44 protein-coding genes and 1 pseudogene (1 of these 45 running past the window's edge) are annotated in these 57,671 nt (G+C 71.4%); 28 read left to right on the top strand and 17 right to left on the bottom strand.

What is annotated here, in order from left to right:
• Together AR3_RS04115 and AR3_RS04110 are read right to left on the bottom strand one after the other, a co-directional pair.
• Positions 1-402: the start of an ABC transporter substrate-binding protein gene (locus AR3_RS04115; RefSeq protein WP_169803781.1), read on the bottom strand. The gene continues 774 nt to the left of window position 1, outside the view; 402 of the gene's 1,176 nt are visible here — the first part of the coding sequence; it begins with the start codon at positions 400-402; its stop codon lies beyond the left edge, outside the window.
• Positions 403-597: 195 nt separating this feature from the next.
• Positions 598-1,137 carry a MarR family winged helix-turn-helix transcriptional regulator gene (locus tag AR3_RS04110; RefSeq protein ID WP_067908616.1) on the bottom strand — a complete coding sequence of 180 codons (540 nt, stop codon included), beginning with the start codon at positions 1,135-1,137 and terminating at the stop codon, positions 598-600.
• 132 nt (positions 1,138-1,269) lie between these two features.
• Here AR3_RS04110 and AR3_RS04105 point away from each other — a divergent pair, with 132 nt between their 5' ends.
• The gene (locus tag AR3_RS04105; RefSeq protein ID WP_067908614.1) at positions 1,270-2,232 is read left to right on the top strand and encodes an MBL fold metallo-hydrolase; all 963 of its coding nucleotides are present in this window, start codon (positions 1,270-1,272) and stop codon (positions 2,230-2,232) included.
• Between the two features lie 18 nt (positions 2,233-2,250).
• The gene (locus AR3_RS04100; protein WP_067908607.1) at positions 2,251-3,921 is read left to right on the top strand and encodes an FAD-dependent monooxygenase; all 1,671 of its coding nucleotides are present in this window, start codon (positions 2,251-2,253) and stop codon (positions 3,919-3,921) included.
• Positions 3,922-4,014: 93 nt separating this feature from the next.
• On the opposite strand, the gene paaK is transcribed toward AR3_RS04100, so the two are convergent.
• Positions 4,015-5,361 (bottom strand): phenylacetate--CoA ligase PaaK, encoded by a 1,347-nt coding sequence (paaK, locus tag AR3_RS04095; protein WP_067908604.1) that lies wholly within the window; start codon positions 5,359-5,361, stop codon positions 4,015-4,017.
• On the bottom strand, positions 5,358-5,783 hold the full coding sequence (paaI, locus tag AR3_RS04090) for a hydroxyphenylacetyl-CoA thioesterase PaaI (protein WP_067908601.1): 426 nt from the start codon (positions 5,781-5,783) through the stop codon (positions 5,358-5,360). Before paaI ends, paaK begins: the two co-directional genes overlap by 4 nt.
• 486 nt (positions 5,784-6,269) lie before the next feature.
• Here paaI and gdhA point away from each other — a divergent pair, with 486 nt between their 5' ends.
• The 14 genes from gdhA (at position 6,270) to AR3_RS04020 (ending at position 24,770) form a co-directional block, all read left to right on the top strand.
• Positions 6,270-7,646, top strand: coding sequence for an NADP-specific glutamate dehydrogenase (gdhA, locus tag AR3_RS04085; protein WP_067908599.1), 1,377 nt, complete (start codon positions 6,270-6,272; stop codon positions 7,644-7,646).
• A gap of 744 nt (positions 7,647-8,390) precedes the next feature.
• A complete protein-coding gene (locus tag AR3_RS04080; protein WP_067908597.1) occupies positions 8,391-9,296 on the top strand; it encodes an EamA family transporter in 906 nt (301 codons plus the stop codon).
• Between the two features lie 805 nt (positions 9,297-10,101).
• Complete coding sequence (locus tag AR3_RS04075) at positions 10,102-12,105, top strand: iron-containing redox enzyme family protein (RefSeq protein ID WP_067908594.1); 2,004 nt, start codon at positions 10,102-10,104, stop codon at positions 12,103-12,105.
• Between the two features lie 77 nt (positions 12,106-12,182).
• Positions 12,183-13,286, top strand: a complete 1,104-nt coding sequence (locus AR3_RS04070) for a 50S ribosomal protein L11 methyltransferase (protein ID WP_067908591.1) — start codon at positions 12,183-12,185, stop codon at positions 13,284-13,286.
• Positions 13,283-14,710: an iron-containing redox enzyme family protein gene (locus tag AR3_RS04065; protein WP_067908588.1), complete on the top strand. Its 1,428-nt coding sequence runs from the start codon at positions 13,283-13,285 to the stop codon at positions 14,708-14,710. Before AR3_RS04070 ends, AR3_RS04065 begins: the two co-directional genes overlap by 4 nt.
• The gene (locus AR3_RS04060) at positions 14,703-15,836 is read left to right on the top strand and encodes an amidinotransferase (protein ID WP_067908586.1); all 1,134 of its coding nucleotides are present in this window, start codon (positions 14,703-14,705) and stop codon (positions 15,834-15,836) included. The genes AR3_RS04065 and AR3_RS04060 overlap by 8 nt, the downstream gene beginning before the upstream one ends.
• 39 nt (positions 15,837-15,875) lie before the next feature.
• A complete protein-coding gene (locus tag AR3_RS04055; RefSeq protein WP_067908583.1) occupies positions 15,876-17,141 on the top strand; it encodes an ATP-grasp domain-containing protein in 1,266 nt (421 codons plus the stop codon).
• A complete protein-coding gene (locus AR3_RS04050) occupies positions 17,138-18,394 on the top strand; it encodes an MFS transporter (protein ID WP_067908580.1) in 1,257 nt (418 codons plus the stop codon). Before AR3_RS04055 ends, AR3_RS04050 begins: the two co-directional genes overlap by 4 nt.
• Positions 18,395-18,434: 40 nt before the next feature.
• On the top strand, positions 18,435-19,697 hold the full coding sequence (locus AR3_RS04045; protein ID WP_083950914.1) for an ATP-grasp domain-containing protein: 1,263 nt from the start codon (positions 18,435-18,437) through the stop codon (positions 19,695-19,697).
• 25 nt (positions 19,698-19,722) lie between these two features.
• Positions 19,723-21,012: a hypothetical protein gene (locus AR3_RS04040; RefSeq protein WP_067908574.1), complete on the top strand. Its 1,290-nt coding sequence runs from the start codon at positions 19,723-19,725 to the stop codon at positions 21,010-21,012.
• A 64-nt stretch (positions 21,013-21,076) separates the two neighbouring features.
• The gene (locus tag AR3_RS04035; RefSeq protein WP_067908571.1) at positions 21,077-22,150 is read left to right on the top strand and encodes an ArsR/SmtB family transcription factor; all 1,074 of its coding nucleotides are present in this window, start codon (positions 21,077-21,079) and stop codon (positions 22,148-22,150) included.
• A gap of 68 nt (positions 22,151-22,218) precedes the next feature.
• Positions 22,219-22,776, top strand: coding sequence for a maleylpyruvate isomerase N-terminal domain-containing protein (locus tag AR3_RS04030; protein WP_146150376.1), 558 nt, complete (start codon positions 22,219-22,221; stop codon positions 22,774-22,776).
• A 3-nt stretch (positions 22,777-22,779) separates the two neighbouring features.
• Complete coding sequence (locus AR3_RS04025; protein WP_067908564.1) at positions 22,780-23,706, top strand: alpha/beta hydrolase; 927 nt, start codon at positions 22,780-22,782, stop codon at positions 23,704-23,706.
• Positions 23,707-24,038: 332 nt separating this feature from the next.
• Positions 24,039-24,770 (top strand): MBL fold metallo-hydrolase, encoded by a 732-nt coding sequence (locus AR3_RS04020; RefSeq protein ID WP_067908560.1) that lies wholly within the window; start codon positions 24,039-24,041, stop codon positions 24,768-24,770.
• A 721-nt stretch (positions 24,771-25,491) separates the two neighbouring features.
• Here the strand turns inward: AR3_RS04020 and AR3_RS04015 are convergent.
• Complete coding sequence (locus tag AR3_RS04015) at positions 25,492-26,880, bottom strand: non-reducing end alpha-L-arabinofuranosidase family hydrolase (RefSeq protein ID WP_217998438.1); 1,389 nt, start codon at positions 26,878-26,880, stop codon at positions 25,492-25,494.
• A 1,762-nt stretch (positions 26,881-28,642) separates the two neighbouring features.
• Here AR3_RS04015 and AR3_RS04010 point away from each other — a divergent pair.
• Positions 28,643-29,197, top strand: coding sequence for a NuoB/complex I 20 kDa subunit family protein (locus tag AR3_RS04010; RefSeq protein WP_067908553.1), 555 nt, complete (start codon positions 28,643-28,645; stop codon positions 29,195-29,197).
• Positions 29,194-30,513, top strand: a complete 1,320-nt coding sequence (locus AR3_RS04005) for an NADH-quinone oxidoreductase subunit D (RefSeq protein ID WP_067908550.1) — start codon at positions 29,194-29,196, stop codon at positions 30,511-30,513. The genes AR3_RS04010 and AR3_RS04005 overlap by 4 nt, the downstream gene beginning before the upstream one ends.
• A 157-nt stretch (positions 30,514-30,670) precedes the next feature.
• Here the strand turns inward: AR3_RS04005 and AR3_RS04000 are convergent, their stop codons facing one another.
• From AR3_RS04000 to AR3_RS03945, 12 genes are all read right to left on the bottom strand, one after another.
• Positions 30,671-31,681, bottom strand: coding sequence for an alpha/beta hydrolase (locus AR3_RS04000; protein ID WP_067908547.1), 1,011 nt, complete (start codon positions 31,679-31,681; stop codon positions 30,671-30,673).
• 15 nt (positions 31,682-31,696) lie between these two features.
• Positions 31,697-33,097 carry an NAD(P)/FAD-dependent oxidoreductase gene (locus AR3_RS03995; protein ID WP_067908544.1) on the bottom strand — a complete coding sequence of 467 codons (1,401 nt, stop codon included), beginning with the start codon at positions 33,095-33,097 and terminating at the stop codon, positions 31,697-31,699.
• Positions 33,084-34,280: a flavodoxin-dependent (E)-4-hydroxy-3-methylbut-2-enyl-diphosphate synthase gene (gene ispG, locus AR3_RS03990; RefSeq protein WP_067908541.1), complete on the bottom strand. Its 1,197-nt coding sequence runs from the start codon at positions 34,278-34,280 to the stop codon at positions 33,084-33,086. Before ispG ends, AR3_RS03995 begins: the two co-directional genes overlap by 14 nt.
• The gene (gene dxs / locus AR3_RS03985) at positions 34,277-36,205 is read right to left on the bottom strand and encodes a 1-deoxy-D-xylulose-5-phosphate synthase (protein ID WP_067908539.1); all 1,929 of its coding nucleotides are present in this window, start codon (positions 36,203-36,205) and stop codon (positions 34,277-34,279) included. The genes ispG and dxs overlap by 4 nt, the downstream gene beginning before the upstream one ends.
• Positions 36,206-36,222: 17 nt before the next feature.
• Entirely contained in the window at positions 36,223-36,675 is a 453-nt protein-coding gene (locus AR3_RS03980; protein ID WP_227023416.1) for a DUF6917 domain-containing protein, read from the bottom strand.
• A gap of 2 nt (positions 36,676-36,677) precedes the next feature.
• On the bottom strand, positions 36,678-37,640 hold the full coding sequence (locus tag AR3_RS03975; protein WP_067908536.1) for a Gfo/Idh/MocA family protein: 963 nt from the start codon (positions 37,638-37,640) through the stop codon (positions 36,678-36,680).
• Entirely contained in the window at positions 37,640-38,767 is a 1,128-nt protein-coding gene (locus AR3_RS03970; protein WP_067908533.1) for an Ldh family oxidoreductase, read from the bottom strand. Before AR3_RS03970 ends, AR3_RS03975 begins: the two co-directional genes overlap by 1 nt.
• Positions 38,764-40,071, bottom strand: coding sequence for a M20 family metallopeptidase (locus AR3_RS03965; protein ID WP_067908530.1), 1,308 nt, complete (start codon positions 40,069-40,071; stop codon positions 38,764-38,766). Before AR3_RS03965 ends, AR3_RS03970 begins: the two co-directional genes overlap by 4 nt.
• Positions 40,068-40,997 carry a sugar phosphate isomerase/epimerase family protein gene (locus tag AR3_RS30245; protein WP_067908527.1) on the bottom strand — a complete coding sequence of 310 codons (930 nt, stop codon included), beginning with the start codon at positions 40,995-40,997 and terminating at the stop codon, positions 40,068-40,070. The genes AR3_RS03965 and AR3_RS30245 overlap by 4 nt, the downstream gene beginning before the upstream one ends.
• Entirely contained in the window at positions 40,987-42,051 is a 1,065-nt protein-coding gene (locus tag AR3_RS03955) for a Gfo/Idh/MocA family oxidoreductase (RefSeq protein ID WP_083950913.1), read from the bottom strand. Before AR3_RS03955 ends, AR3_RS30245 begins: the two co-directional genes overlap by 11 nt.
• Before the next feature lie 60 nt (positions 42,052-42,111).
• Positions 42,112-43,185 (bottom strand): polyprenyl synthetase family protein, encoded by a 1,074-nt coding sequence (locus AR3_RS03950; protein ID WP_067908524.1) that lies wholly within the window; start codon positions 43,183-43,185, stop codon positions 42,112-42,114.
• A 67-nt stretch (positions 43,186-43,252) separates the two neighbouring features.
• The gene (locus AR3_RS03945; RefSeq protein WP_067908521.1) at positions 43,253-44,248 is read right to left on the bottom strand and encodes a 4-hydroxy-3-methylbut-2-enyl diphosphate reductase; all 996 of its coding nucleotides are present in this window, start codon (positions 44,246-44,248) and stop codon (positions 43,253-43,255) included.
• 450 nt (positions 44,249-44,698) lie between these two features.
• On the opposite strand from AR3_RS03945, the gene AR3_RS03940 reads away from it, so the two are divergent.
• The 10 genes and pseudogenes from AR3_RS03940 to AR3_RS32870 form a co-directional block, all read left to right on the top strand.
• Positions 44,699-45,646, top strand: coding sequence for an ester cyclase family protein (locus AR3_RS03940; protein ID WP_067908518.1), 948 nt, complete (start codon positions 44,699-44,701; stop codon positions 45,644-45,646).
• A gap of 498 nt (positions 45,647-46,144) precedes the next feature.
• A complete protein-coding gene (locus AR3_RS03935; protein ID WP_227023415.1) occupies positions 46,145-47,359 on the top strand; it encodes a DegT/DnrJ/EryC1/StrS family aminotransferase in 1,215 nt (404 codons plus the stop codon).
• On the top strand, positions 47,356-48,471 hold the full coding sequence (locus AR3_RS03930) for a DegT/DnrJ/EryC1/StrS family aminotransferase (protein WP_067908515.1): 1,116 nt from the start codon (positions 47,356-47,358) through the stop codon (positions 48,469-48,471). Before AR3_RS03935 ends, AR3_RS03930 begins: the two co-directional genes overlap by 4 nt.
• A 36-nt stretch (positions 48,472-48,507) precedes the next feature.
• Complete coding sequence (locus AR3_RS03925) at positions 48,508-49,365, top strand: class I SAM-dependent methyltransferase (protein ID WP_067908744.1); 858 nt, start codon at positions 48,508-48,510, stop codon at positions 49,363-49,365.
• A 58-nt stretch (positions 49,366-49,423) separates the two neighbouring features.
• Entirely contained in the window at positions 49,424-50,374 is a 951-nt protein-coding gene (locus AR3_RS03920; protein WP_067908512.1) for a UbiA family prenyltransferase, read from the top strand.
• 69 nt (positions 50,375-50,443) lie between these two features.
• On the top strand, positions 50,444-52,075 hold the full coding sequence (locus AR3_RS03915; protein ID WP_067908509.1) for a class I adenylate-forming enzyme family protein: 1,632 nt from the start codon (positions 50,444-50,446) through the stop codon (positions 52,073-52,075).
• A gap of 36 nt (positions 52,076-52,111) precedes the next feature.
• A complete protein-coding gene (locus tag AR3_RS03910) occupies positions 52,112-53,743 on the top strand; it encodes an AMP-binding protein (protein WP_067908506.1) in 1,632 nt (543 codons plus the stop codon).
• 90 nt (positions 53,744-53,833) lie between these two features.
• Positions 53,834-56,074: an MMPL family transporter gene (locus tag AR3_RS03905; RefSeq protein WP_067908503.1), complete on the top strand. Its 2,241-nt coding sequence runs from the start codon at positions 53,834-53,836 to the stop codon at positions 56,072-56,074.
• 36 nt (positions 56,075-56,110) lie between these two features.
• Positions 56,111-57,058 (top strand): NAD-dependent epimerase/dehydratase family protein, encoded by a 948-nt coding sequence (locus AR3_RS03900; RefSeq protein ID WP_067908500.1) that lies wholly within the window; start codon positions 56,111-56,113, stop codon positions 57,056-57,058.
• A gap of 160 nt (positions 57,059-57,218) precedes the next feature.
• A pseudogene (locus AR3_RS32870) lies at positions 57,219-57,308 on the top strand (IS5/IS1182 family transposase); the annotation flags it as partial.
• Positions 57,309-57,671 lie beyond the last annotated feature (363 nt).

The following is a 57,671-nucleotide window of genomic DNA, read 5'->3' as shown; positions in this document are numbered from 1 at the left end:
CGCGAGCGAGATCATCGGGATCTTGCTGGACTCGGCGATGGCGCCCATGGCCAGGCTGGGCCCGCTGCGGCTGGCGCCGATGATGATGTCGGCCTTGTCCTGCGAGACGAGCTTCGTCATCGCCTTGGCCGCGCCGTCCTCGGTGGACTGGTTGTCCTCGATGATCAGTTTGATCTTCCGGCCGTTCACTCCGCCCGCCGCGTTGGTCTGCTCGGCGAGCAGTTCCAGGGCCTGCTTCTCCGGACCGCCGAGGGTGGCGCCCGCGCCGGTGATGTCGAGGACCGCTCCGATCGTGATGTCCCCGGTGCCGGAGCCACCGCTCTCCGTCTCCTGGGATTTCTCGGCACAGCCTGTCAGAAGGAGGAAACCCGCCACGGTGGCCGTAACAGCGCGTCGCCGCATGATGGCTCCTGTTCGATAATCGAACGGGTTGTTCTGGTGCCCACGGAAGTTATGCGGATCACACTGTCTCCGGCAAGAGTGTGGTGAGTCACAAATTGGACTCAAATGCCGCGTGGCCAGCATGAAAGCGCCGTCGCCGTGGAAGGGGCGCCTCTCGGCATGGTCCGGCGCGCGAGGGGGGCGGGTCCCGGCGCCTCAGAACCGCTTCTTCGAGGCGGTGGCCTCGGTGCTGTGCATGAGCTTCTCCAGCAGGCCGATCAACGTCGCCCGCTCGTCCTCGCTGAGCACGCTCGCCCACGCCTGCTCGCGCTCGTTGTGCGCCTGGAACACCCTGGCGATGGTCTGGCGTCCCGCCTCGGTCAGGCTGAGCTGCACCGCCCTGCGGTCGTGCGCGGCCTGGGCGCGCCGCACCAGCCCGTCCCGCTCCAGGGTCTTGACGAGGGCGGAGACCGCGGCCCGGCTCATCCCGGACAGCTCGGCGACCCGCTTGGACTCCTGCGGCCCGGCGACCCAGAGCGCGAACATCACCCGGAAGCCCGGCCAGCTGGAGCCGTTGGGCCGGTGCACCGACGACTCCAGGTCGTACACCAGCGCGCTCGTCACCCGGTGCAGGGTCAGCACGAGCCGCATCGCGGTGGGGTCGATGGACGGGAGGGCGTCGGCCGTCTTCGCCACGGCGTAGTCCACGAAGGAGAGGTAGGTCAGCTCCTCCAGGTCGGCAGGCCGCGCGGTCATGTGCCGAGTCTAGGCGCTGGCCGGCGGGCCGGTGCCGTGCGCGGTGTCGCGATGGGGGGTTCCCAGGAGGGTGTGACGCGCGCTACTCTCGCGGGAAAGTTAATCAAAGCCTTGACTAAATGGGGGTGGACCGTGGCGCGCAAGGCGTTCGCATCGTCGGCCGATCTCGACGAGAAGCAAGAGACCCTCGAGGTGCTGGCCGAGGGGGTCTACGCGCTGACCGCCGAGGGCGATCCCAATGTCGGCGCGATCGAGGGCGAGGACTTCCTCGTCTGCTTCGAGGCGAGGGCCACGCCGGTCACCGCCAGGGAGTGGCTGGCCAAACTGCGCGAGCACACCGACAAGCCGGTGCGCTACCTGGTGCTGTCGCACTACCACGCCGTCCGCACCCTGGGCGCCTCGGCGTTCGACGCCGACGTCATCGTGGCGCACGAGAACACCCGGGCGCTGATCGCCGAACGCGGCAAGGAGGACTGGGAGAGCGAGTTCGCCCGGATGCCGCGGCTGGCTCGGGGCGCCGAGACCGTCCCGGGGCTCACCTGGCCCACGCTGACCTTCAGCGACCGGCTCACCATCGACCTCGGCGGCGACCGCGGGAACCTCGTCCTGCAGTACTGCGGACGCGGGCACACCGAAGGCGACATCGTGGCCTGGCTGCCGAAGCAGCGGATCCTCTACGCGGGCGACCTCGTCGAGGCCCAGGCGGCGCTGTACACCGGGGACGCCTACCACCGGGAGTGGTCCACCTCGACGCTCGACGCGGTCGAGGCGTTCGGCGCGCGGCAGCTCGTCGGCGGGCGCGGCGCCGTCACCCGAGGCGAGGACGGCGTGGCGGCCGCGATCGGGCAGACCCGGCACTTCCTGCAGGTCATGCTGCGCGAGGTCGGCGCCGTCCACGAGGCGGGCGGCACCCTCAAGGAGGCCTTCGACCGCACCCACGCCGCCCTCTACGACACCTACGGCCACTGGCCGATCTTCGAGCACTGCCTGCCGTTCAACGTCTCCCGGCTCTGGGACGAGCTGTCGGGGATCGAACGGCCCCGGATCTGGACCCCGGCCCGTGACCGCGAGGTCTGGGACCAGCTGCAGGACTGAGAACGGCGGGCGAGTGCGATGGACGAGACCAAGGTGAGCCGGATCGACGAACCGACGGCCGGAAGAGTCGCGGTCGTGGGCAACGGGCCGACCGGGCAGACCACGGCGCTGCTGCTCGCCCGATGGGGCGTCCCCGTCACCGTCCTCGACACGCGTCCCGAACGCGATCCGATCGGCTCGAAGTCGATCTGCCAGCAGCGGGACGTGGTCGACGTGTGGGAGTCGGTCGGCGCGGGCGCGCGCATCGCCGACGAGGGCGTCACCTGGGCCACCGCCCGGACCTTCTACAAGGACCAGGAGCTGTTCTCCTACACCCTGACCGACCCGGGGCGTTCGCCGTTCCCGCCGTTCGTCAACATCTCCCAGGCGCGGACCGAGCAGATCCTCGACGAGTGCATCGCCCGCCGGCCCCTGATCGACGTCCGGTGGGGCCACGAGGTCGTCGACGTGGCCCAGGACGACACGGGCGTCGTGCTGACCTGCCGGACCCCGCAGGGCCAGGTGGAGGTGACGGCCGACTACGCCGTGGCGTGCACGGGCGCCCGCGGGGACCGGGTGCGGGCGGCGCTCGGCGTGACGTTCGACGGGCAGTCCTTCGACGACCTGTTCCTCATCTGCGACATCAAGGCCGACCTGCCCGGCTGGGCGAACGAGCGGCGGTTCTACTTCGACCCGCCGTGGAACCCGGGCCGGCAGGTCCTCATCCACCCGTGCCCGGACTCCACCTTCCGCATCGACTGGCAGGTCCCGGGCGACTACGACCTGGCCGCCGAGGAGGAGAGCGGCGCGCTCGACGAGCGGATCCGCACCGTCATCGGCGACCGGCCCTACGAGATCGTGTGGAAGTCGGTGTACCGCTTCCACGCGCGGGCCGTGAACCGGATGCGCGTCGGACGCGTGCTGCTGGCGGGCGACAGCGCCCACCTCGTGGCGCCCTTCGGCGCGCGCGGCCTGAACACCGGTGTCTTCGACGCGGAGAACGCCGCGTGGAAACTCGCGTACGTGCTGCGCGGCTGGGCGGACGAAGAGCTGCTGGACAGCTACCACGACGAGCGGCACGCCGCGACCATGGAGAACCTCGAGGTCACCTCCGCGACCATGGACTTCCTGGTGCCGCGCACCGAGGAGCAGCGGCGGCGCCGACGGGACATCCTGACCCGCGCGTTGACCGATCCGGCGGCGGTGGCTCAGGTGGACTCGGGCCGGCTGTCGGAACCGTTCTGGTACGTCGACTCGCCGCTGACCACGCCGAACCCCTCCCGTCCCTTCACCGGCAGGCCCCCGCGCGGTGCCGTGCCCCCGGCCGGCCCGGGAATCATCGCCCCGGACGTGCCGATCTCGGACCCCGAAACGCAGCGCACCAGGTTCAGGGAGATCGCCCGGGACGGGTTCCTGCTGCTGACCACGGACGGCGTCGACACCGACGCCGTCAGCCAGGCCGCCGCGCAGGCCGCGCGCGGCCCGGTCCGGCTGGTCCGGTTGGCGGACATCGACGTGACGGGCGCACTGGCCGAAGCGCTCGCGGCACGGCCAGAGGAGGTGTGGGTCATCCGACCGGACGCCTACGTTGCCGCAGTGCTCAACGCGCCCAGCCCCGCAGAGGTGGTGTCCGCCCTGCAACGAGCACAGGGAAGACGCACCGTCCCCGCCGAAGACGCCGATCAGGAGACACTCCCCGCAGACGTCTGACGCCCCCACAAAGCATCCCGCAGCCCACCGCGCCAGAGACATCCCCGGGTGTGTGCGCCTCGATGCGGCGCTGCACCGAGGCGCACGCCGGAATCAGCGCTGGCGCAGGTCGACCACGCGGCGGAGCTTGCCGACGGAGCGCTCCAGCGTGTCGGGGTCGACGATCTCGACGCCGACGGTCACGCCCACGCCGTCCTTGACGCCCCTGGCGATCGCGGCGGCCGCGGCCCTGCGGTCCTCGGGGCTCGCGTCGGGGCGCGCCTCGGCCCGGACGACCATGTGGTCCATCCGGCCCTCGCGGGTGAGCCGCAGCTGGAAGTGCGGCGACACGCCGGGCGTGCGCAGCACGATCTCCTCGATCTGGGTGGGGAAGACGTTGACCCCGCGCAGGATGATCATGTCGTCGGAGCGGCCGGTCACCTTCTCCATGCGGCGGAAGGCGGGACGCGCGGTTCCGGGCAGCAGGCGGGTCAGGTCGCGCGTGCGGTAGCGGATGACCGGCAGGGCCTCCTTGGTGAGGGAGGTCAGGACCAGCTCGCCCTCCTGCCCGTCGGGCAGCACCTCGTCGGTGACCGGGTCCATCACCTCGGGGTAGAAGTGGTCCTCCCAGATGTGCAGGCCGTCCTTGGTCTCCACGCATTCCTGCGCCACCCCGGGGCCGATCACCTCCGACAGGCCGTAGATGTCGACCGCGTGCAGGTCGAGGCGCTCCTCGATCTCGCGGCGCATCTCCTCGGTCCACGGCTCGGCGCCGAAGATGCCGACCTTCAGGGAGGTGCTGCGCGGGTCGACGCCCTGCCGTTCGAACTCGTCGATCAGCGTCAGCATGTAGGTCGGGGTGACCATGATGATCTCGGGCTCGAAGTCCCGGATGATCTGCACCTGGCGGGCGGTCATGCCGCCGGAGGCCGGGATGACGGTGCAGCCGAGCCGCTCGGCCCCGTAGTGCGCGCCGAGGCCGCCGGTGAACAGCCCGTAGCCGTAGCTGACGTGCACCTTGTGCCCCGGCCTGCCGCCGGCGGCGCGGATGGAGCGTGCCACGACGTCGGCCCACACGGACAGGTCGTTCTCGGTGTACCCGACGACGGTGGGACGGCCGGTGGTGCCGCTCGAGGCGTGGATGCGGCGGACGTCCGCCATCGGCACGGCGAACATGCCGAAGGGGTAGTTGTCGCGCAGGTCGGCCTTGGTGGTGCAGGGGAACCGGGCCAGGTCCTCCAGCGAACGGCAGTCCTCGGGTTTGACCCCGGCCTCGTCGAACTTCCTCCGGTACAGCTCGACGTTGTCGTACGCATGCCGCAGCGTGGCCTGGAGGCGCTTCAGCTGGAGCTCGCGCAGCTCCTCGCGGCTCATCCGCTCAGCGGCGTCCAGAAGTTCGGCCGGAGGCGCCTCGCCCAGCCGCGGCCGGCTGCCCGCGGGGCTCGTCGGGGTACTGGTCATCCTGCCTCCTTCGCTTCCTTGATGCTGCGGCTGTGCCCGCGGAACTCGGCGATGACCTGGTCGCCGCGCGTCACGCGCACGTCGTAGATGCCGCTGCGCCCGAAGCGGGTGCGCTCGCGCGCCTCGGCCAGCAGGACATCGCCTTCGTGGGCGGGGGCGATGAACGTGATGTCGGCCTTGGCCGCGACGGTCACCGGGCCGTAGCTGTTGCAGGCGCAGGCGAAGGCGGTGTCGGCGAGGAGGAAGATGTAACCGCCGTGCGCGATCCCGTGCCCGTTCACCATCTGCGCGGTCACGGTCATGCGGAGGGTCGCCGTGCCGTTCCCGGCCTCCAGCAGCTCGATGCCGAGGGCGCGTGACGCCCGGTCGGCGGCGAACATCGTCTGCGCGGGTCCCAAGGCCGCGTCGGAAGAGTGCGTCATAGGCTCCCGTCACCCTGATAACCAACCGACCATTCGGTTGGGTTCGGTTAAGTAATCCAGCGTTCGACCTGCGTGTCAAGAGGTGGGACCGAAGATTCGCAATCCGTCCGGGACGGAGCGGCCCCCGCGGGGCGGCCCGGGTCGGACGGCGTGCGGCGCGCCTGATCGAGCAACGGCCGTCGGCGGGTAGGCTCGGGGCGTCGACGACCTGCCTGCGGGCGGGACGCCGCGGCCGTCGGCTCGAACGCGGTCCCGCCCGCGAGCGTACGTGCCACCGTGACCGGGTCGGCGTCCGCGTGCGAGGCAGTCCGCCGCACGCGGTGCCGCCGGGGCAACATGAGAAGATTGCACTGAATCGGATGCCTTGCCGGGATCTGTGCTGCCGGACGGAAGACGAGTCCGCCGACGCACGCCACGGGCATCCTTTTTGTCGCTTCCGTACCACTCGGTGGAGTCGGAACCGAGCCCCGCTAGAAAGGAGCACCCATGCCTCTGGCCCCAGGGAGGCCCGCCTCGCCCGCCACCCAGGCCGCGTTGCGCGAGGCGTACGAACGGGTCGTGCGCCGCAACCCAGGCGAACCGGAGTTCCACCAGGCGGTGAAAGAGGTGCTCGAATCCCTCGCCCCCGTGCTGGACCGGCGCCCCGAGCTGCTCGACGCCAAGATCATCGAGCGGGTCACCGAGCCGGAACGCCAGATCATCTTCCGGGTGCCCTGGCAGGACGACAAGGGCGAGATCCACGTCAACCGCGGCTTCCGCATCGAGTTCAACGGCGCCCTGGGTCCCTACAAGGGCGGGCTGCGGTTCCACCCGACGGTGAACCTCGGCATCGTCAAGTTCCTCGGCTTCGAGCAGATCTTCAAGAACGCGCTCACCGGGCTCAGCATGGGCGGCGGCAAGGGCGGCAGCGACTTCGACCCGCACGGCCGCTCGGACGCCGAGGTGATGCGGTTCTGCCAGTCGTTCATGACCGAGCTGCACCGCCACCTGGGCGAGCACACCGACGTCCCGGCCGGCGACATCGGCGTCGGCGCCCGCGAGATCGGCTACCTGTTCGGGCAGTACCGCAGACTGGTCAACCGCTGGGAGGCGGGCGTCCTCACCGGCAAGGGCATCGGCTGGGGCGGTTCGGCGGGCCGCACCGAGGCCACCGGGTACGGCAGCGTGCTGTTCACCGCCGAGATGCTCAAGCTGCGCGGCGAGGACCTGGAGGGCCGGCAGGTCGTGGTCTCCGGATCCGGCAACGTCGCGATCTACACGGTGGAGAAGGCCCAGGCGCTGGGCGCCAACGTCATCACCGTCTCCGACTCCGGCGGCTATGTCGTCGACGAGAAGGGCATCGACCTCGACCTGCTCAAGGAGGTCAAGGAGGTCCGGCGGGGACGGGTCAGCGAATACGCCGAGCTGCGCGGCCCGTCCGCCCGCTACGTCCCGGGCGGCCGCGTCTGGGAGGTGCCCGCCGACATCGCCTTCCCCTCGGCCACCGAGAACGAGCTCAACGACGCCGACGCGCTCACGCTCATCCGCAACGGTGTCAAGGCCGTCTCCGAGGGCGCGAACATGCCGACCACGCCGGAGGCGGTGCGCCTCTTCCAGGAGGCCGGCGTGGCCTTCGCGCCCGGCAAGGCCGCCAACGCGGGCGGCGTCGCCGTGAGCGGCCTGGAGATGGCGCAGAACGCGGGCCGCGAGAGGTGGACGTTCGAGAAGGTCGAGGCCGAGCTGGCCCGCATCATGAAGTCCGTCCACGACAAGTGCTACGAGACCGCAGAGCGCTACGGCGCGCCCGGCGACTACGTCACGGGCGCCAACATCGCCGGCTTCGAGAGCGTCTCCGACGCCATCCTCGCCCAGGGCCTCATCTGACCCCGCGCGACCAGGCTCCTCAACGATGACGAGCCTGCTCCGGCGGCGCATCGCGTGACGCCGCCGCCCTGTTCCCAGCATCGTCGATCCCGCCCGGCCCCAACGTCGTGGCCGTTCGGCAAAGCATGACCGTGCCCTGTCGCGGATCGTGTGCTTGCCCCTCGCCGACGGCCGAGACTCCGCATGCGATCCGCGACTCCCGGCGCGCGCCCGGCCGCCCTGCGGTGGGACGGACCGCCGCCTCGTTCGACTGTCGCACCCGCGGCTTGAAGAGGCCGAGCGATTTCACCGGCGCGGATTGCGCCTTTCACATCGGCAGAGCACGCCGCGTTCTGCGGGAACCGACGCGGCACCAGGACATTTGTGACGTCCTGGTCAGCACTCCCGGGGAAGGGTATCGTTGCCCGGCGCCGCCCGGCGGCGGTGCGCCGAGTCCGACGAGGACGCGCGCGGCCTTCGGCCACACCGGGAGCGACTGGTCCGCATGATCTACCGCCGTTCGGCGAGCCGACCGCGGGGCACGGTCGAGCGGGCGATCGACCGCGCGGACCTCATCCGCGACGCGCGCACAGGCCGGCGATCCGGAACCGCCCGGAGCGACCAGAGGCGCATCCGTCCCGTTCCGAGTCCGGCACGGCACCGACCGTCATCGTGGATGGCGACCGGCGCCAGGACGTCGGCGCGACGCGGCACCGCCCGGACCGTTCGGCGGTGGACGAGCGTGCATACGGGAGGTGAAACGGGGTGCGCCCTCGCCACACCGCTCTGGCCCTGGTCGTCATCGTCATCTGGGGCGTCAACTTCGTCGTCATCGACCTGGCGCTGCGCGAGTTCCCGCCGCTGCTGCTGGCCGCGCTGCGGTTCGCGCTGACGGCCGTGCCCGCGATCGCGTTCGTCCGGCGCCCGCCGATCCAGTGGCGGTGGATCATCGCCGTGGGGGTCTTCCTCGGCGTCGGGTACTTCGGGCTGCTGTTCCTGGGCATCCATCTGGGCATGCCGGCGGGGCTGTCGTCGCTGGTGCTGCAGTCGCAGGCGATGTTCACCCTGCTGTTGGCCGCCGTCCTGCTCGGCGAGCGCCTCGGTCGGCGGCGCATCGCCGGAACGGCCATCGCCACCGGCGGGCTGGTGCTGATCGCCGCCGCCGGCGGCGGCGCGGTGCCCCTCGGTCCGTTCCTGCTGGTCGTGGCGTCCGCCGTCTGCTGGGCGGCCTCCAACGTCTGCACGCGGGTCTCCGGCGCGCCCGCCGGGCTCGGGCTGCTGGTGTGGTCGAGCATCATCCCGCCGCTGCCGCTGGCCGCCATGTCGTACGCGGTGGAGGGGCATGACGAGGTCACCCGCGCGCTCACCTCGTTCAAGCCGGGAGCCTTGCTCGCCCTGGCCTATCTGGTCGGCCTCGCCACCCTCGTCGGATTCGGCGTTTGGAACTCGCTGCTCCGGCTCTATCCGGCCGGTCTGATCGCCCCCTATTCGCTGGCGGTGCCGGTCGTGGGCATGAGCGCCGCATGGGCGTGGCTCGGCGAACGGCCCGGCGTCGCCGAGCTGGTCGGCGCAGTGGTGATCTTGATCGGTCTGGCGCTGGTCATCGCACCGCCCCGGAGGAGACGTGCGGCCCGGCCCGCCTCGGCCGATCGGGAGGCGCCAGCGTCGTGACTTTGGAGGAGCGGACGGGGGCGGCGCCGCTTCACCGGAGCCGTTCTGCGTCGGCGCGGCGGCGGTCGTCGCCCGCATATCGGCGCATCCAGGGCTTCGGAAACGGGGTGCCGAGATCCGCCTGTGCGGCGGTACCGCACGCCGTCGTCCGGTTTGTGTGCGGACGCCCGGAAATGAATGCGGGCAAGCCGTTTCGGGGAAAGTCTCTGGGATTTCGGCGAGCGCCGCTTCGTCGCCGGAACGCGAACGCGTAGCCGGTTCCGCCTCACGGTCGGCCGCGTGTCGGGGCGCACGGTCGTGACGATACGCCAGTGCTCGACTACTGTGCGCCCGCAGTTCTTCGAAGGGTGCGGCCAGAAGCGGTCAGAAGCGTGGCTCGCGCGTCGTGTCGCTGACGAAAGTGGATACGCCCAGTCAACCGAGCTGTCGTGACTTGGTCGGCGCGGTGCGGCCGTCCGCCCCCGCGCGGCGGGGAGGCGAGGTCAGAGCGCGATTCGCGGGGGCGGACGCTCCCGGCGGGAGGCCCGTCGCGGAGGCGTCGCGGCGAGCGCGAGGGCGCCGGACGGGCGGTCCGCGATGACCCGATCGGGTCGAAGAAACGTCATTGATCATCCGAGGGGCCGCTGTTAATGTGCTCGACGTCCGAGCAAACATCGGCGACTCGAAATCGGTAATCCCTGCTCCGGGAAAGAGTGTGATCACTGACAGCCTTTTTTGACCGTTCCTCCGTGCTCGGGCCGACACCCTCGGCCGGGCGCGGCTCAGCCCGCACAAACCTGCGTAGACAGTCGAACGGTACAAATAAATGACAGTCCAACCTCAGACATCCACTGCCGACGCGCACGTCGGCGGCACGCTGGGGGAGCGGATCCTCGCCTTCGCGCGCCATCCGCTTTTCCGCGGTGACGCCAATGTCCTGCACGGCGCCAACCCCTACCGCCGGATGCTCGTCCCGGACGCGCTCGCCGCATCGGACTTCGTCCGGCCCGTGGGGGCCGACCAGTGGCACACGCACCGCTCGCTCGCGGCCCACCGGCTGCTGGGGACCTGCTACGAGATGGACACGGTCCTGCTGCCCGAACAGGGACTGGCCGGACTGCACGACGACTTCGACGCCTTCTACGGCGCGGAGCTGCGAGGGCTGCGGGAAAGCCTCGTCACGGAGCTGGAGCGCTTCGCCTTCGCCTGCCTCGACGACGCGGTGGACATCAGCGGAGCGACCACGACCGAACTGCTCGACGCCTACCTCCGGCATGTGACGGACGAGGCCGCGGCCGGCCCGTCCCCCGCGCTGGCCGCCGTCGCCGCCGCGCGCGACCGGGAGACGGCCGCCGACCTGTACCTGGTCCAGCTCGCGCTCGACGGCCTCACCGAGGCGTCCGCGATGTCGCGCAACCTCGCCGGCGCCTACGGCCCCGAACAGTCGGCCCTGTTCAAAATCTTCATCGACGAATTCGGGTACGGCGTCTACGACGCCAAGCACACCACCATCTTCGCCAAAATGCTGCGCAGCCGCGGCATGGCGACCCACGTGCACGCCTACTGGAATTTCTATCTCGCCGGGCCGCTGGCCACCAACAATTACTACTACTACCTGTCGCGCGACCACGCGAAATTCTTCCGCTACGCGGGCGCGGTCACCTATGCGGAGGCGGTCTTCGCCCCCGGGTTCGTCGAGATGATCAAGGTGTTCCGCGACATCTTCGGCGACGACGTCGACCTGCACTACTGCGACGAGCACGCCCACATCGACGAGCACCACGGGCGCATCACGCGGGAGCAGGTGCTGCTGGCGCTCGCCGAGCGGCACGGTCCGCGGGTGGTGCCCGAGCTGATGCGCGGCGTCGCCGAGGCCAGGCTCATCGGCGGGTGGTTCGAGGAGGACACCGCGGCGCAGATCCGATGGGCGGACGACCTGCCCGGCCACCGCGCGCTCGCCGCGTCCGCCGCGACGACCGACGCGCCGCCGCACCGTGTGGCCCTGTCGCCCGACGCCCCCCTTCGGCACGCGCACCCACGACGACCCCGTGGTGCTGGAGGTCGAACGCGGCGAGGTGGACCTCGTCGCCACGCCGACCGGCCCGCCGGAGCGGCTGTCGCGCGGCGAGTCGATCCTGATCCCCGCGGGAAGGCTGTACGGGGTGCGGTCGGTGTCGCCCGACAGCGCCTACCTGCTGCACACCGCGCTTCCCGGCGGCTGACCGTCCGCACCGCGGTGACACCCTCGGCCGTTCGCGACCGCCTCGTCCGGCACCGCCCTCGCGCCCCAGCGCGTCAGGCGGCGGATCCGTCCGTGCCCCCTGCCCGCCGCCTGACTTCCGCCCTCGCCGTTGCGGAACCGGCCGTCGCCGCCATCGCCCCGCGCGTCCGCGCGCCGGACGCGCCCGACCGACAAGAGGAGCCGATGACCCGCGTCGTCGTCATGGATCTCAGCCGGCACAACACCGTGATGGTGGGCCACGACCGCTACTTCGTCCTTCGCGCGCAGGGGCGGCCGCTGCTCGTCCGCGACCGCTGCCCGCACCGGGGCGGGCCGCTGAGCCTGGCCCGCCCCACCCCGGACGGGCGGCGGCTGACCTGCCCGTGGCACGGCACCAAGGTCGGGATCTCGGCCGTGCGGCGCACCTGCCTGCCGATGGTGCGCAGCGGGGACGAGGCCGTCGTCCTGCTCCCCGACGTCGGGGAGGACGTCCCGATCTCGGTCGCGCACAAACAGGTTCTGGCGAACCTGCCGCCGGACGGGGCCGACGCCCCGGTCGCGAGCGACGCCGCGCACGACGCCGAGGAACGGACCGCCGGACGCCGATGACAGCCGACCGACCGCGCCGCCCCGCGGCGCCCGACCGCACCGACCCACCGACCGTTCCGCATTCGGGAGGCACGGCCGTGACAGCGAGCCATGACGCTCCTGCTCCAGGCCCCGCCGGGACCCTGGAACTCGACGAGTTCCTGCGCTGGGGCCGCGAGCTGCACGATCAGGGCCGCTACGAGGACGCGGCCAAGGCGTACCGGCTGATCCTCGGGCTGGACCAGGACAACGAGGAGGCGCGGATCGGACACAACCGCGCCGTGCGGCGCGCCGTCCCCCGCTGGCACTGGGAGATGCTGCACGACGAGGAGCGCGCCGAGCTGTACGACCTGGCGATCACGCGGGCGGTGGCGGCCGACCCCGACGCGCTGGTGCTGGACATCGGCACCGGCTCCGGGCTGCTGGCGATGATGGCGGCCCGCGCCGGGGCCCGGCGCGTCGTGGCCTGCGAGGGCCAGCCGTCGGTGGCCGAGACCACCGTCCAGGTGATCCGCGCGGCCGGCTACGCGGACGCGATCACCGTCGTGCCGAAGATGTCCACCCGCATGTCGGTGCCCGAGGACCTGCCCCGCCGCGCCGACCTGCTGGTCACCGAGACCGTCGACTGCGGGCTGCTGGGCGAGGGCATCCTCCGCACGATCGCGCACGCGCGCGAGCACCTGCTCGCCCCCGACGCGACGATCATGCCGTCGCGGGGACGCGTCATCGCCCAGCTCGTCGAGAGCGTCCCCCTGTTCCGCAAGAACCACGTGGGCAAGCTGTACGGGTTCGACCTGACCCCGTTCAACCGGCTGTCCACGCTGGAGTACTTCGACTCCCGGCTGCGCCGCCACGAGCACCGCACGCTGTCGGAGCCGCTGCAGGTCTTCGACTTCGACTTCTACACCGCCGACGCGAGCCCGCGCCGCACGACGCTGACGGTGCGCCCCACCGCGGTGGGCAAGGTGCACGCCATCGCGTTCTGGTTCGAGCTGGAGCTGATGCCGGGGATCACGCTGAGCAACGCGCCCGACCACGTCCACTCCCACTGGAAGCAGGCGATCCAGGTCCTGCCCGCCCCCGTGAGCGTGCAGCCGGACGAGCCGGTGTCGCTGGAGGCGGCGCACGACGGGGAGAGCGTGCGCTTCTCCCTGGCGGCGCCCGCCGGCGCCCGGTCCGGCCGAGAGGAGACCACGCGATGACGACCACCACGCAGACCCGCCACCGCGCCGACGCGTTCGCCGCGTACTGCGGGCAGCGCATCTTCCAGCCCGGGCCGGAGGTCTACATCCTCGGCAACCCCTACCGGCGGCCGATCGGTCCGCCCGGATACGCCGACCGCGACTTCTCCACCCCGGCGACCGAGGCGGAGTTCCTCAGCAGCGGCCAGCTCGTCGCCGGGCGGGTGCTGTGCAACGCCTACGAGAGCGACATGATCCTGCTGCCGGCGGCCGGCCTGGCCGCGGCCAAGGACGACTTCGACCTGTTCTACAGCGACGAGGTGCGGCGGCTGCGCGACGAGATCCGCCCCGGTCTGGAGCGCTACGCGTTCTCCTTCCTGGACGACGCCGTGTCGGTGCCGCCGGTGCGGACCCTCGACGAACTGCAGGAGTACTTCCTCACCGAGGTCGGCCAGGCCGGAGCGCCCGCCGACGCGACCGGCGTCAACCCGGCGGTCGACCCCGCCGCCCCGGTGAGCGGCACCATGCGCGCCATCACCGAGTGCCGGCACGCGGAGGAGGCGGCGGCGCTGCACCTGATCCAGCTCGCGCTGGACGCGCTGACCGAGGCGTCGGCGATGGCCCGCAACCTGGGCGGCTCGTACGGCGCCGAGCAGTCCGAGCTCTTCAAGATCTTCAATGACGAGTTCGGCTACGGCGTCTACGGCGCCAAGCACAGCACGATCTTCAAGGACATGCTGGCCAGCGTCGGGCTGCACACCGACCTGCACGCCTACTGGAACTTCTACCTGACCAGCTCCCTCATCGGCGTCAACTACTTCAACTGGCTCACCGAGGACCACCGCGGAATGTTCCGCTACATGGCCGCGGTGACCTACCTCGAATGGCTGTTCGCGCAGGGGTTCGCCGACACCGGGGCCATGCTGCGCGCCGTGTTCGGCGACCGGGTGGACGCGCGCTACTGCGACGAGCACGCCCACATCGACGTGCACCACGGCCGGATGACGTACCAGAACCTGCTGCTCGGCCTCGCCCGCGCGCACGGCGAGCTGGTCATCCCCGAGCTGGTGCGCGGCATCGAGGACACCAAGCTGCTGCTGCGGCTGGGCGACGAGGACTTCCGCGCCCAGATCGCCTGGGCCGACTCCCTCGACCGGCACACCGAGCTGGGCGCGTCGCTGGCGACCTCCGCGAGCGACGACGCCGTGGTCGCCGCGCTGCGTCCCGACGACCCGTTCAGCACGGTCGTGTACGACTCCGACCGGCTCGTCGAGGTCGCCGACGGCGAAGTGGACGTGTACGCGTGGGCCACCGACCGGCCGCACCGGCTCGGCAAGGGCGACGTGCTGCTGGTCCCGAAGAGCCGGCTGCACGGCCTGAAGGCCGCGTCGGCGACGGCGCGCGTGACCGTTCGGAGCATCGAAGGGAAGCCTCAGCATGACTGACACCGTCGCCGACGCGCCCGCGGCCCGCGCCGCCTCGCCGGTCCGCTCGTACAACGAGTGGGACCCCCTCGAAGAGGTGATCGTCGGCGCCATCGACGGCGTCGCCGTCCCGCCGTGGCATCCGGCGATCGAGGCCACCGTGCCGCCCGAGGCGTGGGAGTTCTACCGCCGCAACGGCGGCGGCGCGTTCCCGCAGGAGCAGATCGAGAAGGCCCGCGAGGAGCTCGAGGGCTTCGTGGAGATCCTCGAGGGCGAGGGGGTGACGGTGCGCCGCCCCGACCCGGTCGACCAGTCCCGCCCGTTCGGCACGCCCGACTGGTCGTCCACCGGAGGGTCGTCGCACACCTTCCCCCGCGACATCGCCCTCGTGGCGGGGGACCGCATCGTCGAGGCGACGATGGGGTGGCGGTCGTACTACTTCGCCACCCACCCGTTCCGCACGATCTTCAAGGACTACTTCCGCCGCGGGGCGCGCTGGGTCGCCGCCCCCAAGCCGGAGCTCACCGACGCGTCCTACAACCCCGACTACGCCGCGGCCAAGCCGGACGGACCGCCCGATCCGGACGACCCGTTCCCGCCCGAGGCCTCGGTGATCACCGAGTTCGAGCCGCTCGTGGACGCGGGCGACTTCATGCGCTTCGGCCGCGACATCCTGGTGCAGCGCAGCCACGTCACCAACCGGTTCGGCATCGAGTGGATGCGGCGGCTGCTGGAGGGCGAGTTCCGGGTCCACGAGGTGACGTTCGTGGACGACCATCCGATGCACATGAACGCCACCTTCGTCCCGCTGCGGCCCGGACGGGTCCTGATCAACCCCGAGCGGGTGCGCGAGCTGCCGGAGATGTTCGCCGGCTGGGACGTGCTGGTCTGCCCCGAACCGGCGATCCCCGCCGACCAGCCGATGTACTTCTGCAGCCGCTGGATCGCCATGAACACGCTCATGCTCGACCAGGAGCGGATCTTCGTGGAGGCGCAGGAGACCGAGCTGCTGCGGCTGCTGGACAAGGAGGGGTTCACCCCCATCCCGGTGCCGTTCCGCACGGTCAACACCTTCGGCGGCGGCTTCCACTGCGCCACCCTCGACGTGCGACGGCGCGGAGAACTGGAGGACTACTTCACCTCCTGACCGACCGTGCCCCCGAATCCGAATCCCACCGAGGTCCGCATGCCCCACGAACCGACGGCGACTGACGACCGCCCGCTGCTCATCCTGGTGGCCAGCAGCTACTGGGTGCTCCGCGAATACATCCTGAAGTCGGTGTCCGCGCGGTACCGGCTGTGGCTGCTGAACCCGACCCCGCCCACCTGGGAGGACCCCTACATCGTCGGCCACACCGTCGTCGACTGCCTCGACCTGGACAAGCTGACGGCGGCCGCCCGCGAGGTGGCCCGCGAGCACGAGGTCGCCGGGGTCTTCTGCTACGACGAGGTCTACATCGAGATCTCCGCGCAGCTCACCGCGGCGCTCGGCCTGCCCGTCCTCGACCCGGACGAGGTCGCGCGGTGCCGCGACAAGGCCGCCACCCGGAAGGCGCTGCGCGAGGCCGGGCTGCCCCAGCCGGCCTCCACGGCGGTGTCCTCCCTGGAAGAGGCCCGCGCCTTCGCCGACCGGGTCGGCTACCCGGTGATCCTCAAGCCGCGCAATCTGGGCGGCAGCCTGGGCGTCCGCAAGGTCGAGCGGCCCGAGGACCTGGCCGACGCGTTCGCCGTCACCGACGGGGTCCGGATGGGCGGCATCCGCCAGTTCGAGGACTACGTCATCGTCGAGGAGTTCCTGGACGGCCCGGAGATCTCCGTCGAGTGCGTGCTGCGCGACGGCGAGTGCACCCCGCTGATCGTGGCGCGCAAAGTCCTCGGCGAGGGCCCGCGGATGGCGTTCGAGGAGGTCGGCCACGACGTCGACGCGAACGATCCGCTGCTCACCGACCCGGTGATGGTGGAGACGCTGCAGCGGGCGCACGAGGCGGCGGGGTTCACCAACGGCTACACGCACATCGAGTTCAAGCTGACCCCCGACGCGATGCACGTCATCGAGATCAACGCCCGGCTCGGCGGCGGCATGATCCCGTACCTGGGGCTGCTGACCTCGGGCGTCGACGCGTCGCTGGCCGCCGCCGACGTCGTGGCGGGCCGCGCGCCGACGATCGAGTTCCCCGGCCCCCTGCGGGCCGCCTCGATCCGGTTCGCCTACCCCCCCTACGACATGGAGATCACCTCGGCGACCGCGCGCACCGACCTGGTGCGCCCGCCCGTCCACGAGGTCCGGCTCGGCACGCAGCCCGGCGCGCGGGTGCGGCTGCCGCCGTACGGGCTGGCCCGCTGCGGCTTCGTGATCGCGGTCGGCGACACGCTGGAGGAGACCCGCGCCGCGGTGGCCGACCCGGACCGCTTCTTCGAGTTCGCCGGCACGCCCCTGGACGAGGCGCCGTGAGCGGGGACCGGGAGCACCCGACCGTCCTCGCCACGCTGCGGGAGATGGACGGGACGGTCCGCGTCCTGGTGCTCGGCAACCTGATCAGCAACCTCGCGTCGTTCCTCAACGCGTTCCTGGTGCTGTTCCTGACCGACGAGGGCTTCACCGCCTGGGAGAGCAGCGTGGTGTTCACCGCGCTGATGATCGGGCGGATCTCCGGGTCGGCGGTCGGCGGCGCCGCCGCCGACCGGTTCGGCTACCGCCGGGTCATCGTCGGCTCGATGGTCGGCACCGCCGTCCTGACCGCCGCCCTGGTGCACGTGCCGAACATGTGGGCGGGGATCGCGGTGGCGGGCGGCGCCGGACTGACCGCCACGGCGTTCCGGCCCGCGGCGCAGGCCTGGGTGGTGGAGCTGACGCCGAAGGACCGGCAGGTCATGGTCTTCTCGGTGATGCGGCTGACGTTCAACGTCGGCTCGACGCTCGGACCGATGGGCGCCGCGCTGCTGCTGACCTACTCCTCCTTCGCCACGCTGTTCTACGTCGACGCGGCGACCTCGCTGGCCTTCGGCGTCGTCGCCCTCGTCCTGCTGAGGTCCGTCGAGACGCGCCGCGCCGGCGGCGCCGAGGACGGCCGCGCCGACCGCGCCGGCTACCGGCAGGTGCTGGCCGACCGGCGGTTCGTGGTCGTCGTCCTCGGACTGTTCCTCACCGCGATCGCCTACATCCAGAGCTCCGCCGCGCTGCCGCTGTACGTCACGGGCTCGGGCCGCACCGAGCGCGTGTACGCGATGCTGCTGACCCTGAACGGCGCCATGGTGATCCTCTTCGAGGTGCTGCTGTCGAAGTGGACGCAGCGGCTGCCGATCGGGCTGCCGATGGCGGCGGGCATGGCGCTGCTGGGGGTCGGCCATCTGCTCTACACCGGGCCGGACGCGCTGGCGATGCTCCTGCTGGCGACGATGGTGTGGACGTTCGGCGAGGTCGTCGCCGCGCCGTCGATGATGGCCTACCCGGGCCTGGTCGCCCCCGCGCATCTGCGCGGCCGCTACATCGCCGCGGCGACCGTCCCCCAGCAGATCGGATACGCCATCGGTCCCATGATCGGCATCGCCGCCTGGCAGGCCTGGGGCTCGGGGGTGTGGCTGCTCACCGGCGCGTGCGGGCTGGCGGCGGCGGTGCTCGTCGCGGCCGGCGCCGGGGTGGCGCGCCGCAGGAGCGAGGCGGAGGCCGAACCCGCGGCGGTCACGGCCGCCGCCGACGGCGACTGAGACGGCATCGAACCAACGAACAACCGGAAAGCGGGCATTCATGGACAGACCAGTAGTCGCGATCGTGCGGCCCTACTCCTCGGCGGCGCTGCTGGCCCCCGCGCTGCGCAAGGCCGGGTTCAGCCCCGTCGCCGTCATGGACTACGAGGGCCCGCCGCTGGGCCCGATGCAGTCCGGGCACGACCCCGCCAAGTACGACGCCGTCGTCAACCACCACCCCGGCGACCTGGACGGCACCATCCAGCGGCTCGGGGCGCTCAAGCCCATCGCGGTCATCCCCGCGTTCGAGGCGTCGCTGGACCTGGCGCAGCGCCTGTCCGACGCGCTGACGCCCGAGTCGTCCAACGTCCCCGAACTGCTGGACGCGCGGCGCCACAAGCACCGCATGCACCAGGCCGTCGCCGCCGCCGGCCTGCCGATCGCCCGGCAGATCTGCACCGCCGACCCGGACGAGGTCGCCGCGTGGATCGAACGCGAAGGGCTGACCGGCAAGGACCTGGTGATCAAGCCGCCGAACAGCGCGGGCACCGTCGGGGTGAGCCGCGCGCCGGGCGGCGCGGGCTGGCGCGAGCGGTTCGACGCGCTGCTCGGCACCGAGGACAAGCTCGGCGTGGTCGCCGACCAGGTGCTGGTCCAGGAGCAGATGACCGGCACCGAGTACGCCGTCGACACCGTCAGCCACCACGGCCGCCACTCGATCACCGACATGATCAAGTATCGCCGGGTCCCGTTCGGCGAGGCCATCGCGGTCTACGACTCGGTCGAATGGCTGCCCTACGACCGCGACGCCTACGGCGAGCTCATCGACTACGCGCTCGGCGTGCTGGACGCGGTCGGCCTGCGCAACTGGGCCGCCCACACCGAGATCATGATGACCCCGGACGGGCCGCGGCTGCTGGAGGTCAACCCGCGGCTGGCGGGGGCGGGCAACCCCGCGGTGACCGAGATCGCCAACGGGGAGAGCCAGGTCACCCGGATCGTGGACGTCTGCCGCGGCCTCGGGCCGCAGCTGCCGCCCGGCTACACGCAGCGGCGCCACGTCATGGCCGTGTTCCTGATGGCGCACTCCACCGGGATCGTCCGCAACGCCGAGATCTACGACCAGGCGCGCGACCTGCCCAGCTACCACTCCGCGGTGAACCGGGTGCGCACCGGCGACCGCGTGCTCGCCAGCACCGACATCTTCGCCAGCATGACGATGGGCTACATCATCCTCGCCCACGACGACGACGCGCAGATCCAGGCCGACCGGGAGGCCATCCGCAAGCTGGAGAAGGACCTGATCATCGACCCCGACGAGTAGACGACGGGAAAGGGGGAGCGCCGCGATGGTCACCGGCAAGTACCTGGACGCGTGCGCCGCCGAGGACGGCGGACTGCGCGACGTCATGGCGGCCGCCGAGTTCTCCGCGCCGTTCCGCGAGGGGTGGGGGCGCTACCTGCTGCCCCGGCCCATGTTCATCGAGCAGGAGCGCATCCGCGCCGCCGCCGACGACGTCGCCGGCCTGTTCGACCTGCTGGCCGGCCTGCCGGACCGGCTGTTCGACGGCGACCCGCGCAAGCTGTGCGCCGCGATCGGCGCGGACGAGCGGCAGGCCGCCCTGATGACCCGGCTGGCCGACCGGCCGCCCCGCTACGGGCGCGCGGACCTGTACGACGACGGTTCGGCCCTGCGGCTGCTGGAGTTCAACGTCGGCAGCGAGCTCGGCGGCGTCGACGTGTCCGAGGCCGGCCGCGCCCTGCTCGCCACCGAGGCGTTCGGCGCGTTCGCCGCGGAGTTCGGCCTCGGCCACGTCGACACCGTCGAGGCCATCGCCCGGCAGTTCGTCGCGGCGACCGGGAAGGACGCGCCGGTCGTGGCGTCCCTGGAGGCGATCGGCGGCATGCCCAAGTACCTGGCGCTCCAGCGCTCCTTCCAGGAGTCGGTCAAGCGGTGCGGCGTCGAGGTGCTGCTCGGCGAGGTCGACGAGGTGGAGCGCCGGGGCGGCCGGCTGTACCTGCGGGACCGGCCGGTCGACCTGGTGCTGCGCTACTTCACCGTCGGCCAGCTGTGCCGGGACCCCCGCAACGACCCGCACGTCGAGCGGATCGTGCGCGCCCACGAGGCGGGCGAGGTGGTGCTCTGGACCCCGTTGACGAGCGCCATGTTCTCCTACAAGAGCTGCCTTCCGCTCGTCTCCGACCCCGAGCTGCGGGGCGAGCTGTCGGCCGAGGAGGCGGCCCTGGTGGACCGGATCCTGCCGTGGACGCGGATGCTCACCCCCGACCTGGCCGACCTCGTCCGCGCCGAACGGGCGAACATGATCATCAAGCCGATCGGCGGGCTGGGCGGGACGGGCGTGCACGTCGGCTGGGACCAGACCGACCGGGAATGGGCCGAGACCGTCGCCGCGTGCACGGGCCGCGGCCACATCGTCCAGCGCCGCGTCCGTCCCCGTCCGGAACCGGTGATGGACCCGCGGACCGGCGCGATCGAGGAATGGTCGGCCGTCTGGGGCGTCTTCACCGTCCCCGACGGCTACGGCGGCGCGTTCTGCCGCGCCATGCCGTCCGGCACCGGCTCCGTCGTGAACCTGTCCGGCAAGGGCGCCAGGATCGCCCCCGTCTTCCACTATTGAGCGGCGCTCCCCGGCTCCGGCGGAGGCCGACCGGCCTCCGCCGGCCGCGGGATACGGTTCCGGCATGCCGATCTCCCTGGACCTGCTCGGGGCCACCGACGACGACGTGCGGTTCGCCGTGTCTCCCTTGGTGGAGTTCGGCTGGGCGTGGCATGTCCTCAGCGACGTCGGCAACCACCCGGACCGCGCCGACTGGGCGGCCGGCCTGCGGGAACGCCTTCCCGACGACCTCGTCCGCGACATGACGGACTGGTCGTTCGCGGTCCGCGCGGTGCGCGCGACGCTGCTCGCGGACCCGACGGCCGTGCCGCGGCGCCACTGGGCCGACCAGCTGGAATGGATCCGGCGGATGCCCGCCGAGGACTTCGCCGCCGCGGTGCTGCGGCCGCTGCTGCGGCTGCGCGGACGCCCCGCCAACCTCGCCGACGGGCGGGTGCGCACCAGCGTGCTGCGTCTCGCCCGCGCCCGCGGCCCGGCGGTCCGCGCGCTGGTCCGGCGCGTCCTCGACGACCCCGCCGCCGCGCGGGACGCGCTGGTCGGCCTGCTGGCCCGCTGCTGGAGCGCGTTCTTCGCGGACCAGTGGGCGCGGGTCTCCCCGCGGCTGGCCGCCGAGGTCGCCGCGCGGACGGCCCTGTGCGCCCGGCACGGCTGGACGCGCGCCGCGACCGGCCTGTCCCCGGCGATCAGGGTCCACCCGGCCCAGGACCGCATAGTGGTCGACAAGGTGCAGAACAAGCGCCTGCAGGTCGCGGGCCGCGGCCTGGTCCTCACCCCGACCGCCGTCGGGAGCGTCCACCTGTACGTCACCGACGAGCCCGGGCGGCCCGTCGTAGTGCATTACCCGCTGCGATCTCCCGAGCGGGCCGCGGGCACCCGGGCGACGCTCCGCCGGATGCTCGCGCTGGCGCATCCCGCCCGCCTGGAGGTGTGCCGGGCCATCGCCGTCGAGCCCAGATCCGCCCGCGAGATCGCGCGACTGTGGGGGTTCTCCGAGTCCGCGGTCACCAAGCACCTGTCCGTGCTGCGCGCGGCCGGACTGGTGCGGACCGAGCGGGCGGGGCACTACGTCCGCTACGCGCTGGACGACGCCGAGATCGCCCTTCTCGGGTCGGACCTGCTCGACGTCCTGCGGCGCTGACGGCGCAAGTCTGCCGGCGATCGTCAGCCTTTCCCGATTCGCGGACCGCCGCCGCTAGCGTCGCCGACATGACGACTGGCGCTCACGGCATCCTCCCGATCCACGAGGCCAGGCGCCGCACGGTGACGGACCGGCGTCTGCTGGCGGCCAAGGTGGAGAACCTGGCAGAGGACGAACTCGTCGCCCCGTACCGGGTGCGCGGCGGCCCCCTGGGCGACTTCTGCGACTCGCTGCGCGACCTCGTGGCCCACGTGATGATGTGGGACGAGATCAGTCTCGCCGTGCTGACCGAGGCGCGCTTCGGACGCGTCCACTGGAGCCTGGACGAGCGTTGGGAGACCCCGTCGTCCGGCCAGGCCCTCAACCTCGCCGGTGTCATGGCGGGACGCGAGCTTCCCGTCGAGCTGCTCCTGCACCGGTTCGAAGCCGTGTGCGACGCGCTGAACGACGAGCTCTCCCGCTACGACGAGGAGCAGTGGACCGCTCCATTCCCCCTGGACCATCCGAAGGCGACCAGCACGGGCGCGTTCGCCCAGTACGTGCTGTCCATCCCGGACCAGAGCCCCTACTGGCACGCCGCGATCCACCTCGGCGAACTGGCCGTGATGAGCGAAAAGGAAAGCTGACAGATGCCGCTCGATCCGCATGTGCGAGAGTTGCTCGCCGAAGACGCCGACGCCCCGCCGCTCGAATCCATGACGTTGGAAGAGGCGCGCGCGGAGATCAGGGGCGTCACCGCACTCCAGGGCGAGCCGGCCCCGATGGCCGATATCCGTGACATCACCGTGGGTAGGAACGCGGTGCCGGTACGGCTCTACTATCCCGTCGACCGAAGCGCCCCGGCGCCCGTGCTGATGTGGCTGCACGGCGGGGCGTGGACCCGGGGCGACCTCGACACCTGGGACACACCGCTGACGAACCTCGCCCACCGAACCGGCGCGGTGGTCGCGAGCGTCGATTACCGGCTGGCGCCCGAGACGCGTTTCCCCGGACAGATCGACGACGTGCTCGACGCGCTCGCCCACCTGACCGAGCACGCCGAATCGCTCGGGGTGGACGGCGGACGCGTCGCGATCGGCGGTGACAGCGCCGGCGCCAACATCGCCGCCGGCGCGGCCCTGGCCGCACGCGACCTCGGCGTCGGCGGCCCCCTCGTGGCGCAGGTCCTGATCCATCCGCCGATGGACCCGGCGTGCGCCACCCCCAGCGGCCTCCGGTACGGCGACGATTACGGGATGACGACGGCCTTCGTGCGCAAGGCCTGGGAGCTGTACCTGCCCACCCCCTATGCCGCCGACCACCCGTACGCCGCGCCGCTGCGCGCCCGCAACCTGACCGACCTGCCACCGGCGATCATCGCCACCGCCGAATACGACCCGCTGCGCGACGAGGGCGAACGGTACGGCGAGCGTCTCGCCGAGGCGGGCGTTCCGGTGCGCCTGCGCCGTTTCGACGGCATGATCCACGGGTTCCTGCACCACAACGGCCGCGTCCCGGCCAGCAAGGCCCTGCCGGAATGGCTGGCCGCCGAACTCCGCCCGTGGCTGCATCCGTGATCCCCGGCAGCCCCACCCGCCGGCGGCGCGAGCCGGCATGACACCCGCAAACGCGGTCGTCCCAGCCTTGCGGTGAGGCGGGCGGGCAGGGCGCCCGCCCGCCTTCACCGGACCACGTGCACAGCGGCATGCGCCCCAGTGAACGGTGGGCCGTCCGCGGCCCATGCGCTGACCACTTTCCGTCAATCACTTTCCGTCAATGTGCAATCAGTTGGAGGCGCGCGGATTCCTGGTCGTGTTCTCCTTATTCAAAATTCCGGCACAGGCCGTTCCCGGGTGACATTGATCACCGGGCGGTGCGTGGCCGTCGAGGATCAGCCAGACTTCCACCCATGACTGACGTCACGGAGATCAAAGCCGGTGTCCATCTCGTCCACGGCAGCGACACGAACTGGGTGATCCTCACCGAGGATGACGCGGTCACGCTCGTGGACACCGGCTATCCAGGCGATCGGGATCGCCTGTTGTCCTCCGTGGCGGCCGTCGGACGGCGACCGGAGGACCTGGTCGCGATCCTCATCACCCACGGGCACGCCGACCATCTGGGGTCGGCCCGGTATCTCGGCGAGACCTACGACGTGCCGGTGCTGATGCATCCGCTCGAGGTCCCGCACGCGCGCCGAGAGATGCTGCAACAGATCAGTCCGGCCACGATCCTGGCCAACAGCTGGCGTCCGGGAGTGCTGCCGTGGGCGCTGCGTGTGCTGCGTGTCGGAGGCACGAAGGACGTCAGCGTCCCGCAGGCCTCGGAGTTCCCCGGGCGCCTGGACATTCCTGGGCGGCCCGTCCCGGTGCACACGCCGGGCCACACCGACGGCCACTGCGCCTACCACCTGCCCGAGGCCGGCGTACTGATCACGGGCGACGCCCTCGTGACCGCACATCCCACCTCCCGGACGCGGGGCCCGCAGCTGCTGCCTCGGATGTTCCACCACGACTGGGCCGGAACCGTCGCCGCGCTGGACGAATTGAGCACGCTCGACGCCGACGTTCTCCTCCCCGGTCACGGACCGGCCCACCACGGTTCGCCGGCCGAAGCAGTGGAACGCGCGCGCCCGGCGTGAGCCGACGGTCGGGGGACGCCCGACCCAGCCGCCGAGCTGTGCCGGACGCCGCACCGGCCGCCGTCGGCAGGCGCAGCCGCGGAAGTCGGCATGATCCCGTCGCACCGAGCCGGCGAACCGTGGCCGCCATCAAGCAGCAACCACAAGATCCAGTTCCGCGAGAAAGGCCCTAGTCGGGGGCGGCGTGTCCGGATGAGTTCTGTGGAGCGTCGTCCATTGCTGGGGGAGCGGGGAGGCTGCGTTGTCGCGGAGCAGCGTCGAGCGCGCTGCAGCCTCGTGCCGAGGCCGGCCCCATGGAGTGGGCCTGTCACCGCATATACGCCGTCCCGGGAGGCGTCGCGAGCGGACGACGCCGACCGCTTGATGATGCGGACGTGCGGCGAAATCCGGCCTGCCATCGCTGGCTGTGGCGCGCCGGCCCGGCGGTGAGCGAGGGGAGTGGGCACGGGGGGACCGGCCTGACGTGGTGCTGGGCAATGTCTACGACGCGGCGGCCATCTATGGGCCTTCACAAGACCGCGACGATCGCAGCCTTGTTCCGTGGTGTCGCTTAGCCAGGACGACACCGGAGTGTTCTGCCTCTGCGTCCGAGGTTCAGATGACTCTTGCGGTCGGTCGGCAGGGGTGAGGAAACGTCCTGCATGAGTGACGTGGGCGGGCTCCGCCTGCCGCCGAGCCCGCCCACGTTGGGGCCGCACCGGTACAGGCCCCGGTCACTCCGTCAGCGTCGCAGGGTCAGCAGACCCGGCCGGTAGGGGAGGAGACCGTAGTCGCCGCCGGAGTTGGGGTCGCGGCCCTGGTAGAGCAGCTGCAGGTTGCAGGGGTCCACGGTGAACGTCTGGTCGGCGCTCGTGCGGACCAGTTCGCCGTGGCTGATGTCGTTGGTCCACGTGGCGCCGCTGTTGGCCTTGCCGGCGAAGGGGTTGCTCTCGGTCGCGGCCTGCGGCGTCCACGACCCGTTCAGGCTGGTGGCCGTGAACGAGCGGAAGTAGCGGCCCTGCGAACCGATCGCCTCGACGAGCATGAGGTAGCGGTTCTGGCCCTTGAGCTTGTAGACCTGAACGGCTTCGAACAGGTTGTTCGTCGTGTCGCTCATGACCACCGTCGAGGCCGTGCCGAAGCTGCGCGGGAAATCGCCGATCGGCATGCTGGCCCGGTAGATCTTCCCGTTGTCACCGGCGAAGAACAGGTACATGGTCGTGTCGTCGGCGATGAGCGTCTGGTCGATGGGACCCGTCGGGGAGCCGGAGATGCTCCCGGAGAAGAGCTCCTGCTCTGCCGACCAGCCGTTCGGGTTGGTGGGGTCGGTCGACGTCCGGTAGGAGAAGGCGGTTCGTCCCCACTGGTAGGCGAGCACCCAGATGTTCTTCGGCGCGAAGTAGAACAGCGTGGGCGCGACGGCGGCGTTCGTCATCGCGTTCTGGCTGGCGTAGGCCATCTCCGACCAGTCGCCGAACGGGCTGAAGTTCATCGAACCCCACCTGGTGCCCGTGTCGTGAGTGGTCGCGTAGACGAGGTGCTTGCCGTTGTAGGGGGCGACGGTGAAGTCCTTGAGCGAGACCCATCCCGCCTTCGGCTGCGCCAGCGGGCCCGTCGATGTCCAGCGGTACTTCGACGGGAGGTCGCACGTCGGAGACGAGTCGACGCGGTCGACAGGGACCAGCTGCCACTGCTGGTTGTCACCGCCCCAGTCGTCGTACTGGACGATGTTCGCGTTGTTCTCGGTGGACCCGCCTTGCACTTCGAGAGCCTTGCCGCTGTGGCGCGAGATGAACCGCACGTAGCCGTTCGGGCTGTCGGCCAGCCGCCACTGCTGGTTGGCGCCGTTCAGATCCGTCCACTGGACGATCGGGGCGCCGTTCGCCGTGGAGAAGCCTTGGACGTCCAGCACCTTGCCGGAGTGGCGCGACATGATGCGGTAGTAGCCGTCGCCTGAGGCGACGAACCGCCACTGCTGCTGGTACTGGTCGTTCCTGGTCCACTGGGTGATGCGGGCGCCGTCGCCGGTCGCCAGGTTGTAGACGTCCAGGGCCTTGCCGCTCCTGCGGTTGACCAGGACGTACCACGTGTTCACATCCACCGTCGCGGCCTCGGCGGGCAGCGGATTCATGGCGAACGTGAGCACCGAGAGCAGGAGCGATGCCAGCACCGCACCGATCCTCAACATGGGCTCTTCCTTTCGGTCGGCGTGCGATGTTAGCGCTAACATTTCCGGACCGGACGGTCCTCGTCTCCATTGGTGATCAAGGGGGGCGGCGGTAGCCGGAGTAAATATGAGAGGGGCCGGTGCGTCAAGGGGGCCCGGTCCCTCGAAATCTTTGGGGTGCGAATCAGCAGCTAGTGCGTGTATGCCGCCCGGCGGCCGGACGAGCGCCATGAAATATTTCGCGCCCATCGGCTCGATCATGAGAGCACGGTTGAGTCCGCGGACGTCCTGACGGCATGCGTTGCCAGTGACGAAGCGCGGTGCCTGCTGCGCGGGCTGTGGCAGGTTCTCCACCCTGCACCGCTGCTGCGGCGCGACCGCCGCCGTGCTGCCCGCCGAACTTCCGGCAGTTTGCGTGCCGATCTCTGGTCACCGCTACGACGAGTCCGGCCGTCCGCTACGAGGTCACCCTCCATCGCCGTCATCAACGCCTGGCTGCTGTACTCACGCGCGACGCGGCGTAGACGTCCGCCCGGACCTGTCCGGCGTGGCGTCACTGTCGGGGGCCGGCCCGGTCTTGGGGGCGCGGTAGAAGTTCGAAGACGAGGAGCGTCGCTGGTTCATCGGCCAGTGCGGGGGGTGCGGTGTCCAACTGCCTCACAGGGGCGGCGGGTGGGGTGCTGTTCGGGACTCGCATCAGGTGCTCAGGTGTCCACTGATTGCGAGCAGTGTTAGGTGCCCTCGGCTTCGCCGTACGGCACGTCGAGGAGGCGGCGGGGCGGTCACCGTGCCGAAGGGTGCCGGGGGCGGGGGTGGCTTGCGTACACCGCCTAATTGGCCGCGCCGCCTTGACGAGGTCGGCGCAGCGCTGTTCGTCCTCAATGGGGAAGACGCATTCGGCCCGGACTTGGACATCAACGCGCCGAGGAGGCCCAGTGCGGCGCAGGGACGGACTCAGGCTCAAAGCCGCCGCCCGTCATGGAGAGGTCGCGTCGTCCGGGCATTGAACTCCGCATTGTCGCTGATGGCGGTGCTCAAGATGTCTTCGGCGCCTTGGAAAATCGGCTATCAGCCGATGTCAGGAGCCGGTCCATGGTTGTGCGGATACGGCGCGACGCGAATCAGGTGACCGGCCTCGTGTGCCTGTGACCTGCGGTTTTCGGCTTCCTGTGGCCGTCATCACGCGCCCCTGGCATGAAATTGCTATTGCCCTCCTCATTGATTTGCCCCCGGTCGTTCATCAGTATGGGAGTGCTTCCTTTTCTCTGGGAAAGGTATGTCGTCATGGCCTGGGCGGTGATCAGGGAGGATTCTCGGTGATGACGTCAAGCCGCTAGCGCGACGCGGCGACGGGCCGACGCCCTGATCGTCTGAGTGCACTGGGACCGGGTGGCGGCCAGGGCCGCGCCCCTTTCGGTCCACGCCGTCTGGTGCGCCGGCCAGGTCGTCAGCCGTTCGACGTCGACGCGGCGCCCGCCGGGGGCCGAACGACCGGGCTCTCGGTCGGGGAGCAGTCGAAGGCGCGGCAGCAGGTTCCGCAGCCGGTCGACCGGGCGGACCGGTCGGCGATGAGACCGGCGCGGTGTCCGTCGGGCGGCCGCGATTGTCCATCAGCAGTCACAGCGTCCTGGAGGGCCGGACGGCCGTTCCTCCAGGCCGCGAACGGCACGCCGTCATCAGCCACACCCGGTCCTTTCGGACCGACGACAGTCTCAAGGGAGCCTTCATGGGCATTGAGGAGCGGCTCCCCGGCGGTTTTCTGCTCGGCAGCGTCGAGAAGATCGCCGGCTGGGCGCGCAAGAGTTCGCTGTGGCCCGCCACGTTCGGTCTGGCCTGCTGCGCCATCGAGATGATGGCCGCCGGGGATCCGCGGCACGACCTGGCGCGCTTCGGCATGGAGCGCTTTTCGGCCACGCCGCGCCAAGCCGATCTGCTGGTCGTCGCGGGCCGGGTGAGCCAGAAGATGGCGCCGGTGATCAGGAGCATCTACGACCAGATGCCCGACCCCAAATGGGTGATCGCGATGGGCGTGTGCGCCTCGTCCGGCGGGATGTTCAACAACTACGCCGTGGTGCAGGGCGTGGACCACATCGTCCCGGTGGACGTCTACCTGCCGGGCTGCCCGCCGCGGCCGGAGATGCTGCTGGACGCCATCGTCAAGCTCCATGACCGGATCGGCCAGGCCCGGCTCGGGGAGCGGCGGGCGCGGCAGGTCGCCGAGCGCGACTCCGCCGCCCTCACGTGGACCCCGCCGGCCGAGGCGCTGGGAGGGGCGCGGTGACCCGCACCGAGGAACGCGCGGCGCCCGTCGAGTACTACGCCGCGGACGTCGGCGACTGGGACGACATCGCCGCGTCCGCGGTCGCCTCCGGCACGGACCGCCTGGTCGTCAACATGGGGCCGCAGCATCCCTCCACGCACGGGGTGCTGCGCCTGGTGCTGACCCTCGACGGCGAGACCGTCGAGAACGTGCGGATGAACGTCGGTTATCTGCACACCGGCATCGAGAAGAGCATGGAGTTCCGCACCTGGACCCAGGGCGTGGCGTTCTGCACCCGCATGGACTACCTGGCGCCGCTGTTCAACGAGGCGGCCTACAGCCTGGCGGTGGAGCGGCTGCTCGGCGTCGCCGACCGGGTGCCCGAACGGGCGCAGGTCATCCGGGTCATGATGATGGAGCTCAACCGGATCTCCTCGCACCTGGTGGCGATCGCCACGTTCGGGCTGGAGCTCGGCGCCAGCACCGTGATGACCAACGGGTTCCTCGAACGCGAGCGCGTCCTGGAGACCTTCGAGCTGATCACCGGCGTGCGGATGAACCACGGGTACATCCGGCCGGGCGGCGTGGTGCAGGACCTGCCGCCCGGGGCGCTGGACAGGGTGCGCCGCGTGGTGGACGAGATCCGCGAGGGCATCGCCAAGCTCGCCAAGCTGCTGAACGCCAACCCGGTGTTCGTGTCCCGCACCCGGGACGTGGCGTTCCTGGACCTGCGCGGGTGCGTGACGCTCGGCGTGACCGGGCCGGTGCTGCGTTCGGCGGGGCTGCCGTGGGACCTGCGCAAGTCGCAGCCGTACTGCGGTTACGAGACGTACGACTTCGAGGTGCCCGTCCAGCACACCGGCGACGCTTACGGACGGCACCTGGTCCGCATGGCGGAGATGGAGCAGTCGCTGCGGATCGTCGAGCAGTGCGTGGAGCGGCTGGCGTCGCTGCGCGGCCCGGTGATGATCGAGGACAAGAAGATCGGCTGGCCTGCCCGGCTCGCCCTCGGCGCCGACGGCCTGGGCAATTCGCCCCGGCACATCGCGGAGATCATGGGCTCGTCCATGGAGGCGCTCATCCACCACTTCAAGCTGGTGACCGAGGGGTTCAAGGCGCCCGCCGGGCAGGTGTACGCGGCGGTGGAGTCGCCGCGCGGCGAACTGGGCGTCCACCTGGTCAGCGAGGGCGGCACCCGTCCCTATCGGGCGCATTTCCGCGACCCGTCGTTCACCAACCTTCAGGCGCTGCCGGCGATGTGCGAGGGCGGCCAGGTCGCCGACGTCATCGCCGCGGTCGCCAGTCTCGACCCCCTCATGGGCGGCGTGGACAGGTGAACGCCCTCATGTGAGGGAGAAGACCGAGTCCTTCAAACCGCCTCTGCCAGATCGGCTTGCTCGACCAAGGTGTGCGGGGCGGAACGCGCTGGCGGAGCGTCCCGCCCGCACCGGCCCCGCCGGCAGGGAGCGAGCCGACGGGGCATAGGGGAGGGACCTAGAGCCGGTCCGCCCATTTCCGGACGATCTCGAACCAGTCGGTCGCGTTGCGGTGCAGGTTGAGCGAGTGCCCCGCACCCGGCAGGACGTGGGTCTCCAGCCGCGCCTCCGGCGCGTAGAAGGACTCCTCGAACGCGTGGACCGCGGCGGTCTCGGGAGGGAAGCCCGCCCCCTCGCCGCCGAAGAGCGCGTCGTGCTCTCCTACGACGACGAGCACGGGCACCTTGATCGCCCGTGAATAGGCGGCCTCATAGGTCATGGGCAGGGACTCGCCCTCGCCGAGGGTGGCGGTGGCCTTGATCTGCTCGTTGTGCGCCGAGATCTCCGGATCGATCGTGTCGGCGTGTTCGAGCATGCGGGCGCGGTATCCGGGCCGCTGCGTCATGTACCACTCCGGCCAGCCGCCGGGGGGCGCCTTGGGGGCCAGGATCGGGTCCTCCGAGGCGTGGTGGAAGAACGCGCGCACCTTCTCGTAGAGGGGGGTGGTGGCGTGGAGCATTCCGCTGACCACGACGCCGTCCACGTCCTGGTGGCGGGCGGCCTCCACGATCGCGATGCCCGAGCCGTAGGAGTGGCCCACGGTGATGACGCGGTCGAACGCGACGTCCGTGTGCTCGCCCTTGCGCAACGCCTGGACGATCTGGTGCAGCACGTGGACGTGGTTGTCCGTGCAGACCTGCTCGGACGGCGGCCGGGTGCTGGCGCCGGTTCCGATCCGGTCCATGGCCAGGACCGCGTACCCGGCCCGGCACAGGTGATGGGCGTAGTTGTACGGCTCCGGCAGCGTCCAGTAGCGCCGGTCGTAGGTCAGGCCCGGCAGCAGCACCTGCACGGTGGACGCGGGCGAGTCCGGCAGGTAGAGGTCCGCGGCGACCTCCCACGCGTCCGCGGGCCCGTCGACGGGGCCGACCGGGAAGCGGACCGGCTTGGGGGCGGGGACGGCCGCGGGAGAGGGCCGCGGTTCGGCGAGTGAAGCGGACCCGGTGGTGACGTCGTCCTGAGGCCGCATGCCTTCTCCTTCTGGTCAGTGACTGTCGGCGTGGGCGAGGGAGGGGGTGGCGCTGAGGGTGGGCGGCTGTTCGGGCGAGGGCCGCGGGCCGCGCAGCACGGCGGCCACCACACGGGGGCGGAACACCGCCTTCGCCGAGGCGACCATCTGGTTCACGTCCAACAGCGCCCGGGCCGCGGCGGGGCTCCAGGTGGAGACGTCGACGACCCGGTACAGGTAGCGCAGCGCCAGCCGGGTCGTCAGATCGGCCTCGCTGACCGCCCACGGGTACGCGAGGTCGCCCGTGGCGGCGATCGCCCATGCCGTGTCGATGCATTTGGCGATCTTCTTGCGCAGCGGCCTGGCGATGCCCGCCGGGTCGCCGCCCGCGGCGGTGAGCGCCTCGTCGAGGGCGACCGCGCTGCAGGCCGCCACCGACATGCCCTGACCGTAGGACGGGTTGAGGGCCCCGGCGCCGTCGCCGAGCACCAGGAACCGGTCGGGCCAGCGGCGCAACCGCTCGTAGTGCCGGCGGCGGTTCTCGGTGCGTCCGGATCCGTGCACGGGGGTCACCGGGCGGGCCCGGCGCAGCACGTCGTGGAGCACGTGGGACCGCAGTGTGCCCGCGAACCGCAGGAACTCCTCGTGGTCGCGCGGCGGGCGCCGTCCTCCCATGGCGGCGAGCGAGACCATCCACCGGCCCTCTTCGATCGGGTTGAGGATGCCCTGGCGCGGCGCCTGCGGGGTCGACTGCAGCAGGATGCATTTCCAGTCGGCCTCATGGCCCGGCGGCGGGTCGAACACGCAGGTCGCGTAGGCGACCTTCGCGTCCACGACGCTCTCCGGCGGAGGCTGGCAGCCCAACGCCCGCAGCCATTCCGGCGCTCGGGAGGTGCGTCCGGTGGCGTCGACGACGAAGTCCGCCGACAGCTCCCGCACGCCGTCCCGCGTGCCGCTGCCGCGTACGCGCACCCCCCGCACCACCGTGGCGTCGGGTCCTTCGGTGACGAGCCCCACCGCCTCGGTCTGCTCCAGGAACCGGATTCGGGGATCGGCGCGCAACCGGTCGCGCACCACCTGATCGATGAGAGCGCGGGAGCCGGTCATCATGAACAGCGGCGTCGGGAACCGGGGCATCCAGCCGCCCGCGGTCAGCAGCAGCATGTCGCGGGGCATCCCGACCTTGACCATGCCCGCCGCCTCCAGGTCCCGCCGCAGGCCGGGAAGCAGCCGGTCCATCGCCGTGTGCCCGGCCGTCATCAGGTTGTGCGCGTGCCGGGCCTGGGGAACGCCGCGCCGCCATTCGGCCCCGGCGGGGAGCCGGTCCCGCTCGACGATCAGCACCCGGTCCATGTGCCGGGCCAGGGCCGCGGCCGCGAGCATTCCGCCCAGGCCGGCTCCCAGCACCACCGCGTCCCAACGGTCACGGCCCGTCATGCCGGTCCCCTTCGTCGTCCCCGCTCGACGAGCCGATGCCGTCGACGTCGACGCCCTGCTCCTCGGCGATGCGCATGGCCTCCTCGACGAGGGCCTCCACGATCTGGGACTCGGGGACGGTCTTGACGACCTCGCCTTTGACGAAGATCTGGCCCTTGCCGTTGCCCGACGACACCCCCAGGTCGGCCTCCCGGGCCTCGCCGGGGCCGTTGACGACGCAGCCCATCACGGCGACCCGCAACGGCACCGGAAAGCCTTCCAACGCCGCGCTCACCCGGTCGGCCAGCTTGTAGACGTCCACCTGGGCGCGTCCGCACGCCGGGCAGGACACGATCTCCAGGCCGCGCTGCCGCAGGCCGAGGGACTCCAGGATGGAGATGCCGACCTTGACCTCCTCCTTGGGAGGCGCCGACAGCGACACCCGGATGGTGTCGCCGATCCCCTGCGACAGCAGCGCCCCGAACGCCACCGCCGACTTGACGGTCCCCTGGAACGCCGGCCCCGCCTCGGTCACCCCCAAGTGGAGGGGGTAGTCGCAGCGTTCGGCCAGCAGCTGGTAAGCGCGGATCATGGTCGGCGGATCGTGGTGCTTGACGGAGATCTTGATGTCGCGGAAGTCGTGCTCCTCGAACAGCGAGCACTCCCACAGCGCCGACTCCACCAGCGCCTCGGGCGTGGCCTTGCCGTACTTGGCCAGCAGCCGCTTGTCCAGCGAACCGGCGTTCACCCCGATCCGGATCGGCACGCCGGCGTCCTTGGCCGCCTTGGCGATCTCACCGACCTTGTCGTCGAACTTCTTGATGTTCCCCGGGTTCACCCGGACCGCGGCGCAGCCCGCGTCGATCGCCGCGAACACGTACTTGGGCTGGAAATGGATGTCGGCGATGACCGGGATCGGAGACTTGCGGGCGATGGCGGGCAGCGCGTCCGCGTCGTCCTGCGAGGGCACCGCCACCCGCACGATCTGGCAGCCGGACGCGGTCAGCTCGGCGATCTGCTGCAACGTCGCGTTGACATCGGCGGTCGGCGTCGTCGTCATCGACTGCACCGACACCGGCGCGTCCCCGCCGACGGGCACGTTCCCCACCATGAGCCGCCGGGACCGGCGGCGTTTCGGGCGCTCCGGCGGCGGGGGCGTCTCCCGCGGCGCGCCGAGCGCGGGCATGCCGAGTTGGACGGTCATCGGGTCACGCTCCTCACGGCGGTCGTCGACGCCGTCGCGACCTCGGCGTCGTCGGTCAGGGCGGTCAGCCGCTCGACGGTCGCGAGGAAGATGTCGTTCGCGGTGAGGCCGCACTCGTCGAGCAGTTCGTCGCGCTTGGCGTGCTCCAGGAAGCGCTGCGGGATGCCGAAGGCGCGCACCGGCGTGGCGACGCCCTCCTGGTGCAGCGCCAGCGACAGCGCCGCCCCGAACCCGCCGGTCGTCCCGTTGTCCTCGACGGTGACCACCAGGCGGTGTCGGCGCGCCAGCTCGGGCAGCGCGTCGTTGAGCGGCTTCACCCAGCGGGGGTCGACCACGGTGACGCCCACGCCCTGGCCGTTCAGCAGGTCCGCGGCCTCCACGCAGACCTGGGCCATCGCGCCGACCGCCACCATCAGCACGTCCTCGGCCCCGTGGCGCCGCAGCACGTCCATGCCGTCCACCGAGTCGATCGCGGGCAGGTCCGGGCCGATCGCGCCCTTGGGGAAGCGCAGGAGCGTCGGCGCGTCCTCGACCGCCACCGCCTCCCGCAGCCCGGTGCGCAGCGTGGCGGCGTCCCGGGGCGCGCAGATGCGCAGCCCGGGCACGACCTGGAAGACCGACAGGTCCCACATGCCGTTGTGGCTGGCGCCGTCGTCGCCGGTGATGCCGGCCCGGTCCAGCACGAACGTCACCCCGCAGCGGTGCAGCGCGACGTCCATGAGCACCTGGTCGAACGCCCGGTTGAGGAACGTGGAGTAGATCGCCACGACCGGGTGCAGTCCGCCCATCGCCAGCCCCGCCGCCGAGGTGACCGCGTGCTGCTCGGCGATGCCGACGTCGAACACGCGGTCGGGGAACGCCTTGTGGAACCCGTCCAGCCCGGTCGGGTGCAGCATCGCCGCGGTGATCGCGACCACGTCGGGCCGGTCCTTGCCGACCCGCACCAGCTCGTCGGAGAACACCGACGTCCACGATCGGCCCGCGGGCCGTGTGGGGGCGCCGGTCACCGGGTCGATGACGCGGACCGCGTGGAAGCGGTCGACCGCGTCGGTCTCGGCGGGACGGTATCCGCGGCCCTTGGAGGTCAGGCAGTGCACGGCCACGGGGCCGCCGAAGTCGCGGGCCAGGCGCAGCGCGTTCTCCACCGCCTCGATGTCGTGGCCGTCGACGGGCCCGACGTACTTCAGCCCGAGGTCCTCGAACATCGCCTGCGGCGCCAGGATGTCCTTGAGGCCTTTCTTCACGCCGTGCAGGGCCCGGTACACCTGGCCGCCGACCGGCGTCAGCTCGTTGAGGGCCTTCTTCCCCCACTCCAGGACCCGCTCGTAGCCGGGGGTCGTGCGCAGCGCGGTGAGGTGGGCGGCGAGCCCCCCGATCGTCGGGGAGTACGACCTGCCGTTGTCGTTGATGACGATGACGACGGGACGGTCCTTGGCCGCCGCGATGTTGTTCAGCGCCTCCCAGGCCATGCCGCCGGTCAACGCGCCGTCGCCGACGACCGCCACGACCGCCCGGTCGGTGACGCCGCGCAGCCGGTCGGCCTTGGCCAGCCCGTCGGCGTACGACAGGGCCGTGGACGCGTGGGAGTTCTCCACGAAGTCGTGCTCGGACTCGGCCCGGCTGGGGTACCCGGACAGTCCGCCGCGCTGCCGCAGCCGGTCGAATCCCTCCCGGCGGCCGGTGAGGATCTTGTGCACGTACGCCTGGTGGCCGGTGTCCCACAGGATCCGGTCGCGGGGCGAGCGGAACACCCGGTGCAGGGCGATCGTCAGCTCCACCGCGCCCAGGTTCGGCCCGAGGTGGCCGCCGGTCCGGGCGACCTTCTCGATCAGGAACTCGCGGATCTCCCGGGCGAGGACGGCGAGCTCGTCGTAGGTGAGATCCGCCAGGTCCGCGGGTTGCTCGATGGTCTCCAGCAGTCCCATGCCGGTCTCCTCAGCGGTCATCGACGGGCCGGGCGGAACCGGATCACGGTCTCGGGCGCCAGTCCGAGCTCCGGCCCGGTCCGGGGGGCGTCGGTGGTGATCAGCACGTTGTAGTGGTTGGGGAAGTGGCAGGCGTCGAAACCGAGCACGGTGCCGATGAGGCGGTCGCCCACCCAGACCTCGTCGCCGCGGTCGATCACCCCCGCCGTGTCGATCTCCACGAAGCCCAGGAAGCCGACGCGGTCGACGCGGGCTCCGGGCGCGTCGTCGCGGTGGTCGGTGGTGACCAGCTCGTGCAGCTCTCCCGCGCGCACGCACCGGCTGGCGAAGGGCTCCAGCCGCATGCCGCGGTCGTCCCGGCGGTGCACCAGGACCTTGACCAGCGTGCCGCGCACGGTCCGCTTCGGCCCGTCCTCCCGCGTCGCGGGGGCGCCGTCCGCGCGGACCGGTTCGTGGTGGGTCATCGTCATGATCAGCTCCTTTCGGGGGCGGCCGGCGTCGCGGCGGCGGCCTGCGCGGCGGACGCGGCGCGCTCCGCGCTGTAGCAGGCGTGCACCAGACGCAGGGCGGCCAGGCCGCCGTCGTCGGAGGCGTCCCCGGCCCGCACTCTCCGGACGAAGTCGTCGAGCACGCCCACGTACTCGTGTTCGAGCGAGCTCTTGAACACCGGGAAACCGTCGAGCATGTCCGCGCTCAGCACGGTGCCGTCGGCCAGACGCACCTCGACGTCCTTGGCCTCGCCGTTCGGATACGACCAGTCGAGTTCGACCGTCGCGGAGGCGCCGGAGGACGCGCGCAGCGTTATCAGGGCCTGGCGGTCGACCCCTTGGTCGTCCCGCTGGATCTCGGCGGACTCCAGCTCGACGTCGCCGAGGAACATGCGGACCAGGTCGAAGGCGTTGGGGCCGTTGTCGGCGACGCAACCGCCGCCGCACCGTTCGGGGTCCAGATACCAGCGGTCGTCGCCCACGTGCTCCTCGATGCGTTCGAGGTAACGCACACGCATCCACTCGATGGGCGGCTTGCCGCGCAGCCGGCGCTGCAGCTTCAGAACGTTGTCGTTGTAGCGCCGATGGAACGCGGTGAACAGCACCGTGTCGTGCGCCCACGCGTGCCGGGAGAGCTCCAGGCCGTCCTCGTACCGTGTCGCGAGCGGTTTCTCCACGCACACCGCGCGCCCGCTCAGGACGGCGTCCCAGCAGATCTCCACGTGCCGGTCGTTGGGGACGTTCACCACGATCGCGTCGAGGTCCTCCCGCTCCAGCATGGCGCGGTGGTCCCGGTGGCACGGCGTCGTGTCGCGGAACGGCCGCAGCGCCTCCTCGCGCAGGTCGCACACGGCCGCCAGCCGCACGTCGGGGAACCGGTCGAGGGCCTTCAGGTAGAAGCGGGAGATCACGCCCAGGCCCACGACGCCGAGTCGCAGCGTGCTCATCACTCACCTCCGAACGGGGCCGCCAGGCCGAGGTCCGCGGCCAGGTCGCGCAGCTCGGCGTGGATGGAACGCGGCAGGGGAACGCCGGCGCTCGCGTTGTGCGCGGCGCGTTCGGCCTCGTGCCAGCCGGGGTAGCGCACCGGCGCGTCCGGGTTCAGCGGCGGGCAGTTCAGCAGCGTGCCGAAGAGGGCGGCGGCGTCCGCCGTGAACGATTCCTCGTCGCGCAGCAGCCCCGGCTTGATGGCCAGGACGAACATCCCGATGTCGTCGTCGCGTCCGGAGGGACGGCCGTCGCCGTCCAACGCCTCCGGCTCCGGTCCCATGCCGGAGCCGGACAGCAGAGCCGCCAGCACCTCGACGGTCAGCCCCAGTCCGTAGCCCTTGTAGACGCCGGTCTCCGGCCGTCCGCCGAGCCAGGTCAGGTGCGCCTCGCCGCGGTCGAACGCGGCGGGGTCGGTGACCGGCCGTCCGTGGTCGTCGTACAGCCATCCCTCCGGCGCCGGGCTTCCCTCGCGGGCGGCCAGCCGCACCTTGCCGGTCGGGACCACCGTGGTGCTCATGTCCAGGACGAACGGCGGATGCGGACCGGCGGGCGCGGCGACGCCGAGCGGGTTGGTGCCGAGCATCGGCAGGCCGCCGCCGGGCGGCCGGGCGATCCGCTGCCGCCCGCAGTTGGAGGCGATCACGCCGATCATCTGGGCGCGCGCGGCGCGCAGCACGTGCCCGCCGGCGCACCCGATGTGGGTCATGTCGCGCGCGGCGACCAGGCCCACCCCGTGCTCGTTGGCGCGCGCGATCGCCAGGTCCATCAGCTCCCCGGCCGCCCACAGGCCGAGGGTGCGGCGGGCGTCCACGGCCACGGCGGCGCCGCGGTCGCGCGTCACCACCAGGTCGGCCGCCGGATCGGCCCGGCCCGAGGTCAGCAGCGGCAGGTACAGGCGGGTGAGGTTCACCACCCCATGCGATGCGAAGCCCGCGAGGTCGCCGTAGCACAGGCCTTCGGCCGCGGCCCTGGCGCGTTCGGGCGGGACGCCGTGGTGGGTGAACACGTCGGTCACGAAGTCGAGGAGGTCCTCGTAAGGCACGCGGACGATGTCCGGTGCCGCCGTGTCGATGGTCTGGGTCATGGGTTGTCGCTCCGGCCTGGGGTGGACGTGCGGGGGACGGTGCGGGTGAACTCCTTGAGCACGCGGGCGACGCCCGCGGCGAAGCGCTCCAGCTCGGCGACGTCGGCGTACTCCCCGGCGGCGTGGGCGTTGTTGGCGCCCAGGTCGCCGGGGCCGTAGACCGCGGCGCAGACGCCGGGGACGCCGTGCATCCAGATGGCGTCGCAGGTGAACGCGGGTTCCTCGTCCGGCCAGCGGGGCAGTCCGGCCCGCTCCAGCAGCTCCCGCCCCCACGGATCGGTCTCCGACAGGGCGGGCAGCCCCCGCTTGGGCCATTCGAGCCTGGTGATCGACGCGGCGTCCGCGGCGGTGCGCGCCTGGTCGGGCACCCCCGCGAACGTCCGGGTGAACTCGGCGAGCGCGTCGGCCAGGACGGCGGGCACCGCCTCCTCCATGCGCCGGCCGCTCTCCGCCGAGGCATAGGAGATGTTCATCAGCAGGCGGCCGCTGCCGTACACGCGGTTGTGCATGTCGCCGGTGTGCAGTCCGGCCACGCACACCCGGCCGTCGGTCGCATGGCGGGGCAGCTCCGCGGCCAGCCGCTGCGCCACGAAGCCCAGCAGCACGGTGGCGTTGTGCCCGGCGTCGGGACGGTCGTCGATCGCGTCCTCCCCGTCCACGCGCACGCACGCGGTCATCGCGGCGGTGGAGCGGGTCAGGTAGCGCAGGCCGGTCGGCTCGCAGAACAGGTTGAGCCGCCCGACGAGACCGTCCATGACCAGCGGACGCGTCCCGAACGCGCCCATCGCGCCGCCCTCCTCGCCGGACACGGCCTGGATCAGCACGCCGACCTGGTCGCCGAGGCCGGGCTCGGCGGCCAGCGCCGCCCGCACGCCCGCCAGCAGCGCCACGGCGGGCCCCTTGGCGTCGATCGCGCCGCGCCCGCGGAAGCGGGCGCCGTCGAAGGACGGCGGCTCCCAGCCGGCCACCGTGTCGAGGTGGACGTTGAACATGACGGTCCGCTCGGGCGGCAGCGGCGGGCCGAGCCGCAGCACCAGGCTGGGCTGGTCGTCCAGGAACCGCGGGAGGCGCTCCGCCGCGTCGCGGACCGCCGCGGGCACGCCCGGAAGGTTCAGCACGTCCCGCTTGGCGGGGCCGTGCCGTTCGACCGTGAAGCCCAGCTCCCGGGCCGCCTCGGCGTAGGCGCGCTGCGCGTCCCACAGTCTCGGCGATCCGTCCGGCTCCTCCAGGAGGCCGACGGTGGGCAGCTCCAGCAGGTGGACGAGCAGGTCGCAGTCGCTGCGCGACAGCGCGGCCCCGGTCACGATCGGCCTCCGTCCACGGCGCCGACCGGGCGGTTCGCCGCCCGCGGGAGCACGTCCTCGCGGACCAGCCGTTCCAGCCGCCGCCCGTACTCGACGAAGGTGGAGACGCCGTCCGCGCCCGCGTCCGTGCGGTGCTCGTGCGGCCGCACCGCCAGGTGCGGCTCGATGGACACCGTTCCGGTGTACCCGTGCTCCAGCAGCAGCCGGAGGCAGTCGGCGACACGGGCCCGTCCGTCGCCGGGCATGGTGTAGACGGGCGCGTGCTCGTCTCCGTCGGCGTCCTTGACGTGGACGTGCGCCACGTGGCGGACGATGTCGGTGAGCATGTCGTAGGCGCTGTAGCCGTACGGCACCCCGTTGCCGATGTCGAACAGCAGCCGCAGCGCCGGGCTGGAGACCTCGTCGAGCATGGTCAGCATGCGCTCCGCGCTGCTGCCCGCCCAGCCGGAGCAGTTCTCGTGCAGCAGCACCAATCCGTACCGCTCCGCCCGGTCGGTGAGGATCCGCATCCGCCGCAGCACCTCGCGCCGCCATGCCGGCTCGTCCAGGCCGTCGTTCGGGTAGGACATGACGCGCACGTACCGGGTGCCGAGGTCCCTGCAGCGCCGGGCGAGCACGTCGAGTTCGGCGAGGTCGTCGTCGAAGCATCCGGTGACGGGACGGCCCCAGTTGGCGATCCGGGAGTCGACGCACACCGTCCGCATGCCCGCCTCGGCCAGTGCGGACGCCACCCGGTGGAAGGCGTCGTCGTCGAGGTCGGCCACGGGCACGTGGTCGACGGTGCGCAGCTCGATGCCCTCCCAGCCCAGTCGCCGCAGCGCCGTGAGCTGCGCCGTCAAACCGGGGCCGGCCTCGTCGCCGATGCCCGCGAAGGTGAACGGGACCGCGTCGGCGTTCCGCGCGTCGCCCGCCGGGTCAGTTGGCATATTCCACCGCCTTGTCCTTGATGGAGACCCCGTCCACGGTGTTCCCGTCCTCGGCGTCGCGCTCTTCGAGGGCGCAGCGGCGCTTGGCGTCGCTCAGCAGCTCGACCAGGCGGGCGTTGAGGTCCAGATGCGTCGTGACGCCGTCCCCCGACGCGAACCCGCGGTAGGTGCGCTCCAGGAACGAGGCGAGCGAGTCGTCGCGGAAGACGCTGGTCTCGTCCCGGCCGTTCGCCGTGACGGTCATCAGCGCGTGGTCGTCGTCGCGGCTGACCGGGTAGTAGCCGGTGACCTGGCCGCGCTCGAACCGCAGGACGATCCGGCGTTCGCGCAGCAGCGAGGTGAGCACGGAATGGATCTCGGTGCGGACCCCGCTCTCGTGGCGCAAAGTCAGCCGGGCCGCGCCCATCCGCGGGATCCGGCGGCCGCCCACCTCCATGTCCGACCAGGCGGCGTCCTCCACGACGGCCTCGCCCGCGAGCCGCAGCGCCACGCCCAGCGAGTGCGGCACCTCCACCTCGAACGCCGACGGGTGCCCGTGGGTGGCCAGCGACCGGGTGAAGCGGGGCTTGCGCTGCACCACGCGGATCGAGCGCAGCGCCCCCAGCTCGCCCGACCGGACGATCTCGGACAGCCGCCGGGTGAGCGCGCTGTCCAACCAGTGGCTGACCACCACCGGCTCCAGGTCCCACGCCTTGCACACGCCGAGGACGCCGGCCAGGCCGGTCGGGTCGGACGCCAGCGGCTTCTCCACCAGGATCTTGCGGAAGCCCAGCGCGGCCAGCTCGCGCAGCGGCTCCACCCGCGCCGAGGGCGGCGTGCACACGTGCACGACCGTCGTCTCCGGATCAAGCAGTTCGCGGGCTTCCTCCAGGCCGCCCGCCACGACCGGGGCGTCCTCCCGCGTCATGGCGGGGACGCGTCCGGGGTCGTACACGACGATCGGTTCCGGGGAGAACAGCTCGCCGGTGGACGCCGAGGCCCGGAGCCTGGTGAGCACGGGCAGGTGCAGGGTCCACCCGGCCTGTCCCAAACCGACGATCAGTGTGCGCAGCATCGCAACCAAGCCCTCGCATGTCGGTGTCGTTGTGCCCGGTCTTTTCAAGCGGTGGTCGTCTCACCGGTCGCGGCGGGCGACCTTGTCGGCCAGGTCGACCAGCGTCTGCCGCCACGGCTCGGCGATGGGGGCGGCGTCGAGCGCCGCGCAGGCGCGGTCCACCAGGGCGTCGATGTGCCGTTCCGCCTGGTCGCGCACGCCCGACTCGGCGAACAGCGCCGACAGCCGCTCGGCGTCCCAGTCCGCGGCCGATCCGGCGCTCACCATCGCGCGCACCCGGTCGTCCCGCTCGGCGGCCAGCGCCACCAGCGGCGTCATCTTGTGCCGCTCGGCGTCCAGCCCCGTCGGCTTGCCGCTGTTCGCGCTGTCCCCGAACGCGTCGATCAGGTCGTCGCGGAGCTGGAACGCCTCGCCGAGCGCGACGCCGTACTCCTCGAACGCGGCGGCGAGGTCGGGGCGCCCCGCCAGGCCCGCGCCGAGGGTCAGCGGCCGGTGGATCGTGTAGTGGCCGGACTTGCAGATCGCGATCCAGCGGGCCAGCCGCACGTCCGCGCTGGCCTCTGCGGCCGCCTTGACGTCCAGGTACTGCCCCACGATCATCTCGGCGCGCAGCTCGCTCCACAGCGCCCGCGCCTGCGGCGGGAAGTCGGCGGTGAGCATGTCGGCCAGCACGTACGCCAGGTCCCCGGCGAGGATCGCCACGCCCTCGCCGAAGCGGCGCGGATCGCCCCGCCACCCCCGCGCGCGGTGCTCGGCGGCGTACCGCTCGTGCACGGTGGGACGGCCCCGGCGCAGCGGCGAGTCGTCCAGCACGTCGTCGTGGATGAGCGCGAAGGCGTGCAGCAGCTCCAAGGCCGCGGCGGCGTCCACGATCAGCGGGTCGTCCGGGTCGCCCCCCGCCGACAGGAACCCGGCCGCGCAGAACGCCGGGCGGATCCGCTTGCCGCCCGCGGCGACGAGGTCGGCGACGGCGTCCAGGGGGACGACCAGGCCGGCGTCGCCGGCCGCGTCGCCGACCGCGCTCCAGTGGGCGCGCTCCCGGGCGAGATGGTCGCGCAGACGCCCTTCCACGTCGTCCAGGACGCGGTCCAGCGTCGTGCGCGCCAGAGTGGTGTCGTCGCTCTGGATGGTCATGGACAGCCCTTTCGACGGCCGCGGACCGGTGTCCGCGGAGGTGCGTTCGTCGGCGGAACGGGGAGGGTCAGCGACTCTTGACGGAACCCGCGGCCAGCCCGGCGGGGATGTTGAAGACGACGTTCTCGGTGGCGGTCGTCTCCAGGTCGATCTCGGTGTAGCCGAGCTCGGCCAGCCGGTCGAGCAGCTGGTCGACCAGGATCTCCGGGGCGCTGGCGCCGGCGCTGACGCCCACGGCGCGCACGCCGTCCAGCCAGTCCTCGTCCAGCTCCCCGACGTCGGGCACCAGATGGGCGGGCACGCCCGCGCCGCGCGCGACCTCGACCATCCGGATCGAGTTGCTGGAGTTGGTGGAGCCGACGACGAGCACCAGGTCGCTGCGCGCGGCGACGGCCTTGATGGCGTTCTGCCGGTTCTGGCTGGCGTAGCAGATGTCATCGCTGGCGGGGCCGACCAGGTCGTCGAACCGGGCGCGCAAGGCGTCGACGATGCCCCGGGTGTCGTCCAGCGACAGCGTGGTCTGGGTGAGGTACGCCGCCGGCGTGTCGCGCGGCAGGTCCAGCGCGGCCACGTCCTGCACCGACTCGACGATGACCGTCCGGTCGGGCGCCTCCCCGTAGGTGCCCTCCACCTCCTCGTGGTCGGCGTGCCCGATCAGCAGGATGGTCCGGCCGTCGCGGGCGAACCTGCGCGCCTCCTGGTGCACCTTGGCGACCAGCGGGCAGGTGGCGTCGATGACCTCCAGGCCGCGTCCGGCGGCGGACGAGCGCACGGCCGGGGACACGCCGTGCGCGGAGAACACGCACACCGCCCCCTCGGGCACGTCGGTCTCGGAATCGACGAAGCGCGCGCCGCGGCTCTCCAGGCTGCGCACCACGAAGTGGTTGTGCACGATCTCCTTGCGCACGTAGACGGGCGGCCCGTACACCTCCAGCGCCCGTTCGACGATCGCGATGGCCCGCCGCACGCCGGCGCAGAAGCCGCGGGGCTCGGCCAGGATGATGCGTTTCGGAGCGCCGGCGCCGCCCGCGGGCCGGTCCTCCGGTCGGTTCTGCTGTGCCATATCGACTCCTGTGCCCGGACTATGGGAGAGCACGGTCTCGCCGGCGGATGCGAGGGCGTTCCGCATGGTCCCCCTAAAAACTTCTCAGTGCCCGCGACGATGTCAAGAAAAAGGCGCGAGGATGGCCGGATGGAGGCATGCGGTCATTTGCCGACTGTCAAATTGCTGCCATGAGCGCGGGGCGCCGTGTCACGACTCTGCCACGCGCCGCGTGTCGGCGCCGCCGGATCTCGGGCGTATCACGCGCTGGGGGCGCGGAATGCTCGGGGAGGTCGGCTGTACCTTGCTACCGGATTGCCATCTCCTTGCCATGGCGATGATCGGACGGCCGCGTTTACGCTGCCCGGGTACCCGGGTTCCGACGGACACCTAATGGGAGGCTCAGGTCCCGCTCGCGGCCGCGGGCCATTTCATCGGCGAATGGCGTTCCGAGGCAGGAGAGGAGGCTGCATGACCGCAGCGCGGACCGCTGCCGAGACCGGCGGTGCGGTCGACACCAACAACTACGAGTGGAGCTCCCCGAAGGAGCGGCGCCACGTCGAGATGGTGGTGAGCCTGTACGACGAGGTCTTCAACAAGCGGGACGTCGACGCGGTCGACAAGTACTTCACCGGGAACTTCCGCCAGCACAATCCTCTGTACGGCGCCGGGGCGACGGGCTTCAAGGGCTTCACCCGGGAGTTCTGGCTGTCGAACTTCCCGGACCTCAACGTCAACGTCGAGGTGGCCTTCGCCCAGAACGACCGGGTGCTGAGCTTTTGCACCTGGACCGGCACCCAGGCCGGGACCGGAAAGCCGCTGCGCGTGCTGGTCGCGGACATCTACCGGTTCTGGGACGGCAAGATGGCCGAGCACTGGGACGTCATGGAGTACACCGAGCTGGCGCCGTTCGGCGTCGTCCGCCCGACGATGTGGCAGCCCAGCTCGCCCATCGACCGCGGCGGCACGCCCGCCCAGCAGGAGAACGTCCGCCGGCTCCTGAAGTACCTGGAGGAGGTCCCCATCCAGGACCTGTCGCTGGCGCACAAGTACATCGCCGAGGACTTCCAGCAGTTCGACCCGACGGTGATCGATGAGGGCCTGGAGGGCTTCAAGGCCTGCTTCGCCGGCTTCCGCCCGTTCGCCCCGGACCTGGCCGTCGCGCCGGACAACATCGTGGCGGGCACCGACTATGTGGGCGCCATCTGGAACTCCTACGGCCACTACCCCGAGACCGGCGACAAGTTCATCATGCCGACCTGCGATCTGTATCGGGTGAAGGACGGCATGTTCGTCAAGCATTGGGGCCTGGTGGACTACACCGACATCGTCGCGCTGCTGGGTTTCAACCCGAAGAAGTACCTCAAGGCGCAGAGGGCGCAGAAGGAAGCCGATCCGGTAGTCGGCGACACGACCTGATCCGGTCACGGTCTGCTTTCCTGGAATTCATCTGCCGGACATTCGCGCGGATGCAGACCGCGCGGGTTCCCGACCCTCGGAAGAAGCGTCGTGGGAGGCGTCCACCGCAAGCCGCCGCCCAGGTGTCCGAGCCACCGCCGGATACGCCTTCCACGCGGATCCGCACGCCGTCTCCGGTCTCAGAGAAATGATTCGGAGACGGCGTGCTGATTTGTTCTGCCGCCGATTCCGCCGATCTCCGCGGTGACCCCACGACCCTGCCATGTCATCCGCGGACTTGCCATCTTGTTGCTATTGCCCCGATTGTGCCGGCGGCTGAGAATTCTGGCGACGACCACCGGTCCGCCGCGCGGAAGCCGTCGTCCGGCAGCGAAGGAGAACGGTCATGCCACCGTGCGACCGGGGCGCGCGGAACGCCGCCGCCGGTGATCTCGAGTCGCGCGTCGAGCCGGTGCGCGCCATGGCCGGAGAGGCCGACCGGGGGAGGGAGACGAGGTTGTGAGCGACGTCATGAGCGACACCGTCGGTTCGCCGTCGGCGCCCGCCGCGGCGCCGGCACGGGAGGTGCCCTTCTTCACCCAGGCGTCCTCCTTCGAGGCGCTGTGGCCGGAGATCGCGCGGCAGGTGAACAAGGTCATGGACCGTGGGAAGTACTCCCACGGCAGACAGGTCGCCCAGCTGGAGAAGGCCATCGCCGCCTACACCGGCGCGCCGTACGCCATCGGGGTCAACAACGGGACCGACGCCCTGGTGCTGCTGCTGAGGGCGGCCGGCGTCGAGCCGGGGCAGGAGGTGGTCGTCCCCGCATTCAGCTTCGTGGCGTCCGCCTCCTCGGTGGTCCTGGCGCGCGCCAAGCCCGTCTTCGCCGACATCGACCCCGAGACGTACTCGCTGGACCCCGAGGCGGCCGCCGCCGCGGTGACCCCGCGCACCGCGGCGATCATGCCGGTGCACCTGTTCTGGCAGATGGCCGACATGCGCGGCATCCTCGAGGTCGCGCGGCGCCACGACGTGGCCGTGCTCGAGGACAGCGCCGAGGCCATCGGCATGCGCTGGAACGGGGTGCACGCGGGCCTGCTCGGCAAGGGCGGCGTGCTGTCGTTCTTCCCCACCAAGACGCTCGGCGCGCTGGGCGACGCGGGGATGATCCTGACCGGCGACCCCGCCGTGGCCGAGCGCGCCGCGATCCTGCGGCACCACGGCCGGATGGGCAAGACCATCGACCACATCGCCGGGATCTCCAACCTGTCGGGCGTCTCCGGCACCAACAGCAAGATGGACGACATCCAGGCGGCCGTCCTGCTGGCCAAGCTGACCCGCCTGGACCAGGACATCGCCCGCCGCGCCGAGCTCGCGGCCGCCTACGACGAACGCCTCCGCGACGTCCCCGGGGTGCTGCGCACGCCGGTGGTCGCGCAACGCGAGGACGAGACCAATCCGGTCTTCTACGTCTACCTCATCGAGGTGGAGGACCGGGACGCCCTGGCAGCCCACCTCGCCGACCAGGGCATCGGCACGGAGATCTACTACCCGACGCCGCTGCACCTGCAGCCGTGCTTCGCCGACCTGGGCCACCGCCCCGGCGACTTCCCCAACGCCGAGGCCGCCTGCGCCCGGACCATCGCCCTGCCCTTCTACCCCGATCTGACCATCGACGACGTGGACCGGGTCTGTGACGTCATCCGCGCGTTCTACACCGGAAGGACGACATGACGCTACCGTTCTTTCCCCCGGACCTGTTCGAGGCCGACCGCGAGATCCTCCTCAAGACGCTCTACGAGATCGGCACCGACCCCGAGCAGCGGTTCATCCTGGGCAAGCGGACCGCGGCGCTGGAGAAGGCGCTGCGGGAGGCGACCGGCGCCGGCGACGTGATCGCGTGCGGCAGCGGCACCGGGGCGCTGACCCTGGCGGTGCACGCCCTGGACATCGGCCCCGGCGACGAGGTGATCGTGCCGGCGTTCTGCTGCCAGCCGGTCGCCAGCACCGTGGTCAACCGGGGCGCCACGCCGGTGTTCGCCGACGCCGACCCGTGGACGATGGTGCTCGACCCCGACCACGTGGAGAGCCTGATCACCGAGCGGACCCGCGCGATCATGCCCGCCCACGTGTTCTCGATCATGGCGGACATGCCGCGGATCAACCAGATCGCCGAAAAGCACGGCCTGCCGGTCATCGAGGACGCCGCGGTCGCCCAGGGGGCCGTGCTGGACGGCCTGCCCGCCGGGCGGTGGGGCGACATCGGAGTGTTCTCGTTCTTCCAGGTCAAGGCTTTCGGCACCGCGGGCGAGGGCGGCGTGGTGCTCACCGACTCGCCCGAGCTGGCCCAGCGGGTGCGCCAGCTGCGCAACCACGGCCAGGACGGCGTGCACCGCTTCCTGCACCACCGCATCGGCTACAACAGCCGCTTCGACGAGATCCTCGCGGCGTTCCAGCTGCACCGGCTCCCGACGTTCGGCGACCGGCTCGAGCGGCGCGCCCAGATCGCCGAGTACTACACCGAGCGCTTCGCGCCGCTGCGCGACCGCGGCGTCGTGGCGCCGCCCCCCGGCCGCAACGGGCGCTGCTACTACGTCTACTCGCTGCTCGTCGAACGCCGCGAGGACCTGCGCGCCTACCTCACCGAGTGCGGCATCGGCACGCACGTGTACTACCCGGTGCCGCTGCCGCTGCAGCCGGCGTTCGCCGAGTTCGCGCCCGAGGGCGCGCGGTGGCCGGGCGCCGAGCAGGTGAGCCGCCGCAACCTGGCCATCCCCATCTGGCCGCACATGAAGGACAGCGACGTCGAGTACGTCGCCGACTCGGTGTGCGAATTCTTCGCCTGACCGCCGACACCGACCCAGTGAACTTCGGGAGTGGGCATGACCTCGCAGGACACCTCCAGTCCGGTCGCCGTCGAGGAGAGCGGCGACCCGGGCGGCTACGTCTTCGACCCGGTGTGGGAGCAGGAGACCGAGCGGCTGCGCACCAACGAGGCCATCTGGGACCCCGGGACGTTCGAGCGGTTCGAGCGGATCGGCGTCGGGCCCGGGTGGAGCTGCCTGGAGATGGGCGCCGGGTACGGCTCGGCGGCCCGCTGGCTGGCCGACCGGGTCCGCCCGTCGTCCGGCGACGGCGCCGACGCCCCGGCCGGCCGGGTGGTCGCCGCCGACCTGGAGACGGCGCGGCTGCAGTGGCTGACCGAGCACGGCGTCGAGGTCTGGACCCACGACCTGCGCACCGACGACCTGCCCCAGGGCGCGTTCGACCTCATCCACGCCCGGATGCTCATCCAGCACCTGCCGGACCGCGAGGCCGCCGTGGCCCGCCTCATCGCTGCGCTCCGCCCCGGCGGGGTGCTCTACCTGGAGGACACCGACTCGCTGCCGCTGTTCCGCAGCGCGCGGTCGGAGGACTTCCTGGCCGACGTGAAGGCGGCCGGCTACGGGCTGATGCGGCAGGCCGGCCACGAGCCCCGCGGCGGCCACTTCGACCTGCAGATGATGCTCGCCAGCGAGCTCGTCGACGTGTCGGCCGAGGGCCGGGTGGTCATGGTGCGGGGCGGGTCGGACCAGGCCCGCCACTACATGCTCTGGCTGGAGTACATGCGGCCGAAGATCGTCGGCGCCGGGCTGCTCGACGACGCGCGCATCGACCGGGCGCTCGCCGAGATGGCCGACCCGGACAACTACTGGCTCAGCCAGGTGATGATCTCGGTCATCGGCCGGCGCCCCCGGTGACCGGCGGCCCGGCGGCCCCTTCGTCCCGTCTCTCGCGATCAGACCCGAGGGAGCGATCATGACTCTCGAGGCCGCGTCCCGGCCCGTCACCCGGGGCGCGAAGGCGCGGGCCTACGCCAGGCTCGGCAAGCTGTCGTTCTACGACTACTACCTGTCCGCGCTCGTGGCGTGGACGCTGCTGACGCCGGCGCTGCGGGACGAGCCTCGCGTGCTGGCGATGCTGGTGCTGCTGTCGCTCGGCTGGGTCGGGGTCGTCGCGGCGACCGTGACGTTCGACGACGTCACCGGGTACCGCGACGGCAGCGACCAGCGCAACTACGACCCGGCGCAGTCCGGTCTGCGCAGCCGGTCCCGCAAGCCGCTGCTGGACGGCCAGCTCACCGTGCGGGAGGCCGTCCGGTTCGGCTACGCGGCCGTGCTGTGGGCCGTGGTGCTGCTGTCGCTCGCGGTCGCGGCCGCCCCGCACCGGCCCGCCTGGACCGTCGCCCTCGTCGCGCTGGTGCTGCTGACCAGCGTGCAGTACTCCTACGGGCTGAAGCTCAGCTACCGGGGCGGCCAGGAGACGGTGCTGTTCCTGAGCACCGGGCTGACCGTGCTGATCCCGTACGCGCTGGCGGAGGGCCGGGCGACGCCGCTGGTGCTGCTCGAGGCGTTCCTGTTCGGACTGTGGAGCCTGCTGGTCTCGGTGTACTCCAACATCAACGACCTGGTCGGGGACCGCGCCGCCGGCCGCCGCAACGTGGCGACCAGCATCGCGCCCGGCGCCTACCGCGGCTTCGTCGCCGCGCTCACCGCCGCGGAGCCGGCCGCCATGGTCGCGATCGTCGCGCTGGGCGAGCTGTCGCCGTGGTTCCTGCTCTTCATGACACCGGTGCTGGGCCTGCGGGCGCGCCAAGTGCACACCGGACTGGTCAGGCGCGACCCGCTCACCGCGCGGCGGCTCGGCATCCGCGTCCACCGGTGGGGGGTCGTCGCCATCCTCGCGGCCAATCTCGTCCTCGGTTCCTAGCCGGACACCGAACGCCGCGAACCGCTCTCCGGACACCGAACGGGAACCGCCGATCGAAGGGAATGCGTGATGGGGAAGCTGAGGAAGGGGCGCAGGGCGCGGAACATCGGGGTGTTGTTCGAGAGTTTCGCGGATGCGGAGCGGCCGGTGTTCTGTTTGGATCGGCCGTTCGATGTGGCGCCGAAGGACGGGGTCCGTTTCGATGTGGCGGGTCTGGCCGGGTTGGTGGCGGACTTGTCGGGGGCGTTGTTCGAGGCGGGGCTGCGGCGTGGCGATCGGTTGGGGATCGTCAAGTCGAATCATTTCGACGTGGTGTTGCTGGCGGCCGCGGCGGCGCGGATCGGTGCGTTGCCGGCGATGATTTCGTCGACGAATCGTCCGGAGGCGTTGCGGGCGATTCTGCAGCGGTTGGAACCGCGGGTGCTGGTGGCGGATTCGGCGGTCTTGGGCGAGGCGGTGCGCGCGGGCGTGGAGGTGGCGGATCCGGATGTGGTGAAGGTGGCGGTGGACGGCGCGGACGAGGAGGGCGCTGCCGGTCTGCCGTCGCTGCAGGATCTGCGCGGCTCGCGGGTTCCTCCGGCTCAGCCGTGCGGGGACGACGAGCCGATGATCTGCACGCACACCTCGGGGACCACCGGGGTGCCCAAACTCGTCGTCCACTCGCCCAACACGCTCCTGGGGGTGCTCACCAAGCTCGAGACGATGCCGCTGCCGGGCCTGTCCATCCGGCCCGACGACATCGTCGCGACGTGCATCGCGTTCGTGCACGGGCGCAGCATCACCTGGAGCTACGCCCAGCTCGTCAGGCCGCCGGCCAAAGTGGTCGTCATCGCCGACTCCGCCCCGGCCACCGTCGTGGAGACGCTGCGCGAGCACCGGCCCACGACGCTGGAGGCCTGCCCGAACATCTTCCAGCGCTGGGAGAACCTCACCGGCACGCACCCGGAGCTGTTCGAACGCGTCCGCGCCTTCATCAACACCTTCGACGCCATCCACCCCCGCACCGTCCGCGCTTTCCTCGAGGCGTCCCGGCGCCGGATGCCGGTATGGGGACAGGTCTGGGGGCAGACAGAGGTCGGACCGGTGTGCATGGGCGTCTACACGCGCGGCAAACTGCGCCGCAGCAAGGGCGGGCGCTCTCCCATCACCAACAACGTGGGGCGGCCGATCCCGCTGGTGACGCGCGTGCGGGTGGTGGACCCGCAGACCCGCCGCCCGGTGCGGCGCGGCCGGTCCGGCCTGGTGATGGTCAAGACCAAGGGACGCTGCCTGGACTACCTCGGCGAGACCGACCGGCACCAGGCCAAGATCTGGGACGGCTGGTGGAACACCGGCGACATCGGCGTGCGGAGCCGGGACGGCTCGGTCCGCATCCTCGACCGCGAGGTCGACGTCATCCCCGGCACCAGCGGCATCCAGCTGGAGAGCATCCTCCTCGAACGGCTGGAAGAGGCCTCCGAGGTCATCGTGCTCGGCGTGCCCGGGCGTCGGCCGGTGCCGGTGCTCAGCGTCGAGGGCGACCGCGGCCTGGACCCGGAACGCTGGCGGGCGGCGACCGCCGACCTGCCCGAACTGGACGAGCCCGTGCTCATCGACTGGGAGGACTTCCCGCGCACCGGCACCTGGAAGGTCCGCCGCGCCGAGCTCCGCGAACGGCTCCTCGGAACCCAGAACACCTACGGCACCGGCCGCTGGACCTGAGCCCGGACGCGAACCGCCGACCGAAGGGAATGCGTGATGGGGAAGCTGAGGAAGGGGCGCGGGGCCCGGAACATCGGGGTGTTGTTCGAGAGTTTCGCGGATGCGGAGCGGCCGGTGTTCTGTTTGGATCGGCCGTTCGATGTGGCGCCGAAGGACGGGGTCCGTTTCGATGTGGCGGGTCTGGCCGGGTTGGTGGCGGACTTGTCGGGGGCGTTGTTCGAGGCGGGGCTGCGGCGTGGCGATCGGTTGGGGATCGTCAAGTCGAATCATTTCGACGTGGTGTTGCTGGCGGCCGCGGCGGCGCGGATCGGTGCGTTGCCGGCGATGATTTCGTCGACGAATCGTCCGGAGGCGTTGCGGGCGATTCTGCAGCGGTTGGAACCGCGGGTGCTGGTGGCGGATTCGGCGGTCTTGGGCGAGGCGGTGCGCGCGGGCGTGGAGGTGGCGGATCCGGATGTGGTGAAGGTGGCGGTGGACGGCGCGGACGAGGAGGGCGCTGCCGGTCTGCCGTCGCTGCAGGATCTGCGCGGCTCGCGGGTTCCTCCGGCTCAGCCGTGCGGGGACGACGAGCCGATGATCTGCACGCACACCTCGGGGACCACCGGGGTGCCCAAACTCGTCGTCCACTCGCCCTACACCATCGTGGGGGTCAACAGCAGGCTGGAGACCGCCCGGATCCCCTTCCTGTCCACCCGTCCGGACGACGTGGTCGCCGCGTGCGTCGCGTTCGTGCACGTGCGCAGCATCACCTGGCTCGCCGGCCAGCTGGCGCTGCCGCCCGCGAAGGCGGTGGTGCTGGCCGACTCCGACCCGGAGACCGTGGTGGAGACGCTGCGCGAGCACCGGCCCACGACGCTGGAGGCCTGCCCGAACATCTTCCAGCGCTGGGAGAACCTCACCGGCACGCACCCGGAGCTGTTCGAACGCGTCCGCGCCTTCATCAGCACGTTCGACGCCATCCACCCCCGCACCGTCCGCGCCTTCCTCGAGACGTCCAAGCGGCGCGGGGCCGTGTGGGGGCAGAGCTGGGGCCAGAGCGAGGTGGGACCGGTCAGCCTCGCCGTGTACACCCGCCGGAAGATCCGCCGCGGTGAGGGGAAGGCCACGGCCGTGACCACGAATGTCGGACGCCCGGTCCCGGTGGTGACGCGCGTGCGGGTGGTGGACCCGCAGACCCGCCGCCGAGTGCGGCGCGGCCGGTCCGGCCTGGTGATGGTCAAGACCAAGGGACGCTGCCTGGACTACCTCGGCGAGACCGACCGGCACCAGGCCAAGATCTGGGACGGCTGGTGGAACACCGGCGACATCGGCGTGCGCACGCTCACCGGCGGCCTGCGCATCCTCGACCGCGAGGTCGACGTCATCCCCGGCACCAGCGGCATCGATCTGGAGAGCGTCCTGCTGGAACGCCTTCCGGAGGCCTCGGAGGTCGTCGTGCTCGGCGTGCCCGGGCGTCCGCCGGTGCCGGTGCTCAGCGTCGAGGGCGACCGCGGCCTGGACCCCGAGCGCTGGCGGGCGGCGACCGCCGACCTGCCCGAACTGGACGAGCCCGTGCTCATCGACTGGGAGGACTTCCCGCGCACCGGCACCTGGAAGGTCCGCCGTCCCCAACTGCGCGAACGGCTTTTCGGAACCCGGCTGGCGCACGGCACCGGCCGATGGACCTGATCCCTTTCCCGGATGTCACGCCCGAGGCGACGCGCGCGTCTCTTTAGGGGAGCCGAGGTGGGGAGCCACCAAGGTGCATGGGAGGAGAACATGCTCGACAGGCTGGCAGGGCTCATCCTGCGGAAGCCGAAGAGTGTCCTGGTCGTGGTGGTGCTGATCGCCCTCGTCGGCGGTGCCGTCTCCACGACCTTGACCGACCGCCTGACGATGGGAGGTTATACCGACGAGAACAGCGAATCGCATGAGGCCACCCAGGTCCTGGAGAAGACGTTCAAGCAGGGTGAGCCCAACCTGGTGCTGGTGGTGACCGACCGGCGGGGCGTCGACGACCCCGCGGTGGCGGCCGCCGGCGCCGCGCTGACCCGCCGGCTCCAGAACGAGCAGGGTGTCCAGAGCGTCGCCTCGTACTGGACCGCCGGCAAGCCCCCCGCGATGCGCAGCAAGGCCGGCGACAGGGCGCTGGTCCTGGGCACCATCGCGGGCGACTTCGACACCATGATCGACCGCGCCGGTGAGCTGAAGTCGAAGTACAGCGGCAAGGTCGAGGGCCTCGACGTGCACGTCGGCGGCTCGGCCTTGATGTGGAAGGAGAACACCGACACCGCCAGCCAGGACATCTCCCGGGCCGACGCCGTGGTCTTCCCGGTGCTGATGGTGGTGCTCGTGCTGATCTTCGGCAGCCTGGTGGCCGCCTTCCTGCCGCTGGCCGTGGCGTTCGCCACCATGCTGATGACGCTGCTGGCCCTGTGGGCGGTGACGTTCTTCGTCGACTCCTCGATCTTCGTGATCAACGTCGCCACCTTCCTCGGCCTCGGCCTGGCGGTCGACTACAGCCTGCTGATCGTCAGCCGCTACCGGGAGGAGCTGCGCCGCGGCCTGGCCATGCCCGACGCGATCCGGGTGACGATGCAGACCGCCGGACGCACCGTGCTCTTCTCGGCGGTCATCGTGGCGGCGGCGTTGTCGGCGGTGCTCGTGCTGCCGTTCACCATCTTCACCTCGGCGACCGCCTCGGCCGTGTCCACCGCGCTGCTGTGCGCGCTCTCCTCGCTGATCATGGTGCCCGCGCTGCTGGTCATCCTCGGTCCGCGCATCGACCGGCTGCGGCTCATCCGGCGCACCGAGCGCCCGGCGGCCGCGGCGGAGAACGGATTCTGGCACCGGCTGGCGATGTTCGTGATGCGCCGGCCGATCCCGGTGGCCGTTCTGGTGCTGGCCTTCCTGGTGCTGCTGGGACTGCCCGCCAAGGACATCAACCTGCGGCTGCCGGACGAGCAGGTGCTGCCCAAGTCCGCGGAGGCGGCGAAGACCGCGCAGATCATGCGCACCGAGTTCAACACCCAGGAGCAGCAGGTCATCCAGGTCGTGGCGCTCGACGTGGGGGACCCGGTCGCCCGCGGCGCGCAGATCGCCGACTACGCCCGCCGGCTGTCCGCCCTCCCCGACGTGGCCCGCGTGGACGCGCTGACCGGCAGCTACGTCAAGGGGCAGCAGGCCGCTCCGCCGCAGCCGGCCTCCATCCGCTTCCGGGCGGAGAACGCCACGTACCTGAACGTGGTGCCCGCGGTCGACGGCTACTCCGACAAGGGCGCCGACCTCGTCCGCAGCGTGCGCGCCACGTCGTCGCCCTTCCCGAACGTGCTCGTGGGCGGCGCTCCCGCCGTCCAGGTCGACACCTTCGACAAGCTCGCCGAGCGCATCCCGTACGCGCTGATCATCCTGGTGGTCAGCATGTACGTGCTGCTCTTCCTGCTGACCGGGAGCGTGCTGCTGCCGGTGATCGCCATGGTGCTGACCATACTGAGCCTCAGCGCCACCTTCGGGGCCCTGGTGTTCGTGTTCCAGGAGGGCAACCTGCAGGGCCTGTTCGGCGACTTCATCGTCACCGGCGCGATCACCTGGACCGTCCCGATCATGCTGTTCGCGCTGGCGTTCGGGCTTTCCATGGACTACCAGGTGTTCATGCTGTCCCGGTTCCGGGAGGAGTACGACCGCCTCGGCGACAACACGTCCGCGGTCGCGACGGGGCTGGAGCGCACCGGCCGGGTGGTCACGTACGCGGCGGTGTGCATCTCCCTGGTGTTCCTGGCCTGGATCACGTCGGGCCTGAGCTACACCAAGGCGCTCGGCCTCGGCCTGCCGCTCGCGGTGCTCGTGGACGCCACGCTCGTCCGGGGCGCCCTGCTGCCGGCGTTCATGAAGCTCACCGGCAGGGCCAACTGGTGGGCGCCGGGCGTCCTGCGCCGCGTGCACGCGCGCTTCGGCATCCGCGAAGCGGCGGAGGCCTCCCAGCCGTCCCGCAGTTCCGAGGAGGCCGTTCCGGCACGCTGACCGGGGCGCGCCGGTGACCAGCGAAGGGAGAGGAACATGTCCACCGTCCTGGTGACCGGCGCCACCGGTTTCGTCGGCGGCGCGGTCGCCCGGGCGCTCCTCGCGGCCGGACACCGCGTCGTCGCGTGGGTCCGGTCCCCGGCCAAGGCGCGCGCCTTGGCCGGGCAGGGCGCCCGGGTGGCCGCCGGCGACATGCGGGACCCGGCCACGTACCTGCCGCTGGTCGACGAGGTCGACGCCGTCGTCCACGCCGCCCAGCTCCGCGTGACCGGACGCCTGGGCCCCGGCAAGATCCGGCTGTTGCACCAGGCGAACCATGTGATGACCGATGCTCTCGCCCGCCGTTGCATGAGCGCCGGCAAGCGCCTGCTGTACACCGGGGGATGCTTCGTCTACGGGGACCACGGCGACGACTGGATCGACGAGTCGACGCCCCTGACCCCGTCCCCCCTGGGGGAGGGCGACGCGAACGAGATCGCCCGGCTTCGGGACAGGCACGAGGCAGGGCTCGACGTGGTGGTCCTCTCGCCCGGGTTCGTCTATGGGCCGGGCGGCAACTTCACGACCCTCTTTTATGACGACGCCCGCAGGGACAGGCTCCGCTGCATCGGCAGAGGGCGCAACTACTGGAGTTGCGTGCATGTCGACGACCTGGCCGAAGCGTACGTGCTCGCGTTGACGCGGGCCCCTGCAGGAGCGACTTACAACATCGTGGACGACGAGCCGCTGCGGCTGAGAGAGTTCGTCGACCTGCTGGCCGACGCCGTCGGCGGCGTCGCGGTGCGTCCGGTCCCGGCGTTCCTCGCCCGGCTGGTGGCGGGCGCCCCAGCGGTGACGTCGCTGACGAGTTCGTATCGGGTGAATAACACCAAGGCGCGCCGGGACCTCGGGTGGGCGCCTTCATACCCCACCGCCCGCGACGGCATCCCGCCCACCCTCTCCGCCCTTAAGCGCCTCGAATCCGCGGCCTCCACGGCTTCTTGAGGTGCCCGCAAACCCCAGAGGGCGTGCAGGCTGACAAAAGTTCGACCGTCTCACCGCGCAGACCGGGGTCGAACACCAGCCGGGAGCGCCGGGCGAAGTTTTCGGAAGCGTAAGCCGGGCGGTCGGCCAGCACGATGACCAGGTCGGCGTCCTGGAGCGCGGCCCGTCCGGGCCGACGGCACACCGCCATTTCACCGAGTGGACCAAGGCGCGGGTGTGGCCAAAGCTGCACCGGCTGATCCTGGACGAGCCGGCTCGTGCGGCGAGCCGGACTGGTCGCGGTGAGGATCCTGTCGACCGCAGAGAGAGGCCCGGTCAAGCTCTACGGCGGCAGACTCCGACTACGACCACCTGCGCTGGTAGCTGCGCGTTCGTGGCACTACCCGACGCCTGGCCCGTCAAGGCATCGAGTCCTTGGCACGGCTGGGGGCGCCGCCGGTGGGCCATCACACGCACCGTCGCGTGGCCGAGCGGATGCCGCCCGCCGCTACGAACGCAAGGCTGATCACTTCCTGGCCTTCACTGCCATCGCCTGCGCTTCCATCTGCCGGCGCCGACTCGTCAAATGGGACGAGTTCTTACAACAGTTCGACCGTGTCGTAGCGGAGGCCGT

Source organism: Actinomadura rubrobrunea NBRC 15275, assembly GCF_001552235.1.
Classification (GTDB): Bacteria; Actinomycetota; Actinomycetes; order Streptosporangiales; family Streptosporangiaceae; genus Spirillospora; species Spirillospora viridilutea.
This window is presented reverse-complemented; position numbering and strand designations above follow the sequence as displayed.

Excerpts from the sequence above, each read along its gene's own strand:
- AR3_RS03950 (WP_067908524.1), bottom strand. The coding sequence starts at position 43,185 with ATGACCATCCAGAGCGACGACACCACTCTGGCGCGCACGACGCTGGAC.
- ispG (WP_067908541.1), bottom strand. The coding sequence starts at position 34,280 with ATGACCGTCCAACTCGGCATGCCCGCGCTCGGCGCGCCGCGGGAGACG.
- AR3_RS04025 (WP_067908564.1), top strand. The coding sequence starts at position 22,780 with ATGCCGCTCGATCCGCATGTGCGAGAGTTGCTCGCCGAAGACGCCGAC.
- AR3_RS04030 (WP_146150376.1), top strand. The coding sequence starts at position 22,219 with ATGACGACTGGCGCTCACGGCATCCTCCCGATCCACGAGGCCAGGCGC.
- AR3_RS03910 (WP_067908506.1), top strand. The coding sequence starts at position 52,112 with ATGGGGAAGCTGAGGAAGGGGCGCGGGGCCCGGAACATCGGGGTGTTG.
- AR3_RS03915 (WP_067908509.1), top strand. The coding sequence starts at position 50,444 with ATGGGGAAGCTGAGGAAGGGGCGCAGGGCGCGGAACATCGGGGTGTTG.
- AR3_RS03900 (WP_067908500.1), top strand. The coding sequence starts at position 56,111 with ATGTCCACCGTCCTGGTGACCGGCGCCACCGGTTTCGTCGGCGGCGCG.
- AR3_RS04040 (WP_067908574.1), top strand. The coding sequence starts at position 19,723 with ATGGTCACCGGCAAGTACCTGGACGCGTGCGCCGCCGAGGACGGCGGA.
- AR3_RS03945 (WP_067908521.1), bottom strand. The coding sequence starts at position 44,248 with ATGGCACAGCAGAACCGACCGGAGGACCGGCCCGCGGGCGGCGCCGGC.
- AR3_RS04055 (WP_067908583.1), top strand. The coding sequence starts at position 15,876 with ATGCCCCACGAACCGACGGCGACTGACGACCGCCCGCTGCTCATCCTG.
- AR3_RS04020 (WP_067908560.1), top strand. The coding sequence starts at position 24,039 with ATGACTGACGTCACGGAGATCAAAGCCGGTGTCCATCTCGTCCACGGC.
- AR3_RS04015 (WP_217998438.1), bottom strand. The coding sequence starts at position 26,880 with ATGAATCCGCTGCCCGCCGAGGCCGCGACGGTGGATGTGAACACGTGG.
- AR3_RS03920 (WP_067908512.1), top strand. The coding sequence starts at position 49,424 with ATGACTCTCGAGGCCGCGTCCCGGCCCGTCACCCGGGGCGCGAAGGCG.
- dxs (WP_067908539.1), bottom strand. The coding sequence starts at position 36,205 with ATGGGACTGCTGGAGACCATCGAGCAACCCGCGGACCTGGCGGATCTC.
- AR3_RS03930 (WP_067908515.1), top strand. The coding sequence starts at position 47,356 with ATGACGCTACCGTTCTTTCCCCCGGACCTGTTCGAGGCCGACCGCGAG.
- AR3_RS04065 (WP_067908588.1), top strand. The coding sequence starts at position 13,283 with ATGACGACCACCACGCAGACCCGCCACCGCGCCGACGCGTTCGCCGCG.
- AR3_RS03940 (WP_067908518.1), top strand. The coding sequence starts at position 44,699 with ATGACCGCAGCGCGGACCGCTGCCGAGACCGGCGGTGCGGTCGACACC.
- AR3_RS04010 (WP_067908553.1), top strand. The coding sequence starts at position 28,643 with ATGGGCATTGAGGAGCGGCTCCCCGGCGGTTTTCTGCTCGGCAGCGTC.
- AR3_RS03980 (WP_227023416.1), bottom strand. The coding sequence starts at position 36,675 with ATGACGATGACCCACCACGAACCGGTCCGCGCGGACGGCGCCCCCGCG.
- AR3_RS03925 (WP_067908744.1), top strand. The coding sequence starts at position 48,508 with ATGACCTCGCAGGACACCTCCAGTCCGGTCGCCGTCGAGGAGAGCGGC.
- AR3_RS30245 (WP_067908527.1), bottom strand. The coding sequence starts at position 40,997 with ATGCCAACTGACCCGGCGGGCGACGCGCGGAACGCCGACGCGGTCCCG.
- AR3_RS04110 (WP_067908616.1), bottom strand. The coding sequence starts at position 1,137 with ATGACCGCGCGGCCTGCCGACCTGGAGGAGCTGACCTACCTCTCCTTC.
- AR3_RS04035 (WP_067908571.1), top strand. The coding sequence starts at position 21,077 with ATGCCGATCTCCCTGGACCTGCTCGGGGCCACCGACGACGACGTGCGG.
- paaK (WP_067908604.1), bottom strand. The coding sequence starts at position 5,361 with ATGACCAGTACCCCGACGAGCCCCGCGGGCAGCCGGCCGCGGCTGGGC.
- AR3_RS04075 (WP_067908594.1), top strand. The coding sequence starts at position 10,102 with ATGACAGTCCAACCTCAGACATCCACTGCCGACGCGCACGTCGGCGGC.
- AR3_RS03995 (WP_067908544.1), bottom strand. The coding sequence starts at position 33,097 with ATGACGGGCCGTGACCGTTGGGACGCGGTGGTGCTGGGAGCCGGCCTG.
- AR3_RS04060 (WP_067908586.1), top strand. The coding sequence starts at position 14,703 with ATGACTGACACCGTCGCCGACGCGCCCGCGGCCCGCGCCGCCTCGCCG.
- AR3_RS03975 (WP_067908536.1), bottom strand. The coding sequence starts at position 37,640 with ATGAGCACGCTGCGACTCGGCGTCGTGGGCCTGGGCGTGATCTCCCGC.
- AR3_RS04000 (WP_067908547.1), bottom strand. The coding sequence starts at position 31,681 with ATGCGGCCTCAGGACGACGTCACCACCGGGTCCGCTTCACTCGCCGAA.
- AR3_RS03970 (WP_067908533.1), bottom strand. The coding sequence starts at position 38,767 with ATGACCCAGACCATCGACACGGCGGCACCGGACATCGTCCGCGTGCCT.
- AR3_RS04045 (WP_083950914.1), top strand. The coding sequence starts at position 18,435 with ATGGACAGACCAGTAGTCGCGATCGTGCGGCCCTACTCCTCGGCGGCG.
- AR3_RS03905 (WP_067908503.1), top strand. The coding sequence starts at position 53,834 with ATGCTCGACAGGCTGGCAGGGCTCATCCTGCGGAAGCCGAAGAGTGTC.
- paaI (WP_067908601.1), bottom strand. The coding sequence starts at position 5,783 with ATGACGCACTCTTCCGACGCGGCCTTGGGACCCGCGCAGACGATGTTC.
- gdhA (WP_067908599.1), top strand. The coding sequence starts at position 6,270 with ATGCCTCTGGCCCCAGGGAGGCCCGCCTCGCCCGCCACCCAGGCCGCG.
- AR3_RS03955 (WP_083950913.1), bottom strand. The coding sequence starts at position 42,051 with ATGCTGCGCACACTGATCGTCGGTTTGGGACAGGCCGGGTGGACCCTG.
- AR3_RS04100 (WP_067908607.1), top strand. The coding sequence starts at position 2,251 with ATGGACGAGACCAAGGTGAGCCGGATCGACGAACCGACGGCCGGAAGA.